52 protein-coding genes and 3 pseudogenes (1 of these 55 cut by a window edge) are annotated in these 56740 nt (G+C 70.9%); 27 read left to right on the top strand and 28 right to left on the bottom strand.

The genetic code is table 11. The annotated features are described in order from the left end of the window. The 3 genes in view from FM051_RS25560 to FM051_RS25550 are tightly spaced (at most 47 nt apart) and all read left to right on the top strand, a layout consistent with a single transcriptional unit that may run on beyond the window. Window positions 1-346 carry the 3' end of a carbohydrate ABC transporter permease gene (locus tag FM051_RS25560; protein ID WP_158847595.1) on the top strand. Its footprint begins 533 nt before the window's first position, so 346 of the gene's 879 nt are visible here — the last part of the coding sequence; the start codon falls outside the window, past its left edge; its stop codon occupies window positions 344-346. Window positions 347-393: 47 nt separating this feature from the next. Beyond that, window positions 394-1155 carry a carbohydrate ABC transporter permease gene (locus FM051_RS25555; RefSeq protein ID WP_158847958.1) on the top strand — a complete coding sequence of 254 codons (762 nt, stop codon included), beginning with the start codon at window positions 394-396 and terminating at the stop codon, window positions 1153-1155. 12 nt (window positions 1156-1167) lie between these two features. Next, window positions 1168-2910 carry an amylo-alpha-1,6-glucosidase gene (locus tag FM051_RS25550; RefSeq protein WP_158847593.1) on the top strand — a complete coding sequence of 581 codons (1743 nt, stop codon included), beginning with the start codon at window positions 1168-1170 and terminating at the stop codon, window positions 2908-2910. A 43-nt stretch (window positions 2911-2953) separates the two neighbouring features. On the opposite strand, the gene FM051_RS25545 is transcribed toward FM051_RS25550, so the two are convergent. After that, window positions 2954-3844, bottom strand: coding sequence for a trypsin-like serine peptidase (locus tag FM051_RS25545; RefSeq protein ID WP_158847591.1), 891 nt, complete (start codon window positions 3842-3844; stop codon window positions 2954-2956). Window positions 3845-4054: 210 nt separating this feature from the next. Between FM051_RS25545 and FM051_RS25540 the strand changes: the two genes are divergently transcribed. Then, entirely contained in the window at window positions 4055-5296 is a 1242-nt protein-coding gene (locus FM051_RS25540) for an aspartate aminotransferase type Ic (protein ID WP_202919039.1), read from the top strand. A gap of 172 nt (window positions 5297-5468) precedes the next feature. Next, entirely contained in the window at window positions 5469-5846 is a 378-nt protein-coding gene (locus tag FM051_RS25535) for a cellulose binding domain-containing protein (protein ID WP_158847590.1), read from the top strand. A 123-nt stretch (window positions 5847-5969) separates the two neighbouring features. On the opposite strand, the gene FM051_RS25530 is transcribed toward FM051_RS25535, so the two are convergent. Genes FM051_RS25530 through FM051_RS25520 form a run of 3 tightly spaced genes read right to left on the bottom strand, consistent with a single transcriptional unit; the run spans window position 5970 to window position 8832 of the window. Then, complete coding sequence (locus FM051_RS25530) at window positions 5970-6281, bottom strand: AtuA-related protein (RefSeq protein WP_158847589.1); 312 nt, start codon at window positions 6279-6281, stop codon at window positions 5970-5972. Next, window positions 6268-7539 (bottom strand): acyclic terpene utilization AtuA family protein, encoded by a 1272-nt coding sequence (locus FM051_RS25525; RefSeq protein ID WP_158847588.1) that lies wholly within the window; start codon window positions 7537-7539, stop codon window positions 6268-6270. Before FM051_RS25525 ends, FM051_RS25530 begins: the two co-directional genes overlap by 14 nt. Window positions 7540-7548: 9 nt before the next feature. Further along, a complete protein-coding gene (locus tag FM051_RS25520) occupies window positions 7549-8832 on the bottom strand; it encodes a CitMHS family transporter (RefSeq protein WP_158847587.1) in 1284 nt (427 codons plus the stop codon). A gap of 89 nt (window positions 8833-8921) precedes the next feature. Here FM051_RS25520 and FM051_RS25515 point away from each other — a divergent pair, with 89 nt between their 5' ends. Continuing rightward, the gene (locus FM051_RS25515) at window positions 8922-9860 is read left to right on the top strand and encodes a LysR family transcriptional regulator (RefSeq protein ID WP_202919014.1); all 939 of its coding nucleotides are present in this window, start codon (window positions 8922-8924) and stop codon (window positions 9858-9860) included. Window positions 9861-9863: 3 nt separating this feature from the next. Here FM051_RS25515 and FM051_RS25510 read toward each other — a convergent pair whose 3' ends face one another. Beyond that, window positions 9864-11243, bottom strand: a complete 1380-nt coding sequence (locus FM051_RS25510; protein ID WP_158847585.1) for an alpha/beta hydrolase-fold protein — start codon at window positions 11241-11243, stop codon at window positions 9864-9866. Window positions 11244-11493: 250 nt separating this feature from the next. Between FM051_RS25510 and FM051_RS53275 the strand changes: the two genes are divergently transcribed. Together FM051_RS53275 and FM051_RS25505 are read left to right on the top strand one after the other, a co-directional pair. After that, window positions 11494-11616 carry a hypothetical protein gene (locus FM051_RS53275; RefSeq protein WP_274383716.1) on the top strand — a complete coding sequence of 41 codons (123 nt, stop codon included), beginning with the start codon at window positions 11494-11496 and terminating at the stop codon, window positions 11614-11616. 30 nt (window positions 11617-11646) lie between these two features. Further along, window positions 11647-12336: an SDR family NAD(P)-dependent oxidoreductase gene (locus FM051_RS25505; RefSeq protein ID WP_158847584.1), complete on the top strand. Its 690-nt coding sequence runs from the start codon at window positions 11647-11649 to the stop codon at window positions 12334-12336. Between the two features lie 216 nt (window positions 12337-12552). Here FM051_RS25505 and FM051_RS53270 read toward each other — a convergent pair whose 3' ends face one another. From FM051_RS53270 to FM051_RS25465, 8 genes are read right to left on the bottom strand one after another with little or no spacing between them, the layout of a single operon-like run. After that, window positions 12553-15240, bottom strand: a complete 2688-nt coding sequence (locus FM051_RS53270; protein ID WP_202919013.1) for a non-ribosomal peptide synthetase — start codon at window positions 15238-15240, stop codon at window positions 12553-12555. A 22-nt stretch (window positions 15241-15262) separates the two neighbouring features. After that, on the bottom strand, window positions 15263-16087 hold the full coding sequence (locus FM051_RS25495; protein WP_158847582.1) for an SDR family oxidoreductase: 825 nt from the start codon (window positions 16085-16087) through the stop codon (window positions 15263-15265). Window positions 16088-16096: 9 nt separating this feature from the next. Next, window positions 16097-16789: a thioesterase II family protein gene (locus FM051_RS25490; RefSeq protein WP_158847580.1), complete on the bottom strand. Its 693-nt coding sequence runs from the start codon at window positions 16787-16789 to the stop codon at window positions 16097-16099. 10 nt (window positions 16790-16799) lie between these two features. After that, complete coding sequence (locus FM051_RS25485) at window positions 16800-17501, bottom strand: SDR family oxidoreductase (protein ID WP_158847578.1); 702 nt, start codon at window positions 17499-17501, stop codon at window positions 16800-16802. Window positions 17502-17532: 31 nt separating this feature from the next. Beyond that, window positions 17533-18780: a cytochrome P450 family protein gene (locus FM051_RS25480; RefSeq protein WP_158847576.1), complete on the bottom strand. Its 1248-nt coding sequence runs from the start codon at window positions 18778-18780 to the stop codon at window positions 17533-17535. A gap of 19 nt (window positions 18781-18799) precedes the next feature. Next, window positions 18800-20137: an MFS transporter gene (locus tag FM051_RS25475; RefSeq protein ID WP_158847574.1), complete on the bottom strand. Its 1338-nt coding sequence runs from the start codon at window positions 20135-20137 to the stop codon at window positions 18800-18802. Continuing rightward, window positions 20127-23912: a type I polyketide synthase gene (locus FM051_RS25470; RefSeq protein ID WP_158847572.1), complete on the bottom strand. Its 3786-nt coding sequence runs from the start codon at window positions 23910-23912 to the stop codon at window positions 20127-20129. The genes FM051_RS25475 and FM051_RS25470 overlap by 11 nt, the downstream gene beginning before the upstream one ends. 53 nt (window positions 23913-23965) lie before the next feature. After that, on the bottom strand, window positions 23966-25636 hold the full coding sequence (locus FM051_RS25465) for a condensation domain-containing protein (protein ID WP_158847570.1): 1671 nt from the start codon (window positions 25634-25636) through the stop codon (window positions 23966-23968). Window positions 25637-26270: 634 nt separating this feature from the next. On the opposite strand from FM051_RS25465, the gene FM051_RS25460 reads away from it, so the two are divergent. Both FM051_RS25460 and FM051_RS25455 read left to right on the top strand, forming a co-directional pair. Continuing rightward, window positions 26271-27512, top strand: coding sequence for a cytochrome P450 (locus FM051_RS25460; protein WP_158847568.1), 1242 nt, complete (start codon window positions 26271-26273; stop codon window positions 27510-27512). Beyond that, window positions 27505-28263, top strand: coding sequence for a thioesterase II family protein (locus FM051_RS25455; RefSeq protein ID WP_238412644.1), 759 nt, complete (start codon window positions 27505-27507; stop codon window positions 28261-28263). Before FM051_RS25460 ends, FM051_RS25455 begins: the two co-directional genes overlap by 8 nt. A gap of 18 nt (window positions 28264-28281) precedes the next feature. Here FM051_RS25455 and FM051_RS25450 read toward each other — a convergent pair whose 3' ends face one another. The 3 genes from FM051_RS25450 to FM051_RS25440 are packed head-to-tail and all read right to left on the bottom strand — an operon-like array spanning window position 28282 to window position 33816. Further along, window positions 28282-29265 carry an aldo/keto reductase gene (locus FM051_RS25450; RefSeq protein WP_158847566.1) on the bottom strand — a complete coding sequence of 328 codons (984 nt, stop codon included), beginning with the start codon at window positions 29263-29265 and terminating at the stop codon, window positions 28282-28284. Between the two features lie 46 nt (window positions 29266-29311). Further along, complete coding sequence (locus tag FM051_RS25445; RefSeq protein WP_158847564.1) at window positions 29312-30436, bottom strand: cytochrome P450 family protein; 1125 nt, start codon at window positions 30434-30436, stop codon at window positions 29312-29314. Further along, window positions 30433-33816 carry a non-ribosomal peptide synthetase gene (locus FM051_RS25440; RefSeq protein WP_238412643.1) on the bottom strand — a complete coding sequence of 1128 codons (3384 nt, stop codon included), beginning with the start codon at window positions 33814-33816 and terminating at the stop codon, window positions 30433-30435. Before FM051_RS25440 ends, FM051_RS25445 begins: the two co-directional genes overlap by 4 nt. Window positions 33817-34400: 584 nt before the next feature. On the opposite strand from FM051_RS25440, the gene ccrA reads away from it, so the two are divergent. The 8 genes and pseudogenes from ccrA (at window position 34401) to FM051_RS25405 (ending at window position 39330) form a co-directional block, all read left to right on the top strand. Continuing rightward, window positions 34401-35597 (top strand): crotonyl-CoA carboxylase/reductase, encoded by a 1197-nt coding sequence (gene ccrA / locus FM051_RS25435; RefSeq protein ID WP_238412642.1) that lies wholly within the window; start codon window positions 34401-34403, stop codon window positions 35595-35597. Window positions 35598-35635: 38 nt separating this feature from the next. Then, window positions 35636-36631: a 3-oxoacyl-ACP synthase III family protein gene (locus tag FM051_RS25430; RefSeq protein ID WP_158847560.1), complete on the top strand. Its 996-nt coding sequence runs from the start codon at window positions 35636-35638 to the stop codon at window positions 36629-36631. A gap of 14 nt (window positions 36632-36645) precedes the next feature. Further along, window positions 36646-37509 carry a 3-hydroxybutyryl-CoA dehydrogenase gene (locus FM051_RS25425; protein WP_158847558.1) on the top strand — a complete coding sequence of 288 codons (864 nt, stop codon included), beginning with the start codon at window positions 36646-36648 and terminating at the stop codon, window positions 37507-37509. A gap of 354 nt (window positions 37510-37863) precedes the next feature. Further along, a pseudogene (locus tag FM051_RS54035) lies at window positions 37864-38010 on the top strand (hypothetical protein); the annotation flags it as partial. Between the two features lie 22 nt (window positions 38011-38032). Then, the gene (locus tag FM051_RS25415) at window positions 38033-38233 is read left to right on the top strand and encodes a 2Fe-2S iron-sulfur cluster-binding protein (RefSeq protein WP_158847556.1); all 201 of its coding nucleotides are present in this window, start codon (window positions 38033-38035) and stop codon (window positions 38231-38233) included. A gap of 4 nt (window positions 38234-38237) precedes the next feature. Continuing rightward, window positions 38238-38636 (top strand): FAD binding domain-containing protein, encoded by a 399-nt coding sequence (locus tag FM051_RS25410; protein ID WP_158847554.1) that lies wholly within the window; start codon window positions 38238-38240, stop codon window positions 38634-38636. 30 nt (window positions 38637-38666) lie between these two features. Further along, a pseudogene (locus tag FM051_RS53735) lies at window positions 38667-38831 on the top strand (hypothetical protein); the annotation flags it as partial. Window positions 38832-38904: 73 nt separating this feature from the next. After that, on the top strand, window positions 38905-39330 hold the full coding sequence (locus FM051_RS25405) for a xanthine dehydrogenase family protein molybdopterin-binding subunit (RefSeq protein WP_274383726.1): 426 nt from the start codon (window positions 38905-38907) through the stop codon (window positions 39328-39330). A gap of 23 nt (window positions 39331-39353) precedes the next feature. On the opposite strand, the gene FM051_RS25400 is transcribed toward FM051_RS25405, so the two are convergent. Then, complete coding sequence (locus FM051_RS25400; RefSeq protein WP_158847552.1) at window positions 39354-40244, bottom strand: helix-turn-helix transcriptional regulator; 891 nt, start codon at window positions 40242-40244, stop codon at window positions 39354-39356. A 388-nt stretch (window positions 40245-40632) separates the two neighbouring features. On the opposite strand from FM051_RS25400, the pseudogene FM051_RS25395 reads away from it, so the two are divergent. After that, window positions 40633-41664: pseudogene (locus FM051_RS25395) on the top strand (multidrug effflux MFS transporter); the annotation flags it as partial. Here FM051_RS25395 and FM051_RS25390 read toward each other — a convergent pair. Then, a complete protein-coding gene (locus FM051_RS25390; RefSeq protein WP_238412641.1) occupies window positions 41559-42836 on the bottom strand; it encodes an alcohol dehydrogenase catalytic domain-containing protein in 1278 nt (425 codons plus the stop codon). The pseudogene FM051_RS25395 and the gene FM051_RS25390 overlap by 106 nt on opposite strands. Before the next feature lie 44 nt (window positions 42837-42880). On the opposite strand from FM051_RS25390, the gene FM051_RS25385 reads away from it, so the two are divergent. After that, on the top strand, window positions 42881-43456 hold the full coding sequence (locus FM051_RS25385; RefSeq protein ID WP_158847550.1) for a TetR/AcrR family transcriptional regulator: 576 nt from the start codon (window positions 42881-42883) through the stop codon (window positions 43454-43456). Window positions 43457-43766: 310 nt separating this feature from the next. After that, on the top strand, window positions 43767-43916 hold the full coding sequence (locus tag FM051_RS25380; RefSeq protein ID WP_202919011.1) for an NAD(P)-dependent oxidoreductase: 150 nt from the start codon (window positions 43767-43769) through the stop codon (window positions 43914-43916). A gap of 284 nt (window positions 43917-44200) precedes the next feature. Here the strand turns inward: FM051_RS25380 and FM051_RS25375 are convergent, their stop codons facing one another. From FM051_RS25375 to FM051_RS50150, 3 genes are all read right to left on the bottom strand, one after another. Beyond that, the gene (locus tag FM051_RS25375) at window positions 44201-44389 is read right to left on the bottom strand and encodes a DUF5999 family protein (RefSeq protein ID WP_158847548.1); all 189 of its coding nucleotides are present in this window, start codon (window positions 44387-44389) and stop codon (window positions 44201-44203) included. A gap of 268 nt (window positions 44390-44657) precedes the next feature. Then, complete coding sequence (locus FM051_RS53265; protein ID WP_274383715.1) at window positions 44658-44792, bottom strand: hypothetical protein; 135 nt, start codon at window positions 44790-44792, stop codon at window positions 44658-44660. After that, window positions 44789-44953 carry a hypothetical protein gene (locus tag FM051_RS50150; protein WP_162470743.1) on the bottom strand — a complete coding sequence of 55 codons (165 nt, stop codon included), beginning with the start codon at window positions 44951-44953 and terminating at the stop codon, window positions 44789-44791. Before FM051_RS50150 ends, FM051_RS53265 begins: the two co-directional genes overlap by 4 nt. A 260-nt stretch (window positions 44954-45213) precedes the next feature. Between FM051_RS50150 and FM051_RS25365 the strand changes: the two genes are divergently transcribed. Then, the gene (locus FM051_RS25365) at window positions 45214-45636 is read left to right on the top strand and encodes a hypothetical protein (protein ID WP_158847546.1); all 423 of its coding nucleotides are present in this window, start codon (window positions 45214-45216) and stop codon (window positions 45634-45636) included. A 91-nt stretch (window positions 45637-45727) separates the two neighbouring features. Here FM051_RS25365 and FM051_RS25360 read toward each other — a convergent pair whose 3' ends face one another. Next, window positions 45728-46195: a MarR family winged helix-turn-helix transcriptional regulator gene (locus FM051_RS25360; protein WP_158847544.1), complete on the bottom strand. Its 468-nt coding sequence runs from the start codon at window positions 46193-46195 to the stop codon at window positions 45728-45730. Window positions 46196-46358: 163 nt separating this feature from the next. Here FM051_RS25360 and FM051_RS25355 point away from each other — a divergent pair, with 163 nt between their 5' ends. Together FM051_RS25355 and FM051_RS25350 are read left to right on the top strand one after the other, a co-directional pair. Next, on the top strand, window positions 46359-46604 hold the full coding sequence (locus FM051_RS25355) for an NmrA family NAD(P)-binding protein (RefSeq protein WP_158847542.1): 246 nt from the start codon (window positions 46359-46361) through the stop codon (window positions 46602-46604). 54 nt (window positions 46605-46658) lie between these two features. Continuing rightward, window positions 46659-47039 (top strand): DoxX family protein, encoded by a 381-nt coding sequence (locus FM051_RS25350; RefSeq protein WP_158847540.1) that lies wholly within the window; start codon window positions 46659-46661, stop codon window positions 47037-47039. A gap of 75 nt (window positions 47040-47114) precedes the next feature. On the opposite strand, the gene FM051_RS25345 is transcribed toward FM051_RS25350, so the two are convergent. Genes FM051_RS25345 through FM051_RS50720 form a run of 3 tightly spaced genes read right to left on the bottom strand, consistent with a single transcriptional unit; the run spans window position 47115 to window position 48483 of the window. After that, window positions 47115-47816, bottom strand: coding sequence for an NADPH-dependent F420 reductase (locus FM051_RS25345; protein WP_158847538.1), 702 nt, complete (start codon window positions 47814-47816; stop codon window positions 47115-47117). Window positions 47817-47864: 48 nt separating this feature from the next. Further along, a complete protein-coding gene (locus FM051_RS25340) occupies window positions 47865-48320 on the bottom strand; it encodes a hypothetical protein (RefSeq protein ID WP_238412640.1) in 456 nt (151 codons plus the stop codon). Then, window positions 48313-48483, bottom strand: coding sequence for a hypothetical protein (locus FM051_RS50720; protein ID WP_202919010.1), 171 nt, complete (start codon window positions 48481-48483; stop codon window positions 48313-48315). Before FM051_RS50720 ends, FM051_RS25340 begins: the two co-directional genes overlap by 8 nt. A 216-nt stretch (window positions 48484-48699) precedes the next feature. On the opposite strand from FM051_RS50720, the gene FM051_RS25330 reads away from it, so the two are divergent. Both FM051_RS25330 and FM051_RS25325 read left to right on the top strand, forming a co-directional pair. Beyond that, entirely contained in the window at window positions 48700-49191 is a 492-nt protein-coding gene (locus FM051_RS25330) for a MarR family winged helix-turn-helix transcriptional regulator (RefSeq protein ID WP_158847536.1), read from the top strand. A 100-nt stretch (window positions 49192-49291) separates the two neighbouring features. Further along, window positions 49292-50059 carry a class I SAM-dependent methyltransferase gene (locus FM051_RS25325; protein WP_158847534.1) on the top strand — a complete coding sequence of 256 codons (768 nt, stop codon included), beginning with the start codon at window positions 49292-49294 and terminating at the stop codon, window positions 50057-50059. Between the two features lie 109 nt (window positions 50060-50168). Here the strand turns inward: FM051_RS25325 and FM051_RS25320 are convergent, their stop codons facing one another. Further along, on the bottom strand, window positions 50169-50774 hold the full coding sequence (locus FM051_RS25320; RefSeq protein ID WP_202919009.1) for a TetR/AcrR family transcriptional regulator: 606 nt from the start codon (window positions 50772-50774) through the stop codon (window positions 50169-50171). Window positions 50775-50899: 125 nt separating this feature from the next. Here FM051_RS25320 and FM051_RS25315 point away from each other — a divergent pair, with 125 nt between their 5' ends. Beyond that, the gene (locus tag FM051_RS25315) at window positions 50900-51832 is read left to right on the top strand and encodes a nuclear transport factor 2 family protein (RefSeq protein WP_158847532.1); all 933 of its coding nucleotides are present in this window, start codon (window positions 50900-50902) and stop codon (window positions 51830-51832) included. Window positions 51833-51979: 147 nt separating this feature from the next. Here the strand turns inward: FM051_RS25315 and FM051_RS25310 are convergent, their stop codons facing one another. After that, window positions 51980-54364, bottom strand: a complete 2385-nt coding sequence (locus tag FM051_RS25310) for a beta-galactosidase (RefSeq protein ID WP_202919008.1) — start codon at window positions 54362-54364, stop codon at window positions 51980-51982. 7 nt (window positions 54365-54371) lie between these two features. Beyond that, window positions 54372-56597: a rhamnogalacturonan lyase family protein gene (locus FM051_RS25305; RefSeq protein WP_158847530.1), complete on the bottom strand. Its 2226-nt coding sequence runs from the start codon at window positions 56595-56597 to the stop codon at window positions 54372-54374. Between the last annotated feature and the right edge of the window lie 143 nt (window positions 56598-56740).

Raw genomic sequence — 56740 nt, 5'->3', positions numbered from 1 at the left:
GCAGAACATCCCCACCGAGGTCCACGAGGCGTCCGCGCTGGACGGCGCGAGCTCGTGGCAGTCGTTCTGGAACATCACCTTCCCCCTGCTGCGGCCGGTCTCGACGATCACGCTGCTGCTGGGTCTGGTCTACACGCTCAAGGTGTTCGACATCATCTGGATCATGACGCGCGGCGGCCCCAGCGGGTCGTCCACCACCCTGGCCACCTGGTCCTACGAGTTGGGGTTCGGCAACACGCTGCCCCGCTTCGGACCCAGCGCCGCGGTGGGCAACGTGCTCATCCTGCTCGCCCTGCTCGCGGGGCTGGTGTACGTGCGCGTCCAGCGCAACCAGGAGGCGTCGTGACGCGGTCGTGGTGGCGTACCGGGGTGGGCCTGCTGCTCACCGCCGTGATGCTGTTCCCCGTCTACTGGATGGTCAACGTCTCGCTCACCCCGGCGAGCCGGATGCGCAAGTCGCCGCCGGACCTCTTCCCCGTCACGCCGACGTTCGAGGGGTACGCGCGGGTGCTCGACGAGCAGTTGCCGTACTTCGGCACCAGTCTGCTGGTCGCGGTCGGCACCGTCGCGCTGACGTTGGCGCTGGCCGCGCCCGCCGCGTACTCGCTGGCGAAGCTGCGCCCGCGCGGTCGCGGGCCGCTGATGTTCGTGCTGCTGGTCGCGCAGATGATCCCCGGCATCATCATGGCGCTGGGTTTCTACGGGATGTTCGTACGCCTCGGCATCACGAACACGTTGTGGGGTCTGATCTTCGCCGACTCCACGATCGCGGTCCCGTTCGCCGTGCTGATCCTCACCTCGTTCATGTCGGCCGTGCCCGACGAGGTGGTGCAGGCGGCGCGGATCGACGGCGCGGGCGCGTTCCGCGTGTTCTGGTCCGTCGTGCTGCCCTCCAGCCGCAACGGGCTGGTCACCGCCGGGCTGTTCGCGTTCCTGTGGGCGTGGTCGGACTTCGTGTTCGCCGCGACCCTGGACAGCGGGGGCGCGCTGAAGCCGTTGACGCTCGGCATCTACCGCTACATCGGCAACAACAACCAGGAGTGGAACGCGATCACGGCCACCGCCGTCGTCGCGTCCGTGCCCGCCACCGTGCTGCTCGTGCTGGCCCAGCGCTTCGTCGCCGCGGGCATCACGGCGGGCGCTGTCAAAGACTGAAAAGGGGAGCTTGTGGACGACTTCTCGGTGCGGGAGATCCCGTTCAGCCACCATGGGGCGTGGTTCGGCATCTCCCCGGTCACCGCGCTCGCCACGTACGCCGACGACCTCCACCTGGTGTCCCACCGCAACGGGATGCACGCGGTGTTGTCGCTCGTTCCCGTGCCTGTTGGTGGTCACGGCCCCACCGAGGTGACGGCCGACCCGGCACTGCTGACGTGGACCGCGGGCCGGGGGAGGGTCGCGGCGGCCTTCGAGTCGCCCTCCGCGCTCCGGATCACCGGCCACGGCCTCGGCCTGCGCATCGCCGCCGCGGACGCGACCCTGACGCCCTTCACCGGGACCTACTTCTTCCACGACCCGGTCACCTCGTCGTACGTGTTCACCTCCTACGAGACCGGCCACCGTTACCGCGTGACCGTCCTCTCGGGAGGTGCCGAAGCGCTGGGTGCTTCCGCGTTGGGCACGGCGGAGCGGGCGGTCGTGATCGGTGGGGACGGCGGTGAGTGGGAGCTCGCGCTGGAAGAGCTGACGACGGCTCGCGGGCCGTTCTCGTCCGACGCGACGTTCTCCGAGGTCGTGGCGGCGTCACGGCGATCCTTCGAGCAGTTCGTGGACGCGGTCGCGCCTTGGCGCAGCGACCGCACGCCGGCCGCCGAACTCGCCTGCTACGTGCTGTGGTCGGCCACCGTGGCACCGGCCGGGTTCATCCGGCGGCCGGCGGTGCTGATGTCCAAGCACTGGATGGACAAGGTCTGGAGCTGGGACCACTGCTTCAACGCCCTCGCGTTGGCGCCCGGAGCTCCGGAGCTGGCCTGGGACCAACTCCAGGTGGTGTTCGACCACCAGACCGACGAGGGCGCGCTGCCCGACTCGATCACCCACGCCGAAGTCCTGCACAACTTCGTCAAACCCCCGATCCACGGCTGGGCGGTGAACCGCCTGCGCGAACGCCTGCCCGGCGGGCTCCCGGCCACCGAACTGCCGCGCCTGTACCGGCAGCTGGAGGCGTGGACCACCTTCTGGCTCGACCACCGCCGCGCCCCGGGCGAACCCTTCCCGCACTACGAGCACGGCAACGACAGCGGCTGGGACAACTCCACCGTCTTCCACGAGCAGCGGCTCGTGCAGACCGCCGACCTCGCGGCGTTCCTCGTCGTCCAGATGCGGGAACTGACGCGTCTGGCCTGGGAGATCGGTGACGAGGCCGCCGCGACGCGGTGGACGCGGGAAGCCGACACGATGCTCGCCGCGATGGTCGACCGGCTGTGGAACGGCTCCGAGTTCACCAGCCGTGCCGTCGACGGCGCACCCCGCACCACGGCGAGCCTGCTCGACCTCGTGCCGATCATCCTGGGCGCACAGCTGCCCGCGGACGTGCACGCCAAGGTCGCCGCGGGCGTGGCGCGGCACCTGACCCCGGTGGGCCTGGCCACCGAACTGCCCGACTCGCCGTTCTACGAAGCCGACGGCTACTGGCGCGGCCCCGTGTGGGCGCCCTCGACCGTGCTGGTCGAGGACGGCCTGCGCCGAGGAGGTGCGGTGTCGCTGGCGGACCAGGTCAGCGCCCGCTTCCGCGCCGTGTGCGAGAAGTCCGGCTTCGCCGAGAACTTCGACGCGCTCACCGGCCAAGGTCTCCGCGACCGCGCCTACACCTGGACCGCGAGCGCCTACCTGCTGCTGGCCGGGGAGGCTGAACACAGACTCCTCGGCCGGCATCAACCGCAAGCGTCCGATCACGGTGCAGGATCATGATCTCGGACCTCCGCGACGCGTTCGCGCGGTCCGACCGGAGGGATCAGGCGGCCTGCGCCCGGTTGTACAGGTTCTGGGCGTCGGTGCCGAAGTACGGGCCGAACATCCAGTTCGGGAACAAGTTGATCTTGTAGCTGTTCACCGAGTTGAGCGTGCCGGTGCCGGTGGTCTCGGAGAACGTCCGGAACCAGGGGCCACCGCTGGCGCCTCCGGTCATGTTGCACGTCATGCCGATACCGTCACTGATGAGTGCGTTGAACGTCCGTCCACTGCAATAGACGAGCTTTGTCCCGTCGTAGGGTGCGGCGGCGGGGTAGCCGAAGGCGTAGGTGTTGTCCGCGCGCGGCTGGTTGAACGCGATGCCCTGGGCTCCGACGACATCGGTGAGGAATCGGCCGCCCAGCTGTCCGACCACGATGGCGCCGATGTCGTAGTTGATGTCCTCGGATGCGTCCCATTGCGGGGTGGCCAGAGTGGTCCGGGCGTTCCACGTGCCGTACGGCGCGTTTCCGTTGTCGTACGCCGGAACGAAGGCGACATTGGTGTGGTACGCGCCGTCGAGTTTCACGCAGTGGCCGGCGGTGACGACCGTGCTCTTGTTGCCGCTGGTGACGGCGTTGCCGCTGCACGAGGCGTTGCGGCCCTGGTAGGTGAAGAACACGCGGCCCGCCGTCGCCACGACGGCACCCCCGCCGGTCCACGTGCTGCCGCCGTTGGGGAAGGCCAGCGGCGCGACGGCGGCGGGCTCGCCCGTCGGGACGGTGGAGCGCAGCGCCGAGGGCGTGGCGGTGCGCATGTCGAGTGGAACGGCGGCGCGCATCCGTTCCGGCGTCCAGTAGGTTCCGGGCGCGGCGGCCTGCGCCACGGGGACGGTGACCAGCGATAAGGCCAGGGCGCTCGTCACGGAGACGAGTCGCTTCACCACACGGTTCATGATCTTCCACCTTTCGTGGGTCGATCAACGGCAGGGGACCGTGGTGTGAAAGTTACTCAGTGCGACGCCGTGTCGTTTCCGGCGAACGGGTGAGAATCTTCGCCGTTTCGTACTCCCTGGCCCCGCTCGCTCACGGCCGGGCGGTGACGTCTCCGGGTGGCCATCAGGGATCATGTGCGGGTGACGTTCTCCGACTTGCCCCGCGAAGAGTTGTCCGAGATGGCCGCGCAGTTGCGGATCGCGCACGAGGAACTGCGGACGCGCGGCCTGCGGCTCGACCTGACCCGCGGCAAACCGTCGGCAGAGCAGCTGGACCTGTCCACTCCGCTGCTCGAACTGCCCGGCGCGGGCGATCACCACGCCGCCGACGGTTCCGACACCCGCAACTACGGCGGGCTGCGCGGGCTGCCGGAGCTGCGGGAGATCTTCGGTCCGCTGCTGGGCGTGCCGCCGGAGCAGCTGATCGCCGTCGGCAACTCCAGTCTCGAGTTGATGCACGACTACCTGGTGCACGCGGTGCTGTTCGGCGTGCCGGGAGTCGACCGGCCGTGGCGGGACGGCGGCGTGGCCTTCCTGTGCCCGGTTCCCGGTTACGACCGGCACTTCGCGATCTGCGAGAAGCTGGGCATCGAGATGATCCCGGTGCCGTTGACCGGCGACGGCCCGGACATGGCCGAGGTCGAACGGCTGGTGGCGGAAGACGCCCGGATCAAGGGCATCTGGTGCGTGCCCAAGTACAGCAACCCGACGGCCGACGTCTACTCGCCGCAGACCGTGCGGCGGCTGGCCGGGATGCGTGCCGCTGCCCCGGACTTCCGGATTTTCTGGGACAACGCCTACGCCGTGCACCACCTCACCGACCAGCCGCGCGAGATCGACAACCTCCTCGACGCGTGCGAGGCGGCGGGTAACGCGGACCGGCCGCTGGTCTTCGGCTCCACCTCGAAGATCACGTTCGCGGGCGCGGGCGTCGGTTTCCTCGGAGCCTCGAAGTCCAACCTGGACTGGTTCGTCGGTCATCTCGGCAAGCGCACGATCGGCCCCGACAAGATCACCCAGTTGCGGCACGTGCGTCTCCTGCGCAGCCCCGAGGGCGTGCTCGGGCACATGGCACGGCACCGGGAGCTGCTCAAGCCCAAGTTCGACCTGGTCGAGCGGACGTTCTCCGAACAGCTCGGCGGCACCGGCGTGGCGTCGTGGACCAGCCCGCGAGGCGGCTACTTCGTCTCGCTGGAACTCATGCCCGGTTGTGCCTCCCGGGTGGTCGACCTGGCGGCCGAGGCGGGCATCGCGCTCACTCCGGCCGGGGCGCCGTTCCCCTACGGCAAGGACCCCGACGACACGGTGATCCGGATCGCGCCGAGCTACCCGCCGTTGCCCGAACTCGCCGAGGCGATGAACGGCCTGACCCTGTACGTCAAACTCGCCGCGGCTGAGCGCCTGCTGCGCTGACCTCGCCACCGAAGACTGCCGAACGCGCTGCCGAGCCGGCCTCCCGGCTCGGCGCGCTGATGTGACCGTTGGGCCGGTCGCCGACCGCGAATGCCGGTGATTGACGTCACTCAACGCGCGTGAGTAGCATCCAGCCGTCTGGCCCGCCGGTCACGCCGACCAGAACTACTACATGTGCTCCGACGTGCGGTTCCCGGGCGGTGCGTCGGACCCGACCACGCCACAACCGGACCCGCCGGCCCCGAACGACGGCTGCTCGGCCACGTACACCCTCGCCGGCCAGTGGGCCGGCGGCTTCCAGGCCGACGTGAAGGTGACCGCAGCCCCGACCGCGATCCGCGGCTGGACCGTGAAGCTCCGGTTCCCGGACGGGCAGACGGTCGGCCAGTCGTGGTACACCTCGATCACCTCGGACGGCACCACCACGACCGCCCGGAACGTCGACTACAACGGCACTCTGGCCGCCGGCGCCGGCACCACGCTCGGCATCCAGGGCAACTGGCTCGGCACCAACGGACCCCCGACCCTGAGCTGTGCCGCGACGCGGTAACCGATCCTGACGACGCCGCCCCGTGGTCTGTGCGACGCGGGGCGGGCGTCGGGCGCCGAAACTTCGTCAGAAGTCCGAGAAAGTTTCTAAGCCAAGCTGCACGTGCCGGACATGACCGGGTGGTCAACCCGGCCGCACGACCTCCAGGGAGAGCAGCCGGAAGCTCAACGACTTGCCGTGCGTGTCGAGAGCGAGGGAAGTGGTGACGCCACCGTCGATGACCTGGTGGCACACGAAGTGCAGGGCACACACACCCGGCAGTTCGTGGCGGACGACCTCACCGGCGACGTGGTCGGCCAGGTGGGCGCGGACCCGCTCGGCGGTCAGCTCGCGCACGAGCAGCGGGTAGTCGGCGTCGTCCCGGGGGAACACCGAGAGGGTGGCCACGTTGCCCTTGTCCCCGGCTCGGCAGTGGGCAAGTTCATGGAGCAGCATCGGCGGCCTCCAACAGGGTGACGGCGGGACGCACGGCCTCGCGGGGGATGAGGGTCGAGACGATGCCGATGACCTCGGTGACGTGTACGCGGACACCGCCGCCGCCGGCCGGGCCGTTGGTGTAGAGGGATTCCACCTCGTCGCCGACCCGGTCGAGCAGCGCGCCGTCGTGGCTGATGGCGGCCACCCGCAGCCGGCAGTCGAGGTCGCCGCCGAGCACCTCCGCCCGCAGCGGCACGCCGGCGAGCCGCTTCGTGACGACCTCGGCGGCGAGCGCGCCTCGGGCGGCGGCATTCGGGCCGACGTAGGAGATCTCGGCTTCCACCTTGGAGCCGGCCCGGTAGCCGACGCTCACCTTGAGCTCGTCGGGCCGGGGAAGCCCGCGGGCGCCGGACACCCGGACGTCGTCGGTGACGGTCACCTCCCTCAGGTCCAGCACGACGTCGGGGGTGCGGTACGCGGCGGGGTCGGTGATCTCGTACAGCAGCTGCTCGCGGACGGTCGCCCGGGACAGCACGCCGCCGGTCCCCGGCAGTTTGCCCAGCCCGGCGGTCCCGTCGGCCGACACGTCCGCGTACGGGAAGCCCAGGTCGTCGAGGTCGGGCACGTCCTGGTAGCCGGGGTCGGCGAAGTAGCCGCCCGTCAGCTGACCCGCGCACTCCAACAGGTGTCCGACCAGGGTGCCCGCGGCCACCCGGGGCACGTCGGACAGGTCCCAGCCGAGCCGGTCCGCCACCGGCGCCACGAACAAGGACGGATCGGCCACCCGGCCGGTGATCACGACATCGGCTCCCAGCGCCGGCAGCACCGCGTCCGCGCCGAGGTAGGCGTTGGCGGACACGATTTCGCCGTGCGAGCGCAACGGGCGCCCGGTCTCCCAGGCGGGCGCGTCCAGGTCTACGGCGGCCAGCACGTCGTCGCCGGTGACGACCGCGACCGTGCCACCGAGACCGAGCGAGTCCAGCAGGGTCCGCGTGAGCCGTCCGGCCGCGAGGGGGTTCGCCGCACCCATGTTCGTGACCACACGAACGCCGTGCCGGAAGGCCAACGGCAGCAGCCGGGTGAACCGGGAGGGCAGGCGGGTCTCGTAGCCCAGGGACGGATCGGCGAGCCGACGTCGCTGGCCCTGCGCGACGGTCCGCTCGCCGAGGCACTCCAGGACCAGGTCGGCCAGGTCGCCCCGGCGCAGCAGGTCCTCCGCCGGCTCGATCCGGTCGCCCGAGAACCCCGCCCCGCAGCCGATCCTGGTGGTACGCAAGCAGACCTCCTAGAACGAGATGGCGCCGGTCACCAGGGCGACGGCCGTCATGACCAACGTCGTGCCGAACGCCCACTTGAAGATGAACCGCTGGTGTGCGCCCAGTTCGACCCCGCTCATGCCGACCAGGATGAAGGTGGACGCGGTCAGCGGGCTCAACGGGAATCCGGTGGTCATCTGGCCCAAGATCGCCGCCCTGCCGACCTCGGCCGCGCTGCCGCCGAACGCCGCCGAGGTCTCCGCGAGCACCGGCAGCACGCCGAAGTAGTAGGCGTCCGGGGTGAACACCAGTGACAGCGGCATGGCCGTGACCGCCACGAGCACGGGCAGCGCACCGCCCGCGCCGTCGGGGATGACGCCGACCAGCCAGCGCGCCATCGCCCCGATCATGCCGGTGCCGCCGAGGATGCCGGTGAACACCCCGGCCGCGAAGATCATCGCGGTGACCAGCACGACGTTCCCGCCGTGCTTGGCGAACAGTTCCTGCTGCCGCTCCCACGAGGGCGTGTTCACGATCACCGCGAGGACGAACGCGACCACGAACACGACCTCGAGGGGGAACAGTTGTGCCAGCAGCACGCCGACGAGCGCGAGCGTCAGCACGACGTTGAACCAGAACCGGAAGCGGTCCCACCCGGCGCGCGGCTCCGGTGCCGGCGTCACCTCGTCCAGTTCGATCACGCCGAGCCGCCTGCGTTCCGACCGGCCGATCAGGAACGCCGCGACCAGCACCCAGGCGATCCCGGCGACCATCGCGGGGATCGCCGGCACGAACACCTCCGCCGCGCTGAGGTCCAGTGCGGCCATCGCCCGCGCGGTCGGCCCACCCCACGGGACCATGTTCATCACGCCCGCGCCCAGGCACACCACACCGGCGAGCACGAGCCTGCGCATGCCGAGGCGTTTGTAGATCGGCAGCAGGGCCGACACGGTGATCAGGAAGGTCGAGGCGCCGTCCCCGTCGAGCGCCACCAGCAGCGTCAGCGCGGCGGTGCCGACGGTGATCCTGAGCGGGTCGCCCTTGGCCCACCGCAGCACCCGCGCGACGGCCGGGTCGAACAAGCCGACGTCGACCATCAGGCTGAAGTACAGCACCGCGAAAGTGATCATGATCGCGACCGGGGCGACCTTGGTCAGGCCGTCACCGATGAGCTTGCCGAGATCGTCGCCGAACCCGGTGAGCACCGCGACGAGGATCGGCAGCGCGGTCAGCGCGATGAGCACGGAGACCCGGCGGGACAACACCGCCAGCAGGAACAGCGCGATCGTGATGAATCCACCCGCGGCGAGCATCGTCGACCTCCTTCGAGCGTGTGCCCACCCTCCCGGCGGGATCTATTGCAATCAAGCATTAATTTTCGATAGTTTCATGCGTTGTGCGGATGGATCTGACGGTTCAGCAGCTGCGCGTCGTCCTGGCCGTGCACGACGCCGGCAGCTTCACCGCAGCCGCGGAGGCGTTGTTGCAGGCGCAGTCGTCGCTCTCGCGGACCGTGCTGGAGGTCGAACGCCGCCTCGGGGTGGCGTTGTTCGAGCGGACCACCCGTCGCCTGGAGCCGACCGCGGAGGGACGCGAGTTCGTCGCGATCGCGCGGTCCACGGTCGCCTTCTTCGAGGGGAACCTGCGTCACTTCGAGGGATTCCTGGACGGGCGGCGCGGCCGGGTGCGGGTCGCGACGTTGCCGTCGCTCGCGGCGATCCTGCTGCCGCCCATCGTGTCCGCCTACCAGCACGGGCATCCGGCGGTCGAACTGTCCATAGAGGACGCTTTGGCGGTCGAAGTCCTGGAACGCGTGCGCGCCGGAACGGTCGACTTCGCCGTCACCGTGGTGTCGGCGACCTCCGACCCCATCGACGACCTGCACGTCACGCCGGTGGCGACGGACCGCTTCTGCTGCGTGTTCCCACCCGACCACGCGTTCGCCGACCGTTCCGAGGTCACCTGGTCGGACCTCGCGCGCGAGTCGTTCATCGCCTTCGACCGCACGACGAGCATCCGCCAGCACCTCGACCGGGCGTTCACCGAATCGGGCACCCACCCCCGCAACACGGTCGAGGCCCGCAACATCAGCGCCGTGGCCGGGCTCGTCGCCGCCGGCCTCGGCGTCTCGGCCGTGCCGGGGCTGGTGCTGCCGCTGACCGGGTTCGCCGGGCTGGCGCACCGCCCGCTCGGCGAACCACGAGCGGAACGCCGGATCGCGGTGGTGCGGGTGCCGCGCAGGCCGCTGTCACCGGCGGCCCGCGCGTTCCTGGACGCCATCACCGACGCCAGGCGATCCGGCGCCGCACTGCCACCGGAGGCGTCCTGGCTGCCGGCCTGACGATCACCGGCGCCGGCGCGACTGGGCGAACAACCAGTCGACGACCACGTCGTTCTCGTAGGTCTGAGCCCAGGACAGGTGCGGGTTGACCGGCGTCGTCCCCCGTGTGTAGCTGGTGAACAGCACATGGCTGCCCGCCGCGTCCGCCGTGCGCAGCAGGGCCCGGGAACGCGACTCGAAGTCCGCCTTCGGCAGGTCGTTGGCCCACTCGCCACGGGTGACCTTCGCGCCGGCGCTCTCCAGCGCGTTCATCAACGTCCACGTCCCCGGCCTGCCGAACCGGCCCTCGACGTACGGCACGATCGGGTCGTCGATCGAGTGATCGGCCCAGATCGGGACGTGGGCGATGCGGGACATCGTCGACGGGTCACCCCAACCGGCGGTGGGCAACGCCGCGGCGAACCTGTCGGGCAGCTTCGACAACAGGCTGAAGATCCCGCGGCCACCCGAGGACGGACCGACCAGGTAGATCCGGTCGGTGTCGACCGGTCGGCCCGCCACGAAGGTGTCGATGAGTTCCACGGTCGCCGCCTGGACCCGCGCGTCGGTCCAGTCCGTGCCGTCGGGGCCGTCCATGGGGCGTGGCAGCGGGATCTGGGGGGAGAGCACGAACGCCGGGTTCCTCCGCCGGCGATCCGGCTTGGCGAACGTGACCGCGAGCCGGTTGGCGGTCAGCTGGGTGGTGTTGTTGTCGGCGACCTCGCCGCCGCCGTGCAGTGTGACGACGAGCGGGTAGCGCGTGCGCCCGTCCGGGTCCCGGACGAAGCCGTCCGGTTGGTACAGCCGGAAATCGAGCTCGAAACCGGCGGAGTCGGTGTACGAGCCCGCGGTGAAGTCGTCGACCACCGGCGTGAGCACGCCACCGTTGCGGACCGCGAACGGGCTCGCCGCGAGGACCACCTCACCACGAGGCGTCGTCAGGTCGCTCACCTGCCGCACCGCATAGGCACCGTCGAGGGGGAACGGGTCGGTGCCGGACGCACGGGCGTTGGCGTCGGCCGTGTCCAACTCGACGATCAGGTAGTTGCCCGTCCGGCCGCGCTCGGCCAGTTCGGGTGCGGAGTTCGGGTACACCCGGATCACGGTGCGCGGCGCCGTCGTCCCGTTGACGGTGGCCGTGACCCGGAACGCCGAGGGCGCGACGACACCGCCACGCAGGTCCACGGGTTGGGCGTACCGGATCGCGACCGCGGCCACGCGCCAGTTGTCCCGCGGCGTCACTGCGGTGACGAGATCGGCCCCGACCCTGGGGTTCCGCGCCGACGCCACCGACGCCACCGGCTGCTCCGGCGCCGCCGTGGCGACGTTCGGCGAGCCGACGATCGGGGCGGTGACCGCGCCGGCGGCCAGGCTGAGCGCCGCGCGCCTGTTGATCCCTGTCATGACCTCGCCTCACCGTTGAGCGACGATTGGGCTCCAAGTGTGTGAGCGAACGCGCCCGGCGGTCCAACACCGGTGTCCGATGCACTGATGCGTCGAACGCATTGATCGGCGGCCGGTACCGAGGCGCTGCGGCGGCGCTCGACTGTGGCAGCGACGAACCCCGAGGTGGCTCCCTTCCTCGGTGCGAGGCGTCGAAACCGACCGGTGATAGCTTCGCCGTGGCTTGTCAGTTCCGCACCGGGGGGTGTCCGTGTCGGTGGTCAGCGCGCACGACGGCAGCTTCGGGGCCATGGCGGACGACGTGGTCCTACCCCGCTTGTCCCGCTTCCTCGACGCCCACCTCGGTTCCACGCCGCCGAGCCGCACCACCTGACCCTGGCCCGTCACCGCTCTGGGGAGAACAGTGGACGTCCTGATCACCGGCGCGAACCGCGGCATCGGCCGCGCGCTCACCGCCGAGTACCTGGCCAGAGGGGCACGTGTCTTCGCGGGCACGCGCTCGGCGAACGGCGAGGCCGCGTTGCGCGCGCTCGAAGCGGAGGGCACCTCGCTCAGGGTGGTGCGGCTCGACGTGACCGAGGAGGCCGACCTGGCCGAGGTCGCGCAGGTCGTCGAAGCCGAGGCGGGTGGGCTGGACGTCCTCGTCAACAACGCGGGCGTGCTGCAGCGGAGCACCGGCTTCCGCGACGTCGACCCCGCCGCGGCGCTCGCCCTGCTCAACGTCAACACGCTCGGGCCGCTGAACACGGCCAGGCACTTCGCCGGACTCCTGCGCGCGGGCTCGCGGATGGTCAACATCACCCTGCCCACGCCGCCCGTCGGCAAGGTCGCCAAGCCGCGCAACCACGTCTTCGTCGCGAGCCGCTACGCGCTCAACGCGCTGACCAGGATGATCGCCACCGAACTGGCGGGCACCGGGGTGACCGTCGCCGCGCTGTGGCCCGGCTACCTGCGCACCGACATGAACGACCACGCCGCGGACGCGGCTCCACCGGACACCGCGACACCGGGCCTCGTCGACCTCATCGACCGCCTCGGCCCGGACGACCACGGCGCGTGCGTGCTGCCGGACGGCAGCCACTACGACTGGTGAGCCCCGCCGCCGGGCAGGATCAACCTCATCGCCGCGGTGGTCACCTGCATGAGCAGGCGGATTGTGGCGACCAACCCAGAGGATCGCACGTGAGCGGGTCATCGCGGGCGAGTCGGCCACTACGACCGACTCGCCCGCGACCACCTCGGCGCACTCCACCTCGCCGGCACACTCGCCCGGCTCGGAGGATCCGTCGGACATTCCCCGGACGGCGGGTCAGTTGTCCCCGTTGCGGAGAGCGGTGACCACTGAGCGGATCGTCGGGTTGCGGTACAGCTCGCGCAGTTGCAGCGGCGGCAGTCCGCCTTCCCTCATGCGCGCCCCGATCCGCACCGCGAACAGGGAGTTGCCGCCCAATTCGAAGAAGTCGTCGTCCAACCCCACCGGCACGCCCAGCACCGCGCCCCACACCTCGCTCAGCTTGGCGGCCAGGTCGTCGTTCCCGGTGGGCGTGGCGGCCGGCTTCGCCGTGGTGGTGACCGGTGGCGGAAGTTTCGTCGCGTCCAACTTGCCGTTCGTGGTCAGCGGCAGCGCGTCCAGCGCGGTCACGGTGCTCGGCACCATGTAGTCGGGCAGGATGTCGGCGGCCCGCTTGCGCACGCTCGACGACGTCTCACCGGCCGCGCCGTCGGCGAGCACCACGTACGCGTCGATCCGGGCGGTGGCCGCGTCGTGCGGGTCGTCCCGGCGCACCACCACGGCCGCCGTGCGCACGTCCGGGTCCTCCAACAGCACCGCGCGGATCTCGTCCAGCTCGATCCGGAACCCGCGCACCTTCACCTGGCTGTCGATGCGCCCCAGGTGTTCCAGTGCGCCGTCGGGCCGCAGCCGGCCGAGGTCGCCCGAGTGGTAGACCCGGCCCGGCGCCACCGGGTCCTCGGTGAACCGCTGCGCGGTCAGGTCGTCCCTTTCGAGGTAGCCGGACGCCACCCCGGCTCCACCGACCCAGATCTCCCCGGGCACCCCCGGCGGCAGCAGCCGCCCGTCCGGGTCCACCACGTACAGGTGCCACCCGGGCAGGGCCGGTCCCACCGACCGCGACCCGGCCAGCGCGTGCCGCCGGGTGACCGTCTGATGCGTGACGTGCACGGTGGTCTCGGTGATGCCGAACATGTTCACCACCCGGCACCCCGACTCGGGGCGCACGTCGAACCACGGCAGCAGCACCCGCGCGTCCAGCGGCTCGCCGCCCAGCACCACCAACCGCACTGCCAGGTCGTCGTGCGGCACGTCCACGAGCTGCGCGAACGCCGACGGCGTCTGGCTGAGCACGGTGACCCGCTCGGCCACCAGCAGGTCGCGGAACTTCTCCGGTTCCCGGGAGACGAAGTACGGCACCACCACCAGCCGGCCGCCGGTGAGCAGGCAGCCCCAGATCTCCCACACCGAGAAGTCGAACGCGCTGGAGTGGAACAGCGTCCACACGTCCGACGACCCGAGCCGGTACTCCGCACGGGTCGCGTCCATGAGCGCGATCACGTTCCGGTGCGGGACCACCACCCCCTTGGGGCGGCCGGTCGACCCGGACGTGTAGATGACGTACGCGGCGTCGTCGGGCGTCATGGTGCTGGTGAACGGCTCGGCCCCGGCCGCGATCACCTCGTCCGGCGTCACGGGGACGGTGGACGAGGTGCCGGGGAACTCGGGCAGCCGGGTGACGACCAGCCGGAGGTCGGCGTCCTGCGCGGTGTAGGCCAGCCGTTCGGTCGGGTAGGCGGGGTCGGCGGGCACGTAGGCGGCTCCCGCCTTGAGCACGCCCAGCAGGGTGACCACCAGCTCGGCGGTGCGTTCCAGGCACACCCCGACCCGGTCGCCGTCCGACACCCCCAGCGCGCGCAGCCCGCCGGCCACCGCGTCCGAGCGCTCGTCCAGCTCGCGGTAGGTCAGCCGCACCTCGCCGTCGGTGAGCGCCACCAGGTCCGGTGTGCGGGCCGCGACCGCGCGGAACGCCGCGTCGATCCGCGTCGGCGTGGTCGAAAGCGCCCGGTCCGGTCGACCGAGCGCGGCCACCCGCTCGCGTTCCGCCGCGTCCAGCAGCTCCACCTTGTCGGGCGCCACGTCCGGGTTCTCCCGCACCTGGCGGTGCACGTGCGCCAGGTGCCGGGTGAACTGCTCGACCTGCGCCGGGGAGATCCGCCCGGCCTGGTGGTCGCAGCGCAACCGCACCGTGTCGCCCGTGCGCCACACCGAGAACGTCAACGGCAGCGGCGGGGCGAGGCACGGCCGGTACTCGTCCGTGCCGAAGTCCACATCGGACACCAGCAGTCCGGCCACGGCCGGTTCGCCGGTCGGTTCCACGGTCGGTTCCGCGGCGGCTCCCGGGGTCACCCGCACCGCGCCCTGGTCGGTGCCGATGATCGCCCAGCCAGGGGAATCGACCGCGTCGTAGCGCACCAGGGTGATCGCCAGCGCGGTGCGCCAGCTCTCCGCGTCCCCGGCCTCGTCGAGCAGCAGAGCCAACTCGACCGCTCCCGCGTCCACCGGGTCCGGGGCCGCCGCCCAGTCCGGCACTCCGGCCGCCGCGACCGCACCGACTTCGGTCCCGGCCGCCGCAGCTGTTGCAGCCTCCGCAGCCGCCGCGACCTCGGTCCCTGCCGGCTCCACCGGGTCCGCACCGGTCAGCGAGGCCGCCACCGCGCGCAGTCCGGCCGCGTCCAGGAATCCCCGGTCCGCCACCAGCACCAGGTCGGCGAGCCCGTCCCGGTACCGCAGCACGGTGCACCGCAGGCCGGTCACCGCCCGGCTCATCTCGGCCGCGCGCCGCCGTTCCGCGACCGGCTCGGTCGACCGGGCGGGCACGTCGTCCACCCAGACCCGGGACTGCGCGGGCGCGGTCAACGCCTCGGGGTGGACCGCGCCTGCGAGCCGGACCCGCAGCGCGTGGCATCGGGCGCCTGGAAACACATGTCCTCCTGGTCGGTGATGGTCAGTGCGCGGTGAAGCCGCCGTCGACGGTCAGCACCGAGCCGGTCACCTGCGCCGAGTCGTCCGACGCGAGGAACACCACGGCTCCGGCCACGTCGTCCGGCTCCACCAACCGGTTCATCGGCTGCGACTGGGTGAAGGCCGCCACGTGCTCGTCCGCCGGGACGTCCAGCGCGCGGGCGATCTCCCGCAGCATCCGGCCCTCGGCCTCGGGGGTGTCCCGCACGTTGCCCGGACACACCGCGTTCACCCGCACCTTCATCGGCGCGTAGTCCAACGCGGCCGCCTTGGTCAGCCCGATCAGCCCGTGCTTCGCGGCCACGTACCCGGCGAAGTGCCGGTAGCCGACCAGTCCGGCGGTGGACGCGATGTTCACGATGCTGCCCGAGCGCTGGTCGCTCATGGTCTTGCCGACCTCCCGGATCACCCGCCACGCCCCGGACAGGTCGACGTCCAGCATCAGCGACCACTCGTCCTCGGTGATCTCGTGCACCCGCTTGCCCGAGGGCGCGGCGATGCCAGCGTTGTTCACGACCACGTCGATCCGGCCGTAGCGGTCGCCCGCCAGGCCCACGGCGTCCCGCACCGACGTGGTGTCACGCACGTCCGCCTTCGCCGTGAGCACCGACGCGCCCCGGTCCCGGCACAGCGACGCGGTGTGCTCGAGCTGGCTGGCCGACCCCAGCGGGTACGGCACACCCGCCAGGTCCGCGCACACGTCCAGCAGCACCAGGTCCGCGCCCTCGGCGGCGCAGGCCACCGCGCTGGCCCGGCCGATCCCGCGGGCCGCCCCGGTGATCACGACGACCTTCCCGGTCAACCGCATCGGTGCCCCCTAGACCGCGGTGTCGATGAGTTTGAGCAGGTCGGGCGCCGACTCCGTCAGGTACATGTGGCCGCCGGGCAGCTCCACGTACTCGAACCCCGCGCCGGCCACCTCCGACCAGCGGGCACCCTCGGCCGCGGTGACCAGCCCGTCGTCCGAGCCGCGCAGCGACGTGATCGGAGCGGGCAGCCGGGCGGCCGTGCTCGGCCGGTAGTTCTCGTGCATCTCCACGTCGGCGCGCAGCGTCGGCAGGATCAGCTCGCGCATCTCCGGGTCCTCCAGTGCCTCGTGCTGGAACCCGGCGAACTGCGACACCCGCGCGAGGAACTCGTCGTCGGGCAGGCCGGTGGCGCGGCCGGGCCGCTGGGTGTGCGGCTCCGGCGACCCGCTGACGAACAGGTGGCGCAGCACCAGCTCCGGGTGCGCGACCACCCGGTGGGCGAGCTCGTAGGCCAGCACCGCGCCCAGGCTGTGCCCGAACAGCACCACGTCGGTCAGGCCGTCGAGCTGCCGCACGAGGTCCGGCAGCAGTTCGTCCGCGGCCACCTGGACGTCGCGGTAGGGCTCGACGTCGATCCGCCGCTCCCGACCGGGCAGTTGCAGCGGCACGACGGCCAGTCGGTCACCCGCGTGCGCCGACCACGGGCGGAAGAACGAGGCTCCCGCCCCGGCGAACGGCAGGCACACCAGTGCGATCTTCACGTTCGTCCCCTCAGGCAGGTTGGCCGATTGGCCTGATGATGATGGTGTTGACGTCCACTGTGGAGGGTTGCCCCAGCGCGAACACGATCGAGTCGGCGACCTGGTCCGCGGACAGCAGGATGCCGTCCGGCAACGAGCCGTACTCGTCCCAGAACGGCGTCTCGGTGCGCCCCGGCGACACCAGCGTCACGCCGACGCCGTCGCTGGTGACCTGCCGGCGGGTGTTCTCCGCCAGCCCGGTGACCGCCCACTTGGTGATGCCGTAGATGTTGCCCGCCGAGTACGCGTGCCCGGCGACGCTGCCCAGCAGCACGATCCGCCCCTTGGACCGCTTCAACTCCGTCAGCGACGCCCGGATCAGCAGCGCCGGACCCAGGACGTTGGTCAGCACCATCTCCCGCCAGCCGGTCGGGTCGCCCTCCGCGATGTCGTCGTGCGTCGCCCAGCCCGCGTTCGCGACCACGGCGTCCAGCCGGCCGAACCGCTCCACCGTGGTGGCCACCGCCGACTGGACGAGGTCCCAGTCCCCGGCGTCGCCCTGGACCGTCAGCAGCTCGGCGGGCTCGCCGACCTCCTTCGCGAACCGGTCCAGCCGCTCCTGACCGCGCCCGACGATGGTCACCCGCTGCCCCTTGTCGAGCAGCTGCCGTGCGGTGGCGGCCCCGATACCGCTGCCACCACCGGTGATCAGCGTGACGGGAATGTCGGTCATGTGGTGCTCCAAAGGGTTGTGCGGTCGAGAACTAGCGGGGCAGCTTCTTGGTGAAGGTGACCGGCAGGCGGGAGACACCGTGACCGACGGAGTTGTCGTAGAGCCACTCGAGCTCCTCGGGCGGCACCGCGAGCGCGATGTCCGGCAGCCGGCGCAGCAGCGTGTTGAACGCGATCTCGCCCTCCAGGCGGGACAGCGGGGAACCCGGGCAGAAGTGCGCGCCGTGGCCGAAGGAGAAGTGCCGGATGCCGGTGCGCGTGATGTCCAGCCGGTCCGGCTCCTCGAACACCTCCGGGTCGCGGTTCGCAGAGTTGATCATGAGGTGCACGAACGCTTCCTTGCCGATGTGCACGCCGGCCAGTTCCATGTCCTCGGCCGCGACGCGCAGCGTGCCGCGGTAGACGGGCGGCTGGTAGCGCAGGAACTCCTCGATCGCGTTGGGCGCGAGGCTCGGGTCGTTGCGCAGCATCTCCATCTGGTCCGGGTGCGTGAACAGCGCCTCCATGCCGTTGCTGATCAGGTACGCGGTCGTCTTGTGCCCGGCGTTGATCAGCAGGATGAGCGTGGACACCAGTTCGTCGTTGGTGAACCGGCCGTCCTCGTCGGCGGCGCGGATCAGCGTGCTGACCAGGTCGTCACCCAGGTCCTCGCGGCGCGCGGCCAGCAGCTCCTTCAGGTACTCCTCGATGCTGTCGCTGGCCCACTTCAGCTTGCGGTTCATCTCGTCGGTCGAGTACGGCGCGCCGCTGAGCAGCAGGCCCCACTCGTGCAGCTTGTCCCGGTCCTCGAACGGCACGCCGAGGAACTCGCAGATCACCTTCAGCGGCAGGGTCAGCGCGAACTCGTGGAACAGGTCGGCCTCGCCGTCGGTCAAGGCGTCGATCAGGTCGTCGGTGGTCTCCTGGATCCTCGGCCGCAGCGCCGCCATCTTGCGCGGCGTGAACGCCTGCGCCACCAGTTTGCGCAGCCGGGTGTGCTCCGGGGCGTCCGCGGTGAGCATGTTGCGGATGAGGGTCGGGCTGGAGTCCTTCAGCAGGGCCTGCCACCACGCCGGCGCCTTGTCCACGCTCTTGGACAGCCGCGGGTCGCTGAACATCCCGCTCACCGTCTCGTAGTCCATGACGATGTACGCCTCGGCGCCCTCCGGGTGGTTCACCTGGTGCACCGGGCACTTCGAGCGCAGCCGAGCGTTGTCGGCGTGTCGGTTCGGGTTCGGCCCGTTGAAGAACTCCGGGGGCAGCTGCTCGTAGTGGACGCCCGGCTGCGCTTCGGTGCTCATTCTTCTCCTCCGATGACGGTCATACAGCGACGGCTTCCGGGGCGGGCAGGTTGCGGATGCGCTTGCTCAGGGTCGGCAGCGCGGCCACGGCCGAGATCACGCACATGGTGATGAACACCCAGGTCGAGCCGGCCAGCTCGAACACGGCGCCGACCACGAAGACACCGAGCGGGGCCGCGCTCATGGACATGAAGAACACCGCGCCGAGCACACGTCCCTGGACCTTGTCCGGGGCGACGGCGGCGAGGTAGGACAGGAACAGCGTGCTGATGATCGGACCGCGGATGAACACCAGCGTCACGATGATGCCCAGCGGGATCACGCCGGGGGTGACCGCGAGCAGGATCGCCACCACCGGGCCGATCCACGCGCCGTACAGCACGATCACCGACGGCTTCACCTTCTTGAAGACCCACCCGGCGATCAGCGACCCGAACAGCCCGCCGAGGCCTGCCACCGCGAGCGTCGCGCCGATGAACGACTCGGACGCGCCCCGCCCCTGCGCGGTGGCGATCAGCGCCAGGAACACACCGGAGTGGGTGAACGCCATGTTCGACCCCATGATCCAGATGATCAGCGGGCGCAGGATCGGTTGCTTGAACAGGAACCGGAAGCCCTCGGCCGTGCCGCCCTTCTCCTTGGCCGCCCTGGCCGACTCGTTCTGCATCGGCTTGCGCACGAACAGCAGCAGCACGGTGGAGATCAGGAACGACACCACCGCCGCCAGGTACGGGAACGCCCGCGCCACCCCGAACAGCGCACCGCCGATCGGAGGCCCGGCCACGGTCGCGCCGAAGTACCGGATCTGGTTCTGCGCGGTGGCCTGGGTCAGTTGGGACGGCGGCACCAGCGCCTTGATCGCGGCCATCCCGGCGGGCTGCGACAGTCCGAAGCAGACGGCCGAGCTCACCGCGATCGCGAAGATCACCGGCATGTTGGTGTTGTCGGTGAAGATCAGCACGCTGAACAGCGCCAGCAGCACGACCCGGATCATGTTGCAGCCGATCAGCAGCAACCGGCGGTCCAGCCGGTCGGCGAGGGTGCCGCCCGGGATGGACATCACGCTCGCCGTGATCAGCTGTGCGGACCCGACGATGCCGGCGTACAACGTGGACCCCGTGGTGGCCAGGATCAGCAGGGGGTAGGCGATCTCGGCGGTCTCCTTCGCCACCGCGGCGAACGCCTCGCTGGTCCACAGCGCCTGGAAGTCGCGGTTCTTGATCAGCGGCCGTTCCGGGGCCTTCGGGTCCGGTTCGCCGGTCGGCGCGGCATCCGACTCGGGCAACGCGGCCGGCGGGTCCGCGTCGAGTACGCGGTCCGACGTGCCGGTGCTGCGGTCGAGTGGTTCAGTGGACATCCGCAGCCTCATTCCGCACCGGCGCGACGCCGGGCAACGTGGTGATCAGATCCTCGGCGAGCCGCCGCACGTGCGGCTCGGTCAACACCGACCAGTGGTTCCCCGGCACCGGGAGGACGCGCACACCGCCGCCGTAGAACGGGGTCAGGCGGGCGGTCAGCCGGTCCGCGCCACGCGCGTCCACGCCCACCTTGAACACCACGGCCGGGCAGTCCACCGCGCGCGGCCGGTACGGCGCCAGCACGCGCGCCTTGTCGAGGAACAGCTTGCGCAGTGCGGGGTTGCGGCGCATCTGCCGGCCGACCACGCCGATGTTCAGCACCCCGGCCACCTGGAAGCCGACGTGGCTGTACAGGAACTCCGGGTCGAGTCCGAGGGGCACGCCGAGCCGGCCGGGCATGAACGCGTCGATGCACAGCAACACGTCCACCACGGCACCGCGCGCGATGAGCAGGCGGGCCATCTCGTGCGCGACGACCGCGCCGAACGACCAGCCTCCCAGCGTGTACGGACCTTCGGGCTGGATGCCGAGAACCGCGTCGACGTTCAGCGCCGCCACCTGTGCCACGGACCGGTGCGCGGGGTCAGCCGGATCGGGCTCCAGCCCGTACACCGGGCGGTCCGCGTCGAGCCGGTCGGCCAGCGGCTGGTAGCTGAGCGCGGTGCCGGCGGCGTCGGCGGCCAGGAACAGCGGGCGGCCCGTTCCCTCCCGCAACCGCACGGCGTTCACCGGCGGGCGCGCCGCCGGTGCCGTCGGCCGGTCGCGTTCGGCCAGTTCGACCAGGCGACCGAACGTGGGGTCGCGGGAGAACTCGGCCAGCGAGAGCACGATCCCCGCCTGCTCCCGCAGTCGGCTCATCATGTTCAACGCGATCAGCGACTCGCCGCCCAGCGCGTAGAAGTGGTCCGCGTCCGAGGAGGGCGGTTGGCCCAGCGCCGTGGTCCACAGCCGCTCCAGCACCGGCCGCACCGAGTCACCGGCGGCCGGCTTCGACCGGCGCTCCCGCGACTTCGCCGCGACCCGCACGACCTGGTCACCGTCCGGGTCCTCGCCCAGGAACGGGTGCGGCGGCAACGAGCAGTGCGGCGGCGGCTCGACGCCCGCGCCCGGCGCGAGCACGGTCTCGCCCAGCACGTCCACGCCGCGTTCCCACAGCGCGCCCAGCGCCCGCAGCAGACCCAGGTCGCCGTCGTCGGCGCGGCCCAGCAGCGGCAGCCCGGTGTGGGTGTCGCCGTCCCAGCGGCTGTTCCAGCGCACCGTGCCCAGCATGGTGCCGCCGGGTCCAAGCTCCAGGAACGTGTCGACCCCGGCGTCGAGCAGCGTCTCCACCCCGGCGTCCAGCAGCACCGGGCTGGTGAACTGCGTGGCCCAGTAATCCGGCCCGGCCACCGCCGTCGGGTCGGCCCACGTGCCGCTGGTGTTGGACACCAGCGGCAGCGTCGCCGGCTTCGCCGAGGTGTCGGCGACGACCCGGTGCAGGATCTCCGCGGCCGGGGCCAGGGCCGCGCAGTGCCCCGGCCGGTCCACGGCCAGCACCCGCACGTCCAGCCCGGCCAACGCGTCCCCGGCCAGCAGGTCGTCCACATCGGACTCGTATCCGGACAGCACCACGCCGCCGCGGCTGATCACCGACACCGCGACCGGGCTGTCCGGACCGAGCCGGCGGATCACCTCGTCGGAGGTGCCGTTCACCGCGACCATGCGGCCGGGCGGCACCTCCGACCACGCCACCCGGGCGCGCTCGTGGATCACGGCGGCGGCGTCGGCCGGCGACCACACCCCGGCCAGAACGGCCGGCGCGTACTCGCCGATGCTGTTGCCGAACATCCCGACCGGGGTGATGCCCCAGTCCATCAGCTGCCTGCCGAGCGCGTAGCCGATGGCGAAGAGCCCGAGCTGCTGGTTCGCGCCGTCCTCGAACCACTCCGGACCGCCGTCCACCTCCGCCACCACCGGCGACAGGTCCACGCCGCACCGGTCCAGCACCGCGTCCCGGATCTCGTCGAACCAGCGGCGGAACCCGGGCAGCAGTCGGTAGGCCGGGGCACCCGCGTTGTACCGCAGCGTGCCGTGTCCCGGGAACAGGAACGCCACCTTGCCCAGCGGGCGCGGCTGCGCCGGGTCGCCCGCCGCGGCCAGCAGGTCCGCCGCGTGTGCCGAATCGGACACCGCGAACGCCTGCTTGTGCCGGTGCACCCGGCGGTCGGCGAGGGTGCGCGCCACCGCGGTCAGGTTCCGCGCGGGGTCCCGGCGCAGCGCGTCGGCCAGGGTCTCGCGCAGCTTCGCCAGCGCCTCCGGCGTGGCCGCGGACACGGCGAGCACCGTCCCGCCCGGTCGCGGCGCGGCCGGCTCCCGCTCCGGCGGGCCCTGGAGCACCACGTGCGCGTTGGTGCCGCCCACGCCGAACGAGCTGACGGCCGCGATCCGGTCGCCGCGGTCCGGCCACGGCCGGTGCTCGGTGCACACCCGGAACGGTGTGCCGTCCAGCTCCAGCAGCGGGTTCGGCTGGTCGAAGTGCAGGCTGGGCACCAGTTCGCCGTGTTCGAGCATCAGCACGGTCTTGATGAACGCGGCCACGCCCGCCGCCGCGCTGGTGTGGCCGAGGTTGCCCTTGACACCGCCGAGCATGCAGTAGCCGACCTCGTCGGTGGACATCCGGAAGGCCTCGGTCAGGGCCTGCACCTCGATCGGGTCGCCGATGGGGGTGGCCGTGCCGTGCGCCTCGACGTAGTCGATGTCGGCCGCGTCCACCCCGGCGAGCTTCTGCGCGTAGCGGATGACGTCCCGCTGGCCGGGGATGGAGGGTGTGGCGTAGCCCATCTTCTCCGCGCCGTCGTTGTTCAGCGCCGAGCCGAGCACCACCGCCGCGATCCGGTCGCCGTCGCGCAGTGCGTCGTCCAGCCGCTTGAGCACGACCACGCCGACACCTTCGCTGGGCACGGTGCCGGTGGCGTTCACGTCGAACGGTCGGCAGTGCCCGTCCGCGGACAGCGCCCCACCCTGCTCGTGCCAGTAGCCCCACTCGCCCGGGGGCGACACGGCCACCCCACCCGCCAGCGCGGCGTCGCACTCCCGGCTCAGCAGGCTCTGCACCGCCATGTGGATGGCGACCAGCGAGGTGGAGCACGAGGTCTGCACGGTCATCGCCGGGCCGCGCAGCCCCAGCTTGTAGGCGGTGCGGGTGGCCACGTGGTCCTTTTCGTACCCCATCACCCGTTCCAGAGGGGTGAGGCCGCGGCCGGTGTCCGGGTGGGTGCGGTCCGCGCCCGCGTACACGCCGATCCAGCCGTCGAACCGGGTCGGGTCGAGGCCCGCGTCGTCCAATGCGGACGATGCGGTCTCGAGGAACACCCGTTGCTGGGGGTCGATGGCCGCGGCCTCGGCGCGCTTGTACCCGAAGAACGACCAGTCGAAGTTCGAGGAGCCGGCCATGACGCCCTTGGCGGGCACGAAGTTCGACTGCCGGACCTCGTCCGGGTCGGCGCCCTTGTTCCGCACCAAGTCCTCGACGTCGAACCGGGTGATGCCCTCGACGCCGTCGCGCAGCAGCTCCCAGTACGCTTCGACGTCGTTCGCGCCGGGGAAGCGGCATGCCATCCCGACGACTGCTACCGCGTTCTCGGTGTCGGTCACCTCGTCCCCCTTCCCGTTCAGGTCTGCCGCCGGGTTCGGCAACCCGCACCGCGGTACCGCGGACGCGGTCGCCCGCGTCGCGCACGGCGGATCGCCACCAAGCCCCGAGCCGCGGGTGGTGGGCTCGTACTCGTCCGACATTCGCTGGTCCTCCAGGCCGAGCGGAACGGCGACGGGCGCCGGCTTCGGGCCGGTCAGCGTCGCTGGTCGCCGGTTCGGCGGTCGCGCACGGCGCCCAGCAGCCGGTCCCGGCTGGTGCCCCGGCCCGCGGTGGCGGCCTCGGCGGGCGCGGCCAGCAGTTCCGCCTGTCCGCGCACGGTGCCGGCGCGGAACAGGTCGACGGTCTTGAGCGGTCGCCCGGACGCCTGGCTGAGTCGCTCCACCAGGATCACCAGCCGCAGCGAGTCGCCGCCCGCGTCGAAGAAACTGATGTCGTCGTCGATCGACTCGGTGTCGAGGACCTCCTGCCAGATGGACCGCACGAGGCCCAACCGCGTGGCGGGATCGTCCAGGTCGGTCTTGTCGGCAGAGGGCTGGTTCAGCACGATTTCCTCCGGATCTCGAGCGAGGTCGGCGGCGCTGCGGCGCAGGGCGGCCAGGAATTCGGTGGTCGTGGTCGCGGTGAACAGCGCCGCCGGGTGGTTCAGGGACAGTTCGAGCCGGTCCCGTCCGGTGGTCCGGTCCAGGCGGACGAACAGCGCCAGGTCCCACTTGCTGTACTCCGGGCGCAGCGGCTGGAAGCGGCCGACCACGCCGTTGCCCAGCTCCAGCGGGTCCGGCGCCTCGGCCAGGTTGACCAGCACCGGGGTCAGCGGCGGCCGTGCCATGTCGCGGTCGGGGTCCAGCTCGGCGGCGATCGCGTCCAGCGGCACGTCCGAGTCGATGAACGCCTCCATGCCTCCCGTCCGCGCGATCCGGAGCAGTTCCCGCCACGTCGTGCCGGCGTGGAACTGGACGCGCAGCACCAAAGTGGTCATGAACATGCCGATCACGTCGGCGGCGGCCGGGTCGTCCCGTCCTGGCCAGACGACCGCGAACAGGAAGTCGGTCTGCGCGGTGGTCCGCGCGAACGTGCCGGCCAGCAGCGCCACGCCGGTCATGAAGGCGGTGCAGCCCTCCTGCGCGGCGACCGCGAGCACGGACTCCGTCACGTCCGGGTCCAGCAGGGTCTCCGCGGTGGCGCCGATCATCGACAGCTCGGGGTCGTCCGGGTCGCCGTCGTAGGGGAGGGCCACAGTGGTCGGCGCGCCGCGCAACCGCTCCACCACTCCCGCCACGCGCTCGGCGAACCCGTCGCCGTCGTCCGGCTTGTCCTGCACCTCCGCCGGGTGCGGCGGGGTGCGCAAGTCCGGTTCGGTCCCGCGGGCGAACGCCCGGTAGGTGGCACCGATCTCGTCCACCAGGAGTTGCCGGGACACCCCGTCGAACACGATGTGGTGCACGGTCAGCACCAGCAGCGTGCGATCGGCGTCGAGGCGGATCACCTCGGCCCTCGCCGGCGCCTCGTCGGCCAACTCGAACGGCGTGTAGCAGAGCGCCTCGACCAGGCGCTCCACCTCCTCGGCGGACCAGTCGTCGGCCACCGCGTCGGTGAACCCGACTTCGGGCGCCGGTCCGTCCGTCCGGTACTCCACGCGACGCGCGACGGCGTCCAACCTGAATCGGGAACGCAGCGCCGGATGACGTCCCAGCGCGCGCTCCACCGCCGACGTCAACAATTGACAGTCCACCGGTCCGGTGAATTCGAGAACACTCGGCAACAGGTAGGTGGGACGCAGCCGCTCGATCCGGTCGAGAATCCAGATGCCCTGTTGGGTGGGCGTCGCCGGGTACCAGGTTCCTGGTCCGGGCTGGGAACTAACCATGGAGGCGCTCGACCCGCGTCCACGTGACGAAGAACGGTGTGACGAAGAACGGTGTGACGCGCCGTCGCGTCGCCAGGGCGCGCGCATTCGGCAACGACTGCATGACTTCCCCCAGAAGATTCCACCTGATTGCGAATGGCCCCAGTGCCCCCTCGCAAGCCCCTTGCCCGGGCCACTAAAACGCACCGTAGGGACCGGTCCCGGGATCCGTCAAGCGGTCGGCTTCGGTATTCCCGTCCACATTGGACGATAGGTCTTCGGTGCCGAACCCCCGGCGGTTGACGATCTCGCGAACGTGGTGCTTGACTGGGTTACCGTTGGGCGCGACCGTGTCGAGCCCGTGGCACTGGGGACTGGGGAGTTCGGGGTTGCACAAGAGGGCTGCTAGATGTTGACCTGTGCCTGCCCGTGATGTAGGTGAGCGATCGCACCCGATCTCCACTCTCAGACGTGTGGAGACCGTGTCGGCGATGTGCGGTCCGGTTAACCGTCAATTCAGCCGGAGATGCGGCCCTGCCGGTCGTGAACCCGGCCGCCGGCGCGCGTCCGGAACACCTCAGTGCCCACCCGTCGACTGCCCACCGACCAGGAGTCTGCCGGACGGCTCGCTCCCCGAACCGAGGAGGACATCGACATGACCGTCCACGACGCACCTGTTTCCGGGTGCCCGGTGCACGCAGGTGACACCGATCTGGTCGACCCCCACCTGTACAGCGACGGCGACGCGCACGCGGTGTGGCGGGAACTCCGCGCGCAGGACGGCTTGAGCTGGCACCAGGTCGACGACAACCGCGGGTTCTGGTCGGTCGTGCACTTCACGGAGACCGACTACGTGCTGCGCAACACCGCGCTGTTCACCTCCGAACGCGGCACCATGCTGGAACTGCTCGGCATGGACGACCCGGCGGGCGGACAGCAGCTCGCGGTCACCGACCCGCCCCGGCACACCATCATGCAGGCGCGGCTGAAGAAGGCCTTGGCGGTCAAGGCGGTCGACCGGCAGCGCGACGCGATCCGCGCGTTGATCACCGACCTGATCGCGCCGATCGGCGACGGCGGCGTGTTCGACTTCGGCCAGGCCATGCTGGCGATGCCGATGTCGGTCACCGGCACCATGATGGGCCTGCCGCAGGAGGACTGGCCGTGGCTGAGCAGGCTCACCACGATCTGCATCGCCGCCGACGACCCCGAGTACCAGGACGAGGGCAGCCGGTCCGCGACCCTGCACATGGCGCACCGCGAGCTGTTCGCCTACTTCCAGGACCTGGTGCGGTTCCGCCGCGACCAAGCGGGCGACGACCTGATCAGCGTGCTGATCAACACCCGGTTCGAGGGCAGGCACATGTCGTCGAGCGAGATCGTGTCCAACTGCTACAGCCTGCTGCTCGGCGCGAACGTGACCACGCCGCACGCGCCGAACTTCGTGATGGCCGAGTTCATCGACTCCGACGTGCTGCCGCAGTGGGCCGCCGAGCCGGAGGTGGGCGTCACCGCGGTCGAGGAGGCGCTGCGCTGGGCGTCGCCGGTGAACCACATGCTGCGATACGCCACACAGGACGTAGTGGTGCGGAACACCCCGATCGCGGCCGGTGACGCGGTGGTGGTGTGGCTGGGCGCGGCCAACCGGGACGAGAACGAGTTCCCGGACTCCGAGACGTTCGACCTGCGCCGCAACCCGAACAAGCACCTCGCGTTCGGCATCGGTCCGCACTACTGCGTCGGGCACAACGTGGCCAGGGTGACCCTGCGCACCCTGTTCGAGGAACTGCTGGCGCAGTACCAGGACTTCGAGGCCGCCGGCGCACCCGAGCGACTGGTGTCCAACTTCGTCTCCGGCTACAAGCACGTGCCGATCACCGCCAAGCGCCGTGGTTGACGTGTTGGCCCGCAGGCAGCGGGCACTGCGCCACTACGGGACGTCGGACGCCGGCCGGGTGCGGCTGCTGTGCTTCCACTACGCGGGCGGCAACGCCGCGATGTTCCGGGACTGGCCGCGGCGGTTGTCGCCGGACGTGGCGACGGTGGCGGTGCAACTGCCCGGCCGCGACACCCGCCTCGACGAGCCGCCGCACGTCCACATGGGATCGGTGGTGGCCGAACTGCTGGACCTGCTGGACCCGCTGCTGGACGAGCCGTTCGCCTGCTACGGCCACAGCATGGGCGCGCGGGTGGCACTGGCGCTGGCGCACGAGCTGCGCGCGAAATCCCGGCCCGGCCCGCGCGCGTTGTTCGTGGCCGCCAGCGCCGCGCCCGCGCTGCGCACCCCGGTGCGCGGCTGGGACGAGCCGGACGAGGGCCTGATCGCCTACATGCGGGACCTGGGCGGCACGCCGTCGATCGTGCTGGAGCGGCCGGACCTGCTCGAACTGTTCCTGCCCGCGCTGCGCGCCGACCTCACCGTGGTGGCCACCTCCGGCGCCCCGGTGAGGCCTCCGCTGGACGTGCCGCTGCACGCGTTCGCCGGCGTCGGCGACCGTGAGGCGTCACCGGAGCGGATGGCGGCGTGGCGGGAGGAGACCACCGGCCCGTTCGCCTTGGACGTCGTGCCCGGCGGTCACTTCTTCGACCCGGCCGGGGTGGAGCGAGTCTTCGACGTCATCGCCACCACCCTGGCCGAGCCGCGTTGACGCGCGGGGCGTCCTACATCAGTGCGCTGCGTCCATGAACGCGCGCTGCTCGGCGGTGAGGTCCAACTCCACCGCTTCCAGGCTCTCGTTCAACTGCGCCACGGAGGACGCGCCCACCAGCGGGATGATCGGCAGGTCGCCGCCCATCAGCCAGGACAGCACCACCTGGTTCGCCGTCGCCCCGGTCTGCCGCACCACCTCGTGCAACGCCTCCAGGCGGGCCTTGGTGCCCGCGTGGTCGTGCAGTTCGCCCAACGGCCGGTCGTCCCGCACGTAGGCGCCGGACAGCAGCGGCGTGTACGCCACCAGCGTCAGCTCCGGGCGGTCACGCAGGTAGGTGATCATCTCCGCGCTGAACAGCCCTTGGTGGCCGTCCTTCGACCGCCGGTTCGGCACGTCGCCGCGCGCGCGGAGGTACGTGTGGTGGTACTGGATCACCTCGTAGCCGGGCAGGTCCGCGGCCTCGGCGATCGCCCGCATCCGCTCCAGCCGCCACGACCAGTGGTTGCTGGCGCCGAGCATGGCCACCGAGCCCTCCGCCACCAGCGCCGCGAACGCCTCCGCCACGTCCTGCTGCGGCACGGTCATGTCGTCCCCGTGCGCGTACAACAGGTCCAGCCGCTCCACGCCCAGCAGCTCGCGGCTGCGCGCCGACGACTCGCGGATGACCTCGGGCGCCAAGCCCTCCATGTTCATGAAGTCGCGGCCCGGCGCCTTCGGGCGACCTGCCAGCTTGGTCGCGATCACCACCTCGTCGGTGATGCCCCGGCTGCGCCGCCACCGCCCGAGCAGCGCCTCGCTCTCCCCGCCCTGGGTGCCGTTGACCCAGAACGCGTAGTTGTTGGCCGTGTCGACGAAGGTGCCGCCGGCTTCCACGAACCGGTCCAGGATGGCGAACGCCCGCTCTTCCTCGACGGTGGTGCCGAACATCATGGCCCCTAACGCGAGCGCGCTCACCTCGCGCTGCCGCTGCGGGTTGGTGCCGATCTTCCGATACTTCATCCGGGTGTTCTCTCCAATGTGGTGCGTGAACCCGTTCAGAGGTCGATCATGGTCCCCTGGTTCCCCCGATGTCCAGGAACAGGTGGTCCAGGCCGACGTAGGCGAGGTTCGGCCCCCACTCGATCCCGTTCTCCGCCACCGCGGCGCCGGGGAACCGCCGGGTGAACCGCCGCAGCGCGGTCGCCGCCTCCAGCCGGGCCAGCGGCGCGCCGATGCAGTAGTGGACACCGTGGCCGAACACCAGGTGGCGGTCGGCGCGTTCGGAGACCGGGGCGAGGTCGGACAGGTCGGCGTCGAACAGGCCGCCACCGGCCAGCGACACCAGCACCAGGTCGCCCTCGCGCAGGCGCTCGCCCTCGAACTCGAAGTCCTCCGCGACGACGCGGCCCACGTTGCGCAGGGGCGGCCGTTTCTCCAGCACGGACTCGACCAGCGACTCGACCTCGCCCGGCCGGTCCTGGACCACCCGTTCCCACAGCGCCGGGTCGTCCAACACGGCCAGCAGGCAGGAACCCAGCAGCGACGCCGTGGTCTCCAGGCCGCCGAACAGGATCATCGCCCACGTCGCGGTGGTGCGGGCGCGGTCCTCGGGGGTGTCGCGGGGGAAGTCCGCCAGGGCCGGGGAGTCCTCCAGCGCGTCCCGCATCTCCAGCATCACGCGGTGCGCGGCCTCGGCGTGGTCGCGCCGGTACATCGCGGCGATGAACCCCGACAGGGTCCTCGACCACGTGTGCAGCACGGCCGGTTCCTGCTCCACGCCGACGATGTGGGCCATCACCCGCCCCGACACGCCTTCGGCCACGGTCGACACGGCGTCGTGCCGCGGGTCGGCGGCCAGGTCGTCCAGGCAGGCGTCCACGATGGCCTCGACCCGCGGCACGATGGACCGGGTGTACGAGGCGGAGAACAAGCGCTGCAACGGTTTGCGCAGCGCGGCGTGCTCCTCGCCGTCGGTGTGCACGAACCACAGTCGCAGGAACTCGGTGAGGTCCCGGTGTTGCCGCCGGGACTCCTCCGTCATGTACAGCTCGCCGAGCCGCTTCGACGTCTGGGACGAGAACCCCTGGTGGTTGAGGACCCGGCGGGCCAGCGCCTGGTCGGACACCACCCAGCACTCCAGCCCGTCGTCCCACGTCATGCCGCGCACGTCGTCGCGGATCAGCTCGGTCATGACCGCGCGGCCTGGTCGATGAGCCGGTTCAGGCCCGAGGGCGTCGGCGCCAGCAGGAAGTCGCGCAACCGCACGGTGACCCCCACCTCGTCGCGAACCAGCCGCAGCAGCCGCACCGCGCCCATCGAGTTGCCCCCGACGGTGAAGAAGTCGGTCTCCGCGGTCAGCTCCACGGGCCGTTCGAGGACGCGGGTGAACAGGTCGGGCGCCACGCCGAGCGGGTCCGGTTCGGGCACCGCGCGCCGCTGCCCGGCCGGGGCCGCCACGGCCGCGAGCGCCCGGCGGTCCACCTTGCCGTTCCCGGTCACCGGCAGTCGGTCCACCACGGCCCACAGGCTCGGCACCATGTACGCGGGCAGCCGGTCGGCCACCAGGTCGCGCAGTTCGTCGGTGCCGACGGCCGGGTCCGCCGGGACGATCGCGGCGAGCAGCCGCTTGTCCGCGCTGTCGCCCTCGGTGACCACGACCGCCGCGTCCCGGACCCGCGGGTCGGCCGCCAGCACGTCGGCGATGGCCGACAGCTCGATGCGGAACCCGCGCAGTTTGACCTGGTCGTCGCGTCGCCCGAGGAAGCGGAGCCTCCCGGCGCGGTCCACCCGGACCAGGTCGCCGGTGCGGTAGAGCCGTTCGGGGACGTCCGGGGAGAACCGGCCGAACGCCCGTGCCGTCTCGGCGGCGTCGTCCACGTAGCCGTGGGCCAGGCCGTCGCCCGCCGCGTACAGCTCGCCGACCGCGCCCGGCGGCACGACCCGGTGCCGTCGGTCCAGCACGTGCACGCGCGTTCCGGGGAGCGGGGTGCCGATCGGCAGCGGGCCGTCGACCTCGTCGGCGGACGTGACCGAGTGGGTGGTGGTGAAGGTGGTGTTCTCGGTGGGGCCGTAGCCGTTGGTGACGACGAGTCCCGGGTGGCGTTCGAGCACCCGCGCCACGTGGGCGTGCGGCACGACGTCACCGCCGGTGATCAGCTGCCGCAGGCCGCCGAGCCCGGCCGGCGCGAACTCCTCGACCAGCCGGAACAGCCCCGCGGTCAGCCACGCGACGGTGACACCCCGGTCGAGCAGGAACCCGCTCAACTCGGTGGGCGACGGCAGGCCCGCCGGGTAGACCTCCAGCGCCGCGCCGCCCGCGAGCGGACCCCACAACTCCAGGGTGGACGCGTCGAACGCGAGGGGCGACAGCCGGAGCACCCGGTCGTCCGGTCCGAAGTGGACGAACTCGGGCTCGTGCACCAGCCGCACGATCGCCCGGTGCGGCACCGCGACACCCTTGGGCAGACCCGTGGAGCCGGACGTGAAGGCGATGTACGCCAGGTCGTCGGCGCCGGTGGCCGCGGGCTCGGTGTCCGAAGGCTGCCAGGACGGCTCCCACGTCGCACAGGCCGGCACGCCGAGGTGGGCGACGGCGTCCGGTGAGACGACCAGGGCGGCCTTGGGCGCCGCCTTGGCCAGGATGTGCCGGACCTGCGCCTCCGGCTGGTCCAGGTCGACGCCCACGTACGCGGCACCCGCCCACGCCGTGCCGAGCACCGCGACGACCTCCGCGATGGACCGGTCCAGGGCGACCAGCACCCGGTCACCGCGGCCGACGCCGAGTTCACGCAGCCTGCGCGCTTGTTCGGCCGCCGCGCCCGCCAGCTGCGCGTAGGTCAGCTCCAGGTCGCCCTCGCGCACCGCGACGGCGTCCGGCGTGCGCCGCGCGGCCAGGCGGAACAGCTCGTCCGCGGTGACCGCCGGCAAGTCGCGGCGGGTCCCGTTCAGCGAGTCGAGCACCGCCCGGCGTTCGGCGGACAGGCAGCGCAGCTCCTCCAGCCGGCCGCCGGCCGTGGCCAGCTCCCGCACGGCCGTGGTGAAGTCGGCGAGGAACGCCCGCGCGTCGGCCTCGTCCCACAACGCCGTCGCGTACTCCAGCTGCGCGCCCAGCGTCGGCCGGGACCGGCCGAACAGCAACGACAGGTCGAACTGCGCGCCGCCGCCGTGACCCTCCTCCACGCGGAGCTCGACGTCACCGACGTCGATGCGCTGCGGCACCAGCTGGTCGTGCATGCCGAAGGAGACCTGCACCAACGGGTGCGCGCTCAGTCCCCGCTGCACACCGAGCCGGGTGACCAGCTCGTCGAACGGCAGCGCGCCCGCCTCGATGCTGGCCGCCAGCGAGTCCTGCACCGCACGCAGGTAGTCCACCACCGGCGCGTCGTCGTCCACCTCCAGCCGGACCGGCACCAGGTTGCCCGCCACCGCGATGAGCCGCGCCAGCTCGGCGGTGTCCCGCCCGTAGAGGGAGACGCCGACCAGCAGCCGGTCGACCCCGGTCCAGCGGCTCAGCGCCAGGCCGTAGGAGCCGAGGAGCAACGCGAACGGCGTGATGCCCAGTTCCCGTGCCCGGTCCTCGACCAGCGTCGTCAAGTCCGTGTCGAAGTCGAGCGGCACGCGTTCGCCCGCGGGGTTCTGCACCGTCGGGCGAGGCCGGTCGGTGGGCACCTCCAGCACGGTGGGCGCGCCGTCGAGCTGCTTGAGCCAGAACTCGGCCAAGCGGTCCCACTCGCCGCTGACGCGGTCCTGCTCGTGGCGGCGGAGCAGCGCCTGCGTGGTGGGCGCGGTGTCGGTGAAGGGCAGCGGTCCGCCCGCCGCGAGGGCGCGGTAGGAGCTGAAGATCTCGTCCAGCAGCAGGCCGACCGCCCACCCGTCGAGGAGCACGTGGTGCGCGACCAGCACGACCGCCTGCCGCCCGGCCGCACCGGTGACGAACAGGTAGCGCAGCGGTGGCGCGGCGGTGAGGTCGAAGGGGGTGCGGCCGTGCTCGGCGGCGGTGGCGCGGACGAACCCGTCGAAGTCCGGGCCGTCGTGCCCGATGTCCACGATGTCGGGCACGGTCGCGTCCAGCACGACCGGCACGACCTCGCCGTCCTGTTCGCGGAGCAGGGTCCGCAGGGAGGCGTGCCGTGCCGTCGTCGCCGCGACGGCGCGCGCGAAGAGCTCGCGGTCGAGCGTGCCCTTGTCCACATAGGACGTGAAGACCAGGTTGTAGGTGGAGCCGCCGAGCACGTTCTCGATCAGCCACATGCCGCGCTGCGTCGGGGTCAGCGAGGGTGCCGGCGTCTCCGGCTCCGCCGCGGGCGGAGCCGGGGACGCCGTGGTGACCGCGTTCGCGAGCACCGTGCCCAGCGGTGTTGACGACAACAGGTCGGACACCGACAGCCGCAGGCCGAGTCCTTCCTGGGCCATGGCGGTCAACCTCATCGCCCGCAGGGAGTCGCCCCCGAGCGCGATGAAGCTGTGGGCGGTGAATCCGGCCCTGTCCGTCGCCGGTCCGAGGACCGACAGCGCGTACTCGTCCAGTGACATGCCGACCTCCGGGTCGTGGTGGGGCTGCTGCTGTCGCATGGGCACGTTGCGACCAGGAAGTGGTCACCGGCAGGTGACACCGCCGGGTGTGTGCCGACTAGGGGAGTCGCTGCTCGTTCACCGGCAGGTGCCACGCGGTGCCGTCGTGCACGGCGGGCAGTGCGGTCGTCTCGAGTCCCGCGGCGCGACGGTCCACACCCGCCGGTGGGTCGCCGGGGCGGACCGGACCGGTGGAATCCGCGGCAGTGGGCGTGGAGGAGGGGAAGTCCCCCGTCGATGTCCGGATGCCTCGTCGTGCGCAGCGCGCGTCAGGTCGCAAAGATCCGGTGTTCGCGCCATTGCGCAAAGTCCCCCAGCGAGTCACATTACTTCCCCCAATGTCAGGCGATGCTAAAAGCGCTCGTCGAACCCTGTCAACACCGGCGGTTCGGTCCGACGAAGTATTCCGCTGGTGATGGCAATAATTTTGGTTTTCTCGCCCCGCTGGGGGGACGACCCGTCACTAGTGTCGGTCGAGGGCTTCTTCCCCGCAGACCTGAAGGGGGATCATGGCAACACAGCCGGCGACCTTTACCCGAACGGACACGCTGTACGAACCGGGGAGCCTTCCCCCACTGGGGGTGGTGCCCAAGCAGATGTACGCCTCGGTCATCCGACCCGAGCGCTACGGCCCTCCCGTCGACGCCTTCCAGACCGAGGTCGTCGACGTCCCCGAGGTGCCGCCCGGTTTCGTGCTCGTCGCCGTGATGGCCGCGGGTGTCAACTACAACAACGTGTGGGCCGCTCTCGGCACCCCTGTGGACGTCATCGGCATGCGCGCGGCCAAGGGCGACGACACCGGCCACCACATCGGGGGCTCCGAGGGCGCGGGCGTCGTCTGGGCCGTGGGCGAGGGCGTGCGGCACGTGCGCGTGGGCGACCACGTCACGCTGTCCGGCTGCCGCTGGGACGAGGACGACCCCGAGATCCGCCTGGGCCTCGACCCCATGCTCTCCTCGACGCAGCGGGTGTGGGGCTACGAGTTGAACTGGGGCTCCTTCGCCCAGTTCACCGTGGTCGCCGAGTTCCAGTGCCACCCCAAGCCCGCGGCGCTGACGTGGGAGGAGGCGTCGTGCTTCATGCTGTCGGGCGCGACCGCCTACCGGCAGCTGGCAGGTTGGCCCCCGCACACCGTCAAGCCCGGCGACCCGGTGCTCATCTGGGGCGGCTCCGGCGGCCTCGGGTCCATGGCCATCCAGTTGGTGAGCCAGCTCGGTGGGCGGCCCATCGCCGTGGTGTCGTCGCAGGAGCGGGTGAAGCACTGCCTGCGCATGGGCGCGGTCGGCGTCATCGACCGCACCGAGTTCGACCACTGGGGACCGATGCCCGAGGGGGACGGACCGGAGCTGGAGCGGTGGCAGCGCGGCGTGCGGGCGTTCGGTCGCCGCATCTGGGAGGTGCTGGGGGAGAAGGTGTCGCCGAAGATCGTCTTCGAGCACCCCGGCCAGGCCACCCTGCCAACGTCGGTCTACGTCTGCGCGCCCGGCGGCATGGTCGTGCTGTGCGGCGCCACCAGCGGCTACATCGGCGAGGTGGACCTGCGCATCCTGTGGATGCGGCAGAAGCGCTTCCAGGGCAGCCACTTCGCCAACCTGCGCGAGTGCCGCGCGATCGTCGACCTGATCAGCGCGGGCCTGATCGACCCGTGCCTGGGGCGTACCTACGGCTTCGACGAGATCGGCTTGGCGCACCAGCACATGCGCGAGGGCACGCAGGAGCCGGGCAACCTCGCCGCCCTGGTCGGCGCGCCGCGCACCGGCCTGACCGACCTGGCCGTCTGACCCGCGCCCGCAGACAGCAACCGGAAGGCAGGTGCGGCGTGCCGCTGCAGCCCGTAGGGGTCCTGGGCACCGGCGCCCACGTCCCCAAGTCCGAGATCACCAACGACGACCTGGCCCGGCGCGTGGGCGTCACCCCCGAGTGGATCCTGCGCAAGACCGGCATCGAAACCCGCCGTTACGCCGCGGAGGACGAGGCGACCTCCGACCTCGCCGTCCGCGCCGCGGAGGCGGCCCTCGACAGCGCCGGCATCAGCGCGCTGGACGTGGACCACCTCATCGTCGCCACCTCCACCGGCGACCACCCCCAGCCGCCCACCGCGCACCTGGTGCAGCACCGCCTCGGCGCGCGGCGCGCGGCGGCGTTCGACATCAACGTGGTGTGCAGCGGGTTCGTCCACGGGCTCGCCCTGGCCAGGGGCCTCATCGCCACCCGTCCGGGCACGCGCGCCCTCGTGGTGGCGGCCGACCTGTACTCGCGGGTGCTGGACTTCGACGACCGGCGCACCGCCGTCCTGCTGGGCGACGGCGCCGGGGCGGCGGTCGTCGGCGAGGTCCCCGAGGGCGCGGGGATCGTCGACGTCGAACTGCGGAGCAAGGGGGAGGCGTCCCGGCTGATCCGGGTCGAGGCCGGGGGCAGCAGGCTGCCCACCTCGCCCGCCACCCTCGCCGAGGGCGGTCAGTACTTCCGCATGGAAGGCCGGGACGTCAGGGACTTCGTCCTGGAGCAGGTGCCGCCGGCCGTGGCCGACCTGCTCGCGCGCACCGGCACCGGCCCGGCCGACGTCGACCACCTGGTCCCGCACCAGCCCAACGGGCCGATGCTCGCGGACCTGGCGGACGCGCTGGCCCTGCCGTCGGCGAAGGTCCACCGGACCCTGGATCGCTACGGCAACATCGGCAGCGCCTCGCTGCCGGTCACCCTCGACGCGGCGGCGCGCGCGGGCGAGTTCGCGGCAGGCGACCTGCTGCTGTTGTGCGCGTTCGGCGGGGGCATGTCCATGGCCTCCTGCCTGCTGCGCTGGTCAACCCCTTGAGCGAGGAGCGAACTGTGGAGGAGATCCGACGGGTCGGCGTGGTCGGCTGCGGTGCGATGGGCGCGGGTCTCGCCGACATCTGCGCCCAGGCGGGCCTGGACGTGAGCGTCGTCGTGTCCGCCAGGACGTCGGTCGCCCGTGCCCAGGCCCGCGTGGCGAAGTCGGCTGACAACCGGGTCCGCAAGGGCACGTTGTCCGAGGAGGACCGCGACGCGCTGCTGGACCGGGTGTCGTTCACCGACGATTTCGCGGCGCTGACCGACCGGCAGTTCGTCGTCGAGGCGGTGCCGGAGGACGAGGAGACCAAGCTCCTGGTGCTCAAGCAGGTCGACGCCGCCACCGAGGCCGACGACGTGGTCATCGCCTCGACGACGTCGTCCATCCCGATCATGAAGCTCGCCCGCGGTGTCGAGCGCCCGGACCGGGTCATCGGTGCGCACTTCTTCAACCCGGTGCCCGCGATGCCGCTCGTCGAGTTGACAGCCAGCCTCCTCACCGGGGACGACACCCGCACCCGGACGGAGAACTTCGTCACCGAAGTGCTGGGCAAGCGCGTGGTGTGGTGCCAGGACCGCGCGGGGTTCGTGGTCAACTCACTGCTGGTCCCGTACCTGCTGTCGGCGATCCGGATGCTGGAGTCGGGCTTCGCGGGGGCGGAGGACATCGACGCGGGCATGGAACTCGGGTGCGCGCACCCGATGGGTCCGCTCCGCCTGGCCGACCTCATCGGCCTGGACGTGTTGACGGCGGTGTCCCGCGCGATGTACGAGGAGTACAAGGAGCCGCTGTACTCCCCGCCGCCACTGCTGCTGCGCATGGTCGACGCGGGTCTGCTGGGCCGCAAGACGGGCCGCGGCTTCCACGACTACCGCCGCTGACAGCGGGCGCGTCCGGTCGGGGGCGGGAGGCTGACGCCACCGCACCCCGACCGTTCCGCTGACGGGACCACCGCGGCCGGGGAGCTCACGTCGCGGTGGTCCCGTCAACTCGTCCACGATCACTGTCGGTGAAGTTGATATATCAGTTTTTTCGGAGTCCGCGAGGTTTGTCCTTCTTGAGTGGTGAATCACATTAACTAGAGACGATCACCGACGACGTATAAAGGCACCCCTTCCACGTCGTTGGGATGTGCTGCTGGTACATCTCTTGACAGAGACTCCCACGGTGATGAACGCGTGTGGTGTCGTCGATCACAGGTCGACCGAACCGCCTGATCCACTTCCTTCCTCGGCCTGCACCGGTGCCGCCGCTTTTACGGGACCCGTGCTCCTGGACGCCCAGCCCGCTGCTGCTGCCGCCGCCGACGACGCGTTCGGCACACGGTCACCGTCGACAACCGGACCTCGCTGCTGGATCTGCTGCGCGAGCACCTCGGGTTGACCGGGACCAAGAAAGGCTGCGATGCCGGAGCCTGTGGCGCGTGCACCGTTCTGGTGCGGCTACCGCACTCCCGGTCAGATCATGTCCGGCGTCGGCTGCATCCGGGAAGGCCACACCGGTTCTCCCGAAGAGATCAGGGAGTGGATGAGCGGCAACATCTGCCGGTGCGGTTGCTACGTCCAGATCGTCAAGGCGGTCCAGCAGGCTGCGAACGGGAAGTGAGCCGATGTATCCCTTCTCCTGCACCAAAGCCGCGGACACCCGAGCCGCCATCGCCGCCGGGCAACAAGGTGGGCGCTATCTCGCCGGGGGCACCACTCTGGTCGACCTGATGCGCGAGACCGTCGAACGCCCCGGCACGCTGGTCGACATCGGCGCCCTCCCGTTACGGGACATCACCTCCACCGCGAACGGCGGCCTGCGGATCGGCGCGCTGGTGCGGATGGCCGACGCCGCCGCCGATCCGAAGGTGCGCAACACTTATCCGGTCGTCGCGCAGGCGCTGGAGCTGAGCGCATCCGCGCAGCTGCGCAACATGGCCACCATCGGCAGAAGTGGCGGCGGACGGGGCCCAGCCGTTGGAACACAACGGGTTCAAGGTAGAGCTGCTCAAGCGCACGGTTGAACGCCAGCTGCGCATCGTGGGAGGCATTAGGTGACACCGCCGCCACAGACCGCCGTCGGCACTCCGCAGTCCCGAGTAGACGGACGGCTGAAGGTGACCGGGCGCGCCACATACGTCGCCGATCACGCCATCGAGGGCGTTGTGTACGCGGTCGTCGTGGACAGCAGCGTCGGCCGCGGGCGCATCACCGGCGTCGACACCCGCGCCGCGCTAGCCCACACCGGTGTGCTGACGGTGATCAGCCATCTCAACGCCTCGATTGCCCTATGTGGACAATCCGGGGTCGAACAACCCACCGGGCACCCGGTTGCGGGTCTTCCAGGACGACCGGGTCCGGTTCTTCGGGCAGCCGGTCGCCGTCGCGGTCGCGACCAGTTTGGAGGCGGCGCAGCACGCGGCGAGCCTGGTCGAGGTCACCTACGCCGCCTTGTTGGAACACACCGTCGCCGACCCCCCTGACGGGCGGATCGTCAACGCCGACCTCGCCGACTACCTCGTCCCCGTCAACGCCGACGTGCCCGACCTGCGCGCCATCTACCTGCGCGGCAACGATCCCGAAGCCAACCCCATCGGCGTCAAGGGACTGGGCGAGATCGTGCTGGTCGGCATCGCACCCGCGGTCGGCAACGCCGTCTTCCACGCCACCGGGCGCCGCGTCCGCGACTTCCCCATCGCCGCCGACACCCTGCTCTGACCTCGTCAGCCGGACAATTGCCGTCAGCCGGACAGTTGCCGCGTGGCGGAGTCCGATTCCTGCGAGGCTGCCCAGGACGCGAGCAGGCGCAACCCCTCCTCGGACGGCGAGCCGGGCTCGGCGGTGTAGATGGTGAGGGTGAGGCCGGGTTCCGCGGCCATCTCCAGGCCTTCGTAGGCGAGCGTCAGGTCCCCGACGACGGGGTGGTGAAAGGTCTTGGAACCGGTGCCGTGGTGGCGGACGTCGTGGGCGCCCCACCGGGTGCGGAACTCGTCGCTGCGGGTCGACAGCTCACCGACCAGGTCGTGGAGTTCCTTGTCGTGCGGGTTGCGGCCGGCTTCGGTGCGGAGGATGGCGACGCAGACGTCGGCGAGGAGGTCCCAGTCCGGGTAGAACCGGTGCGAGGCCGAGTCGAGGAACTGGAACCGGGCGAGGTTCGGCGGCCGTTGCGGGGTCGCGCAGACCTCCGAGTAGAAGGCTCGCGCGAGTCGGTTCGCGGCGAGCAGGTCCATCCGGCCGTTGCGGACGAACGCGGGCCCCGCGGTGACCGCGTCGAGGGTCCACTGCAAGCTCCGGTGCGGTGTCCACTGGTTGGCCTTCGACCGACGCCGGGGTCGGATGAGCGCGCTCGTGCCGTCCGCGGCTCGTGCCAGGTCGAACAGGTGCGCCCGTTCCGCGTCGTCGAGCTGGAGCGCACGCGCCACGGCGTCCAGCACGCCCGCCGAGACCCCGGCGAGAGTCCCTCGTTCCAGCTTCGAGTAGTACTCGATGCTCACGTCGGCCAGTGCGGCGACCTCGCTGCGGCGCAGTCCCGGCACCCGACGATTGCCCCCTGCGGGCAGTCCGGCCTGCTCCGGTGAGATCTTGGCCCGCCGCGAGACGAGGAACTCGCGGACTTCCTTGCGATTGTCCACGTCACCACGGTAAGTCCTCCGGCACTGGCGCGGGGTGTTCTGCCAGTACACCTCTCAGCAGAAACTCCCTGGTCAAGAGCTCGGGGGGTTTCCTGGACACCGATGTACCCGACCGCCTGCCGCGGCTGATCGAGCTGATCTGGAACAGGCAGATCGCTCCGGGCAAGGTCTTCGACCTCACCCTCCCGCTCGACCAGGCCGCCGAGGCCTACCGGGCCATGGACGAACGCGCGCCATCAAGGCCCTGCTGCACGTGCGACCCGCCCGACCACCGCCGAAAGGACACCGTGTGAGCGACGCTCACAGCCCCGCGACCGCGCGTGAGCAGACCGTGGGCCGCCCGCCGGCGGTCGTGCTCTGCCTGCTGACGGTCTTCGGTCCGATCTCCATGGACCTCTACCTGCCCGTGCTGCCCGCGCTCACCACCGAGCTGCACGCCGCCACCTCGGCCGCGCAGCTGACCATCACCGCCTGCCTGCTCGGCCTGGCCATCGGCCAGGTCATCGCCGGACCGGTATCCGACCGCTTCGGCCGCCGTCGGCCCCTGCTGGCCGGTGTCATCGCCTACATCCTGACCTCGGCCCTGTGTGCCCTCAGCCCCACCATCCCCACGCTGATCGCCGCGCGCTTCGTGCAGGGCCTGGCCGGCGCGGTGGGCATCGTCATCGCCCAAGCCGCGGGCCGCGACCTCTACACCGGCGGCAAGCTCGTGCGCTACTACGGCCGGCTGACCGTGATCGCCGGGCTCGCCGCGATCATCGGCCCGGTCCTCGGCGGGCAGCTCGCCACCATCACCGACTGGCGCGGCTTGTTCGTCTTCCTCGCCGCGATCGGCGTGATGATCCTGCTCGCCTGCCTGTTCACCTTCCGCGAGACGCTGCCCGAACGGGACCGCACCACCGGTGGGCTCGCCCAGACCGGGCGCGACTTCCGCCGCCTGCTCTCCGACCGGGTGCTGCTGGGCGCGGTCCTCGTCAGCGGACTCGTCGGCGCCGCCCTGTTCGCCTACCTCAGCGGCGCCACCTACGTCCTGCAGGACATCTACGGGCTCTCCCCGCAGGACTACTCGTTCGCGTTCGGCCTGAACTCGCTCGGGTTCATGGTGTTCGGCTTCGCCGCCAGCCACCTGTCCGAGCGCTGGTCCGAGCAGGGCACCCTGGTCGTCGGGCTGGCGATGTGCCTGACCGGTGCCGCCGGGCTGCTCGCCGCCGCCGTCCTCCACCTGCCCGTGATCGCCGTGATCGGATCCCTGTTCACCATGGTCGTCGGCGTGGCCACCACCACCCCGCCGACGACCTCCCTCGCCCTGACCGACTACCCCGACATCGCCGGCACCGCGTCCTCACTGCTCGGACTGGCCCGCTTCGGCCTCGGCGCCCTCACCGCACCCCTCGTCGGCCTCGGGGGCAGCCACAACGCCCTCCCGCTCGGGCTCGTCACCGTCGCCGCCACCCTGCTCGCCGCCGTCACGTACGTGGTCACCATCCGGCGCCGCACCACCGCGCCCAGCCACGACATCGCCGCATCCTCGCAACCGCTCCCCACCTCGGCTTCGGGTACTTGAACCTCAAGGGACGACACGACATGGAAATCGTGAAGCATCCCCGACCGTGAAGCTGCCCGACCGGAGTGGTGTCCGAGAGGTTGGGCGTGGGAGACACCGACGCGCAACGTCGCATCGGTGGCGTACATGTGCATCAACGGCACCCGCGTGCCGGTGGCGACGTAGTACCCGACGGCAGTGCAGACGCCGCCCGGTGCCAGCGCACGGAGGGCGCGGCGCAATCCGGACGCGCTGGAGGTCGCCTCCACCACGATGTCGTACCGGCCGTCCGGTCGCGTGACGGCCCGTGCCCCGAAGGACTCGGCGATGTCCCGACGCCCGGCGTCGTCGTCGACGTAGTCGACCTGCCCCGCACCGTGCGCCACCGCCAGTCCGGCCGCGTAGAGACCGATGCTCTTGGCCCCACCACCGAGCACCAGGACCGATCCGCCTTCCCGTTCGGCCAGCGGCGGGACCACGCAGCGCCACGCGTCCGCGAGGTTGTCGCTGGCCGCCGCCACTCGCAGCAGCGGCACGCCCGCCGGCACGGGCACCGGCATGTGGTCCGCGAACGGGACGCGGAAGGTGTCCGCGACCATGCCGCCCCACGGTCCGCAGGCCGCACCGAACCCGAACGCGGCGAGCGTCGCCCGGGTGGTCGTGGCGCACTTGGAGGTGAGACCGCTGCGGCACGGCGCGCAGGAGCCGCAGGACACCGCCCGCGGCACGACGACGCGCTGCCCGACGTGCAGCGTCGTCACCGCGGACCCCACCGCGACCACTTCGGCGACGCATTCGTGCCCGATGCCGAACGGGCCCTTGAACGGCACGGAACCGCAGATGCTCCCCACCACCGGGTCGATCGCGCCGATCGCCATGCCCAACTGCATGGCCCGTGACACCGGGCGGTGGATCGGCACCGTGTCCCCGTCGCAGCGCCCCGCGACGAACGGCCGCACGACGGCGTCACGCTCGTCCTCGATCCGCGACGGTTCCCGGTCGCGCCAGGCCAGTCGGCCGCTGCGCAGGAAGTGGAGTGCACGTGTCATGCGGGTAGACTATGACGGTCGTCATAACCAGGGGAGTGGCACCGATGGGTTCGACCGAACCGCGGCAGCGGATCGTGGCCGGCGCGGCGGACATGATGCGCCGACGGGGCGTGAACGCGACGAGCGTGCGGGAGTTGGCGAAACACGCCAAGGCACCGCTGGGATCGACGTACCACTACTTCCCGGGGGGCAAGCAGCAGCTCGTGACCGAGGCCGTCCGGTTCGCGGGCGACGTGGTGGCGCGCGCGTTGGCCGAGGAGCTGTCGGCGGGCCCGGTGGAGGGCTTGCGCGCGTTCCTGGCGTGGTGGCGAGGGGTCGTGGCGAAGAGCGACTTCACGGCCGGGTGCCCCGTGTTGGCGGTGTCGGTCGAGGAGCCGGCGGACGGCGCGACGGCCCTGGTGGCGGCGGCCGAGGTCTTCACCCGGTGGGAATCGCTCCTGGCCGATTCCTTGCGGCAACACGGCGCCGGCGAACGGGAAGCGGACCAGGTGGCCACGCTGACGGTGGCGGCGGTGGAGGGTGCGGTGGCGATGTGCAGGGCCAAGCGCAGCACCGAACCCCTGGACCGCGTGGCCGTCCGACTGGAGGCGGTGGTCGTGCAAGCCCTGGTCGAACGTTGAGCGCCTGACGGGCCGGTTCGAGCGCTGGAGTCGTTCCCGGAGGGGGCCCCGCTGCCGGGTGCGCCGATCACATCGGGGCGTTCGTCGCTAACGGTGGAACCAAGCAGACAGCTGTCCGGATCGAGGACTTTAGTGGACAGTTGTCCGGCTGGTTCCGATTGAGATCAGGGGGATGGCGGGTGGAGTCGAGGAGCGACGGGCGCCTGGCGTTCGCCCTCGGGCCTGAAGTCGACCTTGCTAACCGGACTGCTGTCCGTTACAGCCGCAAGTAGCGGACAGCAGTCCGATTTGGTCGGCCATCACGGCACGAATGCGGTCGGCCAAGGGCACGTACAGCGTGGGTGACCGGCTGCCGATGAGGGGCAACCCGACGATCAGCCGAGCGGACGTCGCCGCCTTCATGCACCAGGCGGCACACGGCAGCGAGTGGGGTCGACGCAGTGCCGTGATCACCGACTGACGACGTGGCGTTCCGCGAGTCCGGGTCCCGAACGCACTGCTCAGCGCGTCGACGTCCTCGGGCTGGAGCGGAAAAGGCAAAGAAAACGGGACGGGCGGCGCGTGAGTGGCATGAGGGGATGTCACTCGCGCGCCGCCTGTCCCGTCGGGACCGGTGCACTGCGGCGTCCGGATATAGACGTCGAGTCGGGGGAACACCGGGTTGAGCGGTGGGTGTCGTCGTCGACACCCTGTGCGGCCGGTCGCCGGGGTTGGGGACGCTCGGCGGCCGGGGTCTGGGGTTGGTCAGGCCGCGACCAGTTCGTAGACGGGGGCGACGACGCGGTGGTCGGAGAGCATCAGGCCGCCGTCGTCGAACAGGACCACGCCGTTGCACAGCAGGTACCAGCCCTGCTCGGGGTGGGAGGTGACGATGCGGGCGTTCTGGCCGTTGGCGTCCGTTCCGGACGGGCACGGGGGCTGGTGCTGGCACATGATTGACGCTCCTGGCGGCCCATCGGTCGATCCCTCAACCAACCTGTGTGCGCTGGGTCGTGTGTCAATAGCCTGCGCCTCCCGCTACCCACGAACATCCGGAGAACTACGTAGCTACCCCGTAAGTCCGTGGAATAGGTACCGAGGCGACCTCGCCGGTCGGCAGAGCAGCCCGTCGCCCTGGTCGACGGTGAACCCGACGGACGGTCACGGCGCTGCCACTGTGGGTTGTCCACCGCGATCGAGCAGGGAGCGCAGGACGCAGGGGTCAGGACAGCACGCGGTCGGCGGCGCCCGCGGGACGGGCCAGCGCCGGGATGTGCTGGTCGTTGATGTTGTTGAACGCCTTGACGAGTTTCGCGCCGGCCGGCAGCTCGCGGTAGGGGGCCGGCGGGATGCTCACGACTGCCCAGTCGCCCGACCGTGCCGCTTCCTCGGGCGTAGCGGCCCGGGCACGCCGACGTGGATGTGGACGCCACCCCGGATCACCCCGGCTTGGACGCTCGGGCCGAGGACGTCCCCGCCGACGAGGTTGGAGGTCACCGGCCGGCCGTCCTGTTCCACCCCGTGCTCCTCCCGCTGTCCCGGTGCACGGCCTGCACGACGCGCCCGAAGCGAGTGGTGGAACACGGTACCCGACCGCGGAAATGCGGTTCGGTGAAACGCTTTCGACATGCCGTCCACTGTGGAGCGTGCGCTCGGCGCGGGACGCGTCACCGACCACCAGGTGGAACGGTCAAGTGTGATCGTTTGATATGTGAGGATCTCTCACTGTTAGATCACTCCGATCACCCGAATGGGTGAGTTCTCAAGGAGGATGAGCAGTGCGTTTCCTGATCAAGGCGCTGACGTCCGCGGCTCTCACGGTCGCGGCGGTCGTCGGTGTCGGCGCGTCGCCCGCGCTCGCGGCGACCGGCTACGACGTCTACGAGCAGAACGACGTCGGCACGAAGCACGCGCGTGCCTGGGGTTCCATCACCTGGACGGGGGCCCGGAGCTTCAACATCGCCCGCGCGAACCTGGCCGACCTGGCGTGCGACAACCAGCCGGTGTACTGGTTCATCGACGTGGACGGCCGCTGGACCGGCCAGGAACGGCACATGAACAGCGGTTGCCACACCGAGACGTACTGGACGAACGTCCACGCCTCGGACAGCTTCAACATCCGCAGGATCACGATCTGGGTCTGCCGGGACACGCTCTTCCCGGAGTGCGACGCCAAGGCCTACAGCAACCCGAACGTGTGATGCGCGTGGTGTGGCCGGGTGCGACCCGGCCACACCGCCCCTCGGTCAGGCCTATCGTGCTTCGCGTTGGCGAGGACGTCCGCGCCGAGCGTCACGGTGACACGTTGTCCACGTGTTCGAGGATGCGGTCGGAGATCTGCCCGAGCGTGGCGAGCTCGTCCGGGCTGAGGGCGTCGATGACCAGACGCCGGACCGCGGCCACGTGCTGGGGTGCGGCGGCTTCGATGACGTCGCGACCGGCGGGTGTGAGGGTGACGAAGATGCCGCGTCCGTCCTCGGCGCAGTCTTCCCGGGCCACCAGGCCCCGTTTGATCATCCTCGCGATCTGGTGCGACAGGCGGCTCTGCTCCCAGTCCACCGCCTTGGCCAGGTCCTGCGGCCGGAGCCGCCCCTCCGGGACGTCGGTGAGCGCGACGAGGATCTCGTAGTCGGCGCCGGACAGCTTGGAGTGCGCCTGCAAGTCGCGGCCCAGGTGGGCGACGAGTTTCTGGTGCAGGCGGATGAAGGCGCGCCAGGCGTGCTGCTCCGCCGGGCTCAACCACTGGGACGTGTCGCTCATATGAGACGAGTCTACCCGACCGCTTGACATGTCATACACTTCTGGGACTAAAGTACATGACACATCAACTGACATGTCATGCATCAGTGCGCAGAGTTGCATGACACGACATGTAAACCAGGGGTACGAGGGGTGCCCCTGGTTTACGAAGAGGACGAGGGTCATGGCGGAGAAGAAAGTGATCGCGGTCGTCGGTGCGACCGGTGCCCAGGGTGGCGGGTTGGCCAGGGCGATCCTGACCGACGCCGACGGCGGGTTCGCGGTGCGCGCGCTGACCCGCAACCCGGACTCGGACGCGGCGCGGAAGCTCGCCGCCCGCGACCTCGACGTCGTACGCGAGTTGAACCCGCGGCTGCAGACCTTCCAGCGGTGGTTGTCCGAGAACAAGGACGGCTTCGCCAACGTCTGACCGCGGCCTGGCGAACCGCATTCCCTTACCCGACCTCATGAACGGCAAACTCCCATGAACATCGTTCTCTGGATCATCGCCTCCGCGCTCGCCGCGCTCTTCCTGGCCGCCGGCGGCTCGAAGCTGGCCCAGTCGAAGGAGAAACTCGCCGCCTCGCCGAACATGGCGTGGACGGAGGACTTCTCCCCGGGCGTGCTCAAGCTGATCGGAGCCCTGGAGGTGCTGGCCGCGATCGGGTTGATCCTGCCCGCCGCGCTGGACATCGTCCCCGTCCTCGTGCCACTGGCCGCCGCGGGCCTGGTGTTGATCATGATCGGTGCGGCGATCACCCACGCCAAGCGCAAGGAGTCCCGCGCGATCGTCACCAACCTCGTCCTGATCGTGCCGGCCGTCGTCGTGGCCTGGGGCCGCTTCGGCCCGTACTCCTTCAGCTGATCGCGCCCAACCGCGCTGACCGCCACAGGCCCGATCCCGGTAGCAAGTCGCGACCGGGATCGGGCCTGTGGCGGCTCACGCCGCGGTTTCGGCACGGGCGCGGGCGATCGGCTGCCCGCGCTCGGAATCCGGGAAGCGGTCGAGCCTGGTGCGGACCTCGTCGGCGTCCACGTCGGCGCCGAAGAGTTCGGCGCCCGGTTCGAAGCGCACACCTTCGGCGAGGGGCCCGGCGATGACGGGATCGAAGCCGAGCGTGTCGACGAAGGAGGCGACGGCGGCGACGGCGGCGTGGTCGTCACCGGCCATCGCGACCGCGATGCGCCCCGCCTGTCCTGCGGGGCGGGCCTTGTCCTCGATGTCGTGGTACCCAACGTGGTTCAACGCCTTGACGACGCGGGAGTCGGGGAGGAACGCCTGGACGGTCTCGCTCGTGGAGGTGAGGGGATCGTTCAGGTCGTCCCGGATGCCGTCGACCTCCCACCAGTAGTTCATCGCGTCGATGACGAGCTTGCCGCGCAGCGCCTCCGCGGGAACGCTCCGGTACTTGCCGAGCGGCAGGGCGAGGATGACGATGTCGGCACGGGCGGCGGCATCGGCGGCCGTGGTGGCGACCGCTCCGGGGGTCAGCACGTCGACGGTGAGGGCGATCTCCGAGGGGGCGCGGGAGCCTGCGATGAGCACCCGGTACCCGGCGGCCAGGGCGAGCCTGGCGAGAACGGTGCCCATCTTGCCGGCGCCGAGGATGCCGATGGTCTCAGGACCGGCGCTGCTGTTCATTTCGCACTCCGATCTTCGATCTTTCGATGTCGCACCCCGGAGTGCGGGTCAGCCGCCGAGGATGTCGCGGACCATGGGGATCACCTTGGAGCCGTAGAGCTCGACCGCGCGCAGACGGGCGCTGGCGGGCTGCGATCCCGCGGTGTAGATGAGGTCGAACCGGCCGACGCCGAGGCTGTCGACCGTGCGGGCGATCTTGCGGGCGACGGTCTCCGGTGAGCCGATGTGGAGGGACCCGTGCTCGGCCTCGGCGTCGAACTCCGCGCGGGTGGTCGGCGGCCATCCGCGCGAGGCCCCGATCCGGTCGCGGATGACGCGGTAACGCGGCCAGAACACCTCCTTCGCCTCCTCGTCCGTGTCGGCGACGAAGTCGACGCCGAGTTCGTCCGCCGGCACGGCTTCGTCGACGACCTGGCGGATCGCGGCGGCGTAGGACAGCAGCGCCCCGGAGTCGTCCTCCGGCACGTCGCCGAAGGTGTCGAGGCCGAACTCGAGATCAGGCATGGGTTGGTTCCTCCGTGAGCAGTTCCCGGACACGTGGGGCGACCTCACGGCCGAGCAGTTCGATGGTGCGGGCGCGGGCCTCGCGGGGGAGGCGCAGGATGTCGTACGCGAGCAGCACGGGCGTGGCCGAGTCGTTGTGGCCCTCGCGGTAGTGCTCGCCCACGCTGAACACGTCCAGCCCCACCGACTCGGCGAGGCGCCTCCTCCACGATCAGCCGCACGGTCTCGGCGTCACCCAGGAGGCGGTCGCCATCGGTGGCCACTTCCCCGAACGAGTTGAGTCCCAGCTCGAACCCCGCGGTCGTCATCTCGCCTCCTCTTCAGATGGATGACATGTCAATTATGTATCATGAAGTTGACGTGTCAATCAGGAGGGCTCATGACGGAGAACACAACGCGGCCGCGGCCGAGACGCCAGCTGCCGACCGCCGACGAGCTGCGGATCTGGAGGGACTTCATCGAGACGGCCGAGGCCCTCCGCTCCGAACTCGCGTCGCGGCTGCAGAGCGAGTCCTCGCTGTCGCCCGGGGACTACGCGGTGATGCTCGCGCTCAGCGAGGCGCCGGGGCGGCGGATGCGTTCCTCCGACCTCGCGGCGACCATCGGCTGGGAGCGCAGTCGCCTGTCCCATCACCTCGGCCGGATGGAGCGGCGCGGGCTCATCCGCCGCGAGGAGTGCGCCACCGACAGCCGGGGAGCCGAGGTGGTGCTCGACCCGACCGGTGCCGAGGCGTTCCGAGGTGCGACTGTTCCGCATTTGCGCGCCGTCCGCGAGCTCTTCGTCGATGCGCTCACGTCGGAGCAACTCCTCGCGGCGGCCGAGGTCGCCGGGGCGATCCGCGCGCGTCTCGGTCCTTCCTCCGACGTGTGACAGTCCTCAACGTGTGACAGGCGGCGGCTGTGCGGGTTCCGGCTGCGGCACCACGAATTTGACGGGCGCCCGGCGGAGCGCCGTGTGATCATTCCGCGTCATGGACAAGAGTTTCGACGAACTGGTCGCGGAGGCCGACGCGGTCGATGTCAGCGGCTGGGAGTTCTCCTGGCTCGACGGCCGTGCCACCGAGGAGCGGCCGCCCTGGGGTTATCAGAAGCTGATGGGCGAGCGGATCGGCCGCGCGGCGATGAGCCTGGACATCCAGACCGGCGGCGGCGAGGTCCTGGCCGGGATCCCGCAGCGGGCGGCCAAGACCATGGTCGCGACCGAGTCCTGGCCGCCGAACATCAAGCGGGCGCAGGAGAACCTGCGGGGCAAGGGTGTCGTCGTGGTCGCCGCCGAGGACCGGCCGCCGTTGCCGTTCGCGGACGGCACCTTCGACCTGGTCACCAGCCGCCACCCGGTGACCGCCTACTGGGACGAGATCGCCCGCGTCCTGGCGGCGGGCGGCACCTACTTCTCCCAGCAGGTCGGCCCGGACAGCGGCCACGAGGTCTACGACTTCTTCCTCGGCCCCCGGCCGTTGGGGGAGAGCGGCCGCGAGCCGGAACTGGCGAAGGCCGAGGCGGAGGCGGCCGGGCTGGAGGTCGTGGACCTGCGGTCCGCCGAGTTGAGGATGGAGTTCTTCGACATCGGCGCGCTGGTCTACTTCCTGCGCAAGGTGATCTGGTTCGTCCCGGACTTCACCGTCGAGAAGTACCGTGACCGCCTGGAGTCGCTCCACGAGCAGATCCAGGCCGACGGCCCGTTCGTCGCCTACTCCCGTCGCTTCCTCATCGAGGCGCGCAAGCCGGTGCACCACTGAGGGCCTGATGTTCACCCGGAACCGGGGTTACGCGAACTCCTCGACGTACTCCTCCGGCGGCCCCAACTCGGGGCGGTCCCACCTCTGACGACCGTTTCGACTCTCCGCGTCAGAACGCGCCGGGGTGCACCGCGCGCATGGCGTCGTCCAGGAGTCGGCGCAAGGACTCGGTCCCGTCGCTGTCCAGCCAGGCGGCGTTGGCCACGTTCAGGCAGGCGAGAGCGGCGGCGGCGAGAGCGGCCGGGCGCGGGTCGTGGTCCGCGTCGGTGGCCGGTGGGTCCAGGCGCGTGGCGACGAGCGGGGCCAGCAGTTCCTGCCAGTGCGTCTGCTGCTCCAGTCGGCGGGCACGCAGGACCGGGGCCCGGTCGGTGATCCGCAGCACCAGGAGGCCGTACCGCGGGTCGCGTTCGCTGGTCTCCACGATCCCGTCGAACGAGCGGCGCAGCGCGGTCCAGACGTCCTCGGAGACGGGCCGCCTGGCCAGTTCGTCGGCCAGCATCACGCCGACCGCCTCGAACTTGACGAGGACGACGTCCTCTTTGGAGCCGAAGTAGCGGAAGAAGCTGCGTTGCGACATCCCGACCGCGGCGGCGATCTCGTCCACCGTCGTGGCGTCGTAGCCCTGCTCGACGAAGAGGTCCCACGCGACGGCCATCAGCTGGGCGCGCACCGCCTGACGGGTCCTCTCCCGCAGGTCCGGCTTCTCGGCACTCACCACGTCACTGTAGCGCCCGCCAGACCTGACATCCACTGATGGGCTTGTCAGTGACTGACAAGTTAGGCGTATGCTGCTGCCACAGGCAACGAACCGCCACAGGCAACGAACATCGGAGAAGACAGATGCGCCCCACCACAGCCCTGCCCAGGAAGGCGGTCGCCGCCGTGCTGGCCGCCACGACCACCGTCGCGGTGACCGGACTCGCCCCGACGGCCTCCGCGTCGGCGCCCGGTACGGCCACCACGCACTCGTGGCACATGGGCGCGCTCGACCGCCACAAGGCCGTCACCGTGCACGTGCTCAAGCGCCTCTTCGAGGACGGCGACGTCTCGGTCGTGGACCGCTACATCCGCCCCGACTACATCCAGCACAACCCGCTCGCGCCGAACGGCACGGCACCGCTCAAGGCCCTCGCGGGTCCCCTGAACGCGCAGTTCCCGGAGCTGAAGTACGACATCAAGCGCGTGATCGCCGAGGGCGACCTGGTCCTGGTGCACTCCAACCTGGTCCTTGTGCCCGGCACTCGTGGAACGGCCGTCGTCGACATCTTCCGCTTCGACCGCGACGGCATGATCGCCGAGCACTGGGACGTCGTGCAGGAAGTGCCGGAGACGACCGTGAGCGGCAACGACATGTTCTCCACGGTCAGCCACCCGAGGACGAACCAGCCCGGCCCCCACTGGCAGACGGCCTACAGCGAGAAGGTCGCGGTCGGGTACTTCGACCAGCTCATGGTCGACAAGGACCCCGACGCGGTCGCGTACCTGGCGCCGGAGTACCACCAGCACAACCCCGCCATCCCCAGCGGCTCGGCCGGTCTGCGCGAACTGTTCGCCTCGTTCTTCCAGGCGTTCCCGGGTCTGATCGTGGAACGCAAGCGCGTGATCTCCGACGGTGACCTCGTGGCGATCCACGCCCACTACCGGCTCAACCCCGAGGACCGAGGCCAGGCCGTGGTGGACATCTTCCGCGTCCGCGACGGGAAGGTCGTCGAGCACTGGGACGTGCTCCAGGACGTGCCGGAAACCTCCGCCAACGACAACACCATGTTCTGATCCCGCACGTTTCCCGAGCGGCATGGGGGCCTCGACCGAGGCCCCCATCGCGTTGTCCGCTCGGAATCGGCCGTCTTCGGACGTTGTGCGGTCAGGCGTTGTCGCGTACTCGGAAAGCGGGTAGGGGTCGTGCGCACTGAAGGTGGTTCAGGTCGGATTCGGCTTCGCGGTGGAGCTCGGCCAGTCGTTCGCGGTTGGCCCGGACTCGGGCCCAGTCCACTTCTGGACGAGGGTGCGGGCGACCGGCGTGAGTGTGATCAACCGGAGGTCCAGCACCTGCCCGTCGGGGTAGGCCGTCGGGCGGCTCGCCGGGCTGAGGTGGATCGGGGCCTGTTCGGCCAACGGCAACAGGTGCAGGTCGACACCGTGCCGGATGGCCTGCTCGCGGTGGCGGCGCAGGCCGATCTCCCAGACGGGGCCGTACCAGAAGTGGTCGGCGATGAGGGCACCGTCGCAGTAGGCGCGACCGACGTCACCGGCCCAGTCCACACGCAGGACGCAGTCGGCGGCGAACGCGTCCGCCGGGATGTCGACGTGGACCACGGTCGCTGCGGCGAAGTCGGCGTCGGTGGGTGCGGACGCCCGGCCGGACCGCGGGTCGATCGTCGGCTTGCGGGGTTTCCCGGCCTCCCGGATGAGACGCCATCGGGCGGGCATCGGGGCGGGCGCTTCGCCGGGCACCTCGATCCGGGCGAACACGCCGGCAGTCGGGGCGCCGGGCGGCGGGTACACCAGGACGGCATCGGTCGAGCCGTGCACGGTCAGCTGATCGGCGTCGATGACGGCCGGGCCGGTGCTGAGCACGAGCCGGTCGGCACCCCACAGCCTGCCCCGGGACGCGGTGCGCGCGGCGGCCTCGTCCAGGATGAGCAGGCGGCTGGAGGAGCCGCCGGGTGAGCGCAGTTCGAGCAGGCAGTCGGTGCCCGGCCGGAGGTCGGTGACCCGCCAGTGGCCGGCTTCGGCGGTCACCGCGGCCGGGCCGCGCACCTCCGCGGCGTCGACCAGCAGGTCGACCGGGATGGCGGCGGTCTGGGACAGCACCGCGGTCGGCACGCCGTCGACCACGAGGTCGCAGAGCGGCTGGGCGGCGGCGGTCCGGATGGTGATGTCGCCGACGCGCCGGTTGAGCGGCCACACGAAGTGAGCGCCGGACGGGACGGTCGCCGGCCGGCCCGGCACGACGAGGCGCTGCTCGCCCAGCGTCACGGCGAACCGCACGTCGGCGTGTTCGGGCAACGGCTCCACCGGCTGGTGGTTGTTCACGAACAGGTATCCGCGCTCGCCATCGGACCGGACCGCCCAGCGCAACGTGTCGCGATCGGTGGTGTCCGGTGGCGCGTCGGCGGGCAGCCGCAGCGTCATCGTGGCCATGTCGGCGCCGTGATCGGCGATCAGCAGGTGCTGCCGGCGCAGCTCGGCGTAGGACGCGCGGAACTGGCCGTACTCACCCAACGGCGCCTGGAAGTCGTAGTTGACCACCGGGCAGTCGTTGGGGTAGCCGGTGGCGTGCGACTCCTGGAAGGTGGACAGCTCGCCGATCGGCGTCGACCCGCCGTGGTAGGGGTAGTACCCCTGCCACACCGACCCGCTGCCCAGCTTGACCAGCGCGAGCGCGGCCACGTCGGCGGCGGTCACGACCGGGCGGCGGTGGTAGGAGGTGTACATCCCGCCGCCCAGTTCACAGGTGGCGAACGGGTACCGGTCCAGGTCGACGCCGCCCGGCGACGTGGCCGCACGCAGGTCGGCGCCGATGGAATCGTCGTCGCGGTCGTGCCGGAAGAAGTAGTGCGCCCGGCTCTGCGCCGGCCATCCGTCGTGGGCGGTGTCCCAGGCCGCCTCGGGATAACCGCCGAACACCGGCAGGACTTCGCCGGGCGGCAGGCGGGCGCCGCCCCAGCCGGTGGCCGTCCACAGTGGCGGGTCCAAGCCCGCCTCCTGCGCCATCCGGCGCAGGGTGACCAGGTGGTCGGGCTGGTCGTGCAGTTCGTTGTCGAGCTGGACTGCCACCACGGGGCCACCGTCGGCGTGGAGCAGGCCGGCGAGTTGGCCGGCGATCTGGCCGTAGAAGGCACGGACGAGCCGGAGGTAGCGCGGGTCGTCCGTGCGCGGCACGCAGCCGGTGGCCGCCAGCCAGTCGGGGAACCCGCCGTTGCGGATCTCGCCGTGCGCCCACGGCCCGATCCGCGCCACCACGTCGAGCCCCAGCTCACCGCAGAGCACGACGAAGCGGCGCAGGTCCAGGTCGCCGTCCCAGCGGAACCGGCCGCGCCGCTCCTCGTGCATGATCCAGAACACGTAAGTCGACACGACCGTGATACCGCCGGCCCGCATCTTCAGCAGCTCCTCGCGCCACTCCGCGGCCGGGTAGCGGCTGAAGTGGAACTCACCGCCGACCGGCAGCCACGGCCTTCCACCGCGGCTGAGGTGGCGCGAGTTCACCCGGACGGCGTCCGGGTGGTCCGGCGCCTCACCCATCAGCAGGTGTCCGCTGATCGGCTCCGGCGGCACCGCGGTCGCGTCGATCTCACGCACGATCTCGTTACCTCGCGGGGTAGGTGATGTTCGGCCGGGGCGGCTGTGACATGCCCGAGCCGAGGAAGTAGTCGACGTGGTGGGACTGCATGTACCCCTTGAGGGTCATGGCGTTGCGGTAGGCGGGGTTGTGCGCCAGCGTGTACAGCCTGGTGCCGGACGGTTGGTTCGTGGTGAAGATGATCAGTTCGTTGAAGCTCGCGTTGGTGTACACGGCCTCCTCGCGCCAGTCGCCGAGGATGTCACCGTAGAAGGTGGGCTGGACGTTCTGGCTCGCGTCGACCGCGCCGTAGTTCCAGGTGCTGACCAGCCGCGGCACGCTGCCGGTGGTGGTCGGGCTGGTCGGGTTCCACTTCTCGATCTTGCCGTCGTTGAGCAGTTCCATGGTGATGTCGCCGTCCCACCACAGGCCCAGCTGGGGCCAGGGCTGCAGCGAGGTGTCCGACTGGGTGAGCCGGTTGCCGGGCGCGTTGTACAGGCCGGAGAACGCCCAGGCCTCCATGCCGGGGAACCGCGGGTCGATGTCGCCCACCATGCCGCGTCCCACGTCGGCGGTGCCGGACTCGACGTGCTTCCAGATCATGTTGCCGGTCGCGGCGTCGTAGTAGTAGTCGCGCAGGCCGCTGGGGTTGACCTGCTGCACGCCGTACCCCTCCAGCCCCGGACGACCGGGGTCCATGTCGGCGATGTGGAAGCGGTCGCCGTGGATGACGCCCTGGGGCGCGAGCGAGTAGCGCAGGGTGCCGTTGCCGTTGAGCACGAACCCGATCTCGGCGACCTCGTCCTTCCCGTCACCGTTGACGTCGATGATCCGGGTGTTGTGCCCGTCGGGCAGGTCCTGGTTGCCGCGCAGGAACTTCCACTGCATGGTCAGCGCGCTGCCGGTGAACCGCCAAGCGGCGAACATGAGGTTGAAACCACCGTCGCCGATCCGGTTCTTCATGAACGCCACGAGGCTCGGGTTGACGCCGTCGAGATGACCCACGCCGAAACGCGCGTACATCGGACCGTCGGACAGGTAGTCGGTCGGCACCGGAGCCGTGGCACGGGCCGCCCCGGTCGTGCCGTCGAGGATGGCGATCGCCTGACGGGTGTTGTCGCTCAAGCCGTTGTACGTGGTCCCGTTGCCGAAGGTGACGCCGTTGGCGATCCGCACGGCGACCTCGGCGCGGCCGTCGCTGTCGAGGTCGTAGACGGTGACGCCGTCGTTGTGGCCCACGTCGATCGTGGCCGACCCGCCCTCGATGTTGTTCTGGTTCGTGCTGTTCGGCCCCATGTCGACCTGCCAGAGGAACTGCCCGTTGCTCCGGTAGGCCTCGATCTTCTGCGGGGACGTCTGCCGGTCGATCACGTAGTCGTACTCGCCGTCGCCGTCGAGGTCGCCGACCCAGACGAACTTCACCGCACCGCCGGCGCGCAGCGGAACGCGGACCACCGGCTCGGTGGCGTGGTTGGCGGTCAGCGTGAAGGCTCCGCTCGGCGCTTGTTCGACGCCGTTGACCACCGGGCGGACCCGGTAGCTGTTGGACTGCGACAGGTTGGCGGTGGAGTCGGTGAAGTTGGTGCCGCCGGTCAGGACGGACGGGTTGAGCTTGACCTCGGCGCCGCCGGCGGCGGATCGGTAGACGTTGAAGCCGATGCCGTCCGGGTCGAGCCCGAGCAGCCGCCAGGAGACCAGGACCTGGGTGCTGCTGGACCGCACGGCCACGACACCCCGACCCAGGCTTTCCATCCGCCTGCCCGTGACGGCGCTGCCGCCCGTGGTGAAGTCGAGGTAGTCGATGTTCGCCAATCCGCCCGCGGTGGTCGCGGCGAGCCGGACGGTGTTGTTGCCGGCGTTCACCGGCACGGTCAACGTCCTGGTGGCCCAGGCGTTCCACGCGCCGGTGTTGTCGAACGGGATGCCGGCGTGCGCCACCGTCCCGTTGACGCTGACATCGGCCGGCCGGCCGGCGGCGTTCCCGTTGGCGTACCTGATGTCCAGCGTGGCGGTGCCCGCGCTCGGCGCGTTGACCGTGAACTGCGCCGCGGCCCCGACGGCGCTGCTGGTGTCGCAGAAACCGGAGCCGGAGTAGCCGGAGTGGTTCGACGCGATCGTCCCGTCACACGTGGCCGACTCGGCCTCGTACCGGGTAGTCGCGGCATGCACGTCGGGTGTGAACGCCGTCGTCGCCGCGCCGGCTACGACGGTCGCCACGGCGACGACGACGGACACCTTTGTCAATCGTTTCATCGATGGCCCCTTCTAGTAGTACTTTGTTAAGTTTCGGCGTGTCGAGTTGATTGGCCATTGTGGATGGTGGTTCGGTTGCGGGGTGACTCCGGAGGAGATTGAGCGGGTGCGGCCCCGGCTGGTGGAGTTCGCTGCGCAGATGC

The sequence above is a fragment of the Saccharothrix deserti genome (genome assembly GCF_009769385.1).
Taxonomy (GTDB): domain Bacteria; phylum Actinomycetota; class Actinomycetes; order Mycobacteriales; family Pseudonocardiaceae; genus Actinosynnema; species Actinosynnema deserti.
This window is presented reverse-complemented; position numbering and strand designations above follow the sequence as displayed.

What these genes read in the sequence shown, in the direction of transcription:
- FM051_RS25555 (WP_158847958.1), top strand. Translation starts at nt 394, where the DNA reads ATGCTGTTCCCCGTCTACTGGATGGTCAACGTCTCGCTCACCCCGGCG.
- FM051_RS25545 (WP_158847591.1), bottom strand. Translation starts at nt 3,844, where the DNA reads ATGAACCGTGTGGTGAAGCGACTCGTCTCCGTGACGAGCGCCCTGGCC.
- FM051_RS25535 (WP_158847590.1), top strand. Translation starts at nt 5,469, where the DNA reads ATGTGCTCCGACGTGCGGTTCCCGGGCGGTGCGTCGGACCCGACCACG.
- FM051_RS25530 (WP_158847589.1), bottom strand. Translation starts at nt 6,281, where the DNA reads ATGCTGCTCCATGAACTTGCCCACTGCCGAGCCGGGGACAAGGGCAAC.
- FM051_RS25520 (WP_158847587.1), bottom strand. Translation starts at nt 8,832, where the DNA reads ATGCTCGCCGCGGGTGGATTCATCACGATCGCGCTGTTCCTGCTGGCG.
- FM051_RS25515 (WP_202919014.1), top strand. Translation starts at nt 8,922, where the DNA reads ATGGATCTGACGGTTCAGCAGCTGCGCGTCGTCCTGGCCGTGCACGAC.
- FM051_RS25510 (WP_158847585.1), bottom strand. Translation starts at nt 11,243, where the DNA reads ATGACAGGGATCAACAGGCGCGCGGCGCTCAGCCTGGCCGCCGGCGCG.
- FM051_RS25495 (WP_158847582.1), bottom strand. Translation starts at nt 16,087, where the DNA reads ATGCGGTTGACCGGGAAGGTCGTCGTGATCACCGGGGCGGCCCGCGGG.
- FM051_RS25485 (WP_158847578.1), bottom strand. Translation starts at nt 17,501, where the DNA reads ATGACCGACATTCCCGTCACGCTGATCACCGGTGGTGGCAGCGGTATC.
- FM051_RS25480 (WP_158847576.1), bottom strand. Translation starts at nt 18,780, where the DNA reads ATGAGCACCGAAGCGCAGCCGGGCGTCCACTACGAGCAGCTGCCCCCG.
- FM051_RS25475 (WP_158847574.1), bottom strand. Translation starts at nt 20,137, where the DNA reads ATGTCCACTGAACCACTCGACCGCAGCACCGGCACGTCGGACCGCGTA.
- FM051_RS25470 (WP_158847572.1), bottom strand. Translation starts at nt 23,912, where the DNA reads ATGTCGGACGAGTACGAGCCCACCACCCGCGGCTCGGGGCTTGGTGGC.
- FM051_RS25465 (WP_158847570.1), bottom strand. Translation starts at nt 25,636, where the DNA reads ATGGTTAGTTCCCAGCCCGGACCAGGAACCTGGTACCCGGCGACGCCC.
- FM051_RS25460 (WP_158847568.1), top strand. Translation starts at nt 26,271, where the DNA reads ATGACCGTCCACGACGCACCTGTTTCCGGGTGCCCGGTGCACGCAGGT.
- FM051_RS25450 (WP_158847566.1), bottom strand. Translation starts at nt 29,265, where the DNA reads ATGAAGTATCGGAAGATCGGCACCAACCCGCAGCGGCAGCGCGAGGTG.
- FM051_RS25445 (WP_158847564.1), bottom strand. Translation starts at nt 30,436, where the DNA reads ATGACCGAGCTGATCCGCGACGACGTGCGCGGCATGACGTGGGACGAC.
- FM051_RS25440 (WP_238412643.1), bottom strand. Translation starts at nt 33,816, where the DNA reads ATGCGACAGCAGCAGCCCCACCACGACCCGGAGGTCGGCATGTCACTG.
- FM051_RS25415 (WP_158847556.1), top strand. Translation starts at nt 38,033, where the DNA reads ATGCCGGAGCCTGTGGCGCGTGCACCGTTCTGGTGCGGCTACCGCACT.
- FM051_RS25410 (WP_158847554.1), top strand. Translation starts at nt 38,238, where the DNA reads ATGTATCCCTTCTCCTGCACCAAAGCCGCGGACACCCGAGCCGCCATC.
- FM051_RS25390 (WP_238412641.1), bottom strand. Translation starts at nt 42,836, where the DNA reads ATGACACGTGCACTCCACTTCCTGCGCAGCGGCCGACTGGCCTGGCGC.
- FM051_RS25385 (WP_158847550.1), top strand. Translation starts at nt 42,881, where the DNA reads ATGGGTTCGACCGAACCGCGGCAGCGGATCGTGGCCGGCGCGGCGGAC.
- FM051_RS25380 (WP_202919011.1), top strand. Translation starts at nt 43,767, where the DNA reads ATGCGGTCGGCCAAGGGCACGTACAGCGTGGGTGACCGGCTGCCGATG.
- FM051_RS25375 (WP_158847548.1), bottom strand. Translation starts at nt 44,389, where the DNA reads ATGTGCCAGCACCAGCCCCCGTGCCCGTCCGGAACGGACGCCAACGGC.
- FM051_RS25360 (WP_158847544.1), bottom strand. Translation starts at nt 46,195, where the DNA reads ATGAGCGACACGTCCCAGTGGTTGAGCCCGGCGGAGCAGCACGCCTGG.
- FM051_RS25355 (WP_158847542.1), top strand. Translation starts at nt 46,359, where the DNA reads ATGGCGGAGAAGAAAGTGATCGCGGTCGTCGGTGCGACCGGTGCCCAG.
- FM051_RS25350 (WP_158847540.1), top strand. Translation starts at nt 46,659, where the DNA reads ATGAACATCGTTCTCTGGATCATCGCCTCCGCGCTCGCCGCGCTCTTC.
- FM051_RS25345 (WP_158847538.1), bottom strand. Translation starts at nt 47,816, where the DNA reads ATGAACAGCAGCGCCGGTCCTGAGACCATCGGCATCCTCGGCGCCGGC.
- FM051_RS25340 (WP_238412640.1), bottom strand. Translation starts at nt 48,320, where the DNA reads ATGCCTGATCTCGAGTTCGGCCTCGACACCTTCGGCGACGTGCCGGAG.
- FM051_RS25330 (WP_158847536.1), top strand. Translation starts at nt 48,700, where the DNA reads ATGACGGAGAACACAACGCGGCCGCGGCCGAGACGCCAGCTGCCGACC.
- FM051_RS25325 (WP_158847534.1), top strand. Translation starts at nt 49,292, where the DNA reads ATGGACAAGAGTTTCGACGAACTGGTCGCGGAGGCCGACGCGGTCGAT.
- FM051_RS25315 (WP_158847532.1), top strand. Translation starts at nt 50,900, where the DNA reads ATGCGCCCCACCACAGCCCTGCCCAGGAAGGCGGTCGCCGCCGTGCTG.
- FM051_RS25305 (WP_158847530.1), bottom strand. Translation starts at nt 56,597, where the DNA reads ATGAAACGATTGACAAAGGTGTCCGTCGTCGTCGCCGTGGCGACCGTC.